50 protein-coding genes and 4 pseudogenes (1 of these 54 running past the window's edge) are annotated in these 57,509 nt (G+C 66.8%); 19 read left to right on the top strand and 35 right to left on the bottom strand.

What is annotated here, in order from left to right; genetic code table 11:
* Positions 1-546 precede the first annotated feature (546 nt).
* The 4 genes and pseudogenes from pqqE to pqqA all read right to left on the bottom strand — a co-directional run bounded on the left by pqqE (position 547) and on the right by pqqA (position 3,676).
* On the bottom strand, positions 547-1,641 hold the full coding sequence (pqqE, locus tag D3272_RS09440; RefSeq protein WP_129218925.1) for a pyrroloquinoline quinone biosynthesis protein PqqE: 1,095 nt from the start codon (positions 1,639-1,641) through the stop codon (positions 547-549).
* Positions 1,638-2,656: pseudogene (gene pqqC / locus D3272_RS09445) on the bottom strand (pyrroloquinoline-quinone synthase PqqC). The gene pqqE and the pseudogene pqqC overlap by 4 nt, the downstream one beginning before the upstream one ends.
* A gap of 8 nt (positions 2,657-2,664) precedes the next feature.
* Positions 2,665-3,561, bottom strand: a complete 897-nt coding sequence (gene pqqB, locus D3272_RS09450; RefSeq protein ID WP_129218926.1) for a pyrroloquinoline quinone biosynthesis protein PqqB — start codon at positions 3,559-3,561, stop codon at positions 2,665-2,667.
* Positions 3,562-3,592: 31 nt separating this feature from the next.
* Positions 3,593-3,676, bottom strand: a complete 84-nt coding sequence (pqqA, locus tag D3272_RS09455) for a pyrroloquinoline quinone precursor peptide PqqA (protein ID WP_129219112.1) — start codon at positions 3,674-3,676, stop codon at positions 3,593-3,595.
* Positions 3,677-3,951: 275 nt separating this feature from the next.
* Between pqqA and D3272_RS09460 the strand changes: the two genes are divergently transcribed.
* Together D3272_RS09460 and D3272_RS09465 are read left to right on the top strand one after the other, a co-directional pair.
* Positions 3,952-5,265 carry a PQQ-dependent sugar dehydrogenase gene (locus tag D3272_RS09460; protein ID WP_129218927.1) on the top strand — a complete coding sequence of 438 codons (1,314 nt, stop codon included), beginning with the start codon at positions 3,952-3,954 and terminating at the stop codon, positions 5,263-5,265.
* 53 nt (positions 5,266-5,318) lie between these two features.
* The gene (locus D3272_RS09465; RefSeq protein WP_129218928.1) at positions 5,319-5,660 is read left to right on the top strand and encodes a c-type cytochrome; all 342 of its coding nucleotides are present in this window, start codon (positions 5,319-5,321) and stop codon (positions 5,658-5,660) included.
* Positions 5,661-5,803: 143 nt separating this feature from the next.
* Here D3272_RS09465 and D3272_RS09470 read toward each other — a convergent pair whose 3' ends face one another.
* From D3272_RS09470 to D3272_RS09490, 5 genes are read right to left on the bottom strand one after another with little or no spacing between them, the layout of a single operon-like run.
* Positions 5,804-6,604: an ABC transporter permease gene (locus D3272_RS09470; protein ID WP_129218929.1), complete on the bottom strand. Its 801-nt coding sequence runs from the start codon at positions 6,602-6,604 to the stop codon at positions 5,804-5,806.
* A gap of 4 nt (positions 6,605-6,608) precedes the next feature.
* On the bottom strand, positions 6,609-7,361 hold the full coding sequence (locus tag D3272_RS09475; protein WP_129218930.1) for an ATP-binding cassette domain-containing protein: 753 nt from the start codon (positions 7,359-7,361) through the stop codon (positions 6,609-6,611).
* Positions 7,346-8,548: a type 1 periplasmic-binding domain-containing protein gene (locus D3272_RS09480; RefSeq protein ID WP_129218931.1), complete on the bottom strand. Its 1,203-nt coding sequence runs from the start codon at positions 8,546-8,548 to the stop codon at positions 7,346-7,348. Before D3272_RS09480 ends, D3272_RS09475 begins: the two co-directional genes overlap by 16 nt.
* Positions 8,541-9,527, bottom strand: coding sequence for a PQQ-dependent catabolism-associated beta-propeller protein (locus D3272_RS09485; RefSeq protein WP_129218932.1), 987 nt, complete (start codon positions 9,525-9,527; stop codon positions 8,541-8,543). The genes D3272_RS09480 and D3272_RS09485 overlap by 8 nt, the downstream gene beginning before the upstream one ends.
* Positions 9,517-9,864 carry a hypothetical protein gene (locus tag D3272_RS09490; RefSeq protein ID WP_129218933.1) on the bottom strand — a complete coding sequence of 116 codons (348 nt, stop codon included), beginning with the start codon at positions 9,862-9,864 and terminating at the stop codon, positions 9,517-9,519. Before D3272_RS09490 ends, D3272_RS09485 begins: the two co-directional genes overlap by 11 nt.
* Before the next feature lie 166 nt (positions 9,865-10,030).
* On the opposite strand from D3272_RS09490, the gene D3272_RS09495 reads away from it, so the two are divergent.
* Complete coding sequence (locus tag D3272_RS09495) at positions 10,031-10,957, top strand: ankyrin repeat domain-containing protein (protein WP_129218934.1); 927 nt, start codon at positions 10,031-10,033, stop codon at positions 10,955-10,957.
* 73 nt (positions 10,958-11,030) lie between these two features.
* Here the strand turns inward: D3272_RS09495 and D3272_RS09500 are convergent, their stop codons facing one another.
* From D3272_RS09500 to D3272_RS09510, 3 genes are all read right to left on the bottom strand, one after another.
* Positions 11,031-11,612 carry a c-type cytochrome gene (locus D3272_RS09500; RefSeq protein WP_129218935.1) on the bottom strand — a complete coding sequence of 194 codons (582 nt, stop codon included), beginning with the start codon at positions 11,610-11,612 and terminating at the stop codon, positions 11,031-11,033.
* An 83-nt stretch (positions 11,613-11,695) separates the two neighbouring features.
* A complete protein-coding gene (locus D3272_RS09505) occupies positions 11,696-13,510 on the bottom strand; it encodes a pyrroloquinoline quinone-dependent dehydrogenase (RefSeq protein ID WP_245496468.1) in 1,815 nt (604 codons plus the stop codon).
* A 149-nt stretch (positions 13,511-13,659) separates the two neighbouring features.
* Positions 13,660-13,914 carry a hypothetical protein gene (locus D3272_RS09510; RefSeq protein WP_129218936.1) on the bottom strand — a complete coding sequence of 85 codons (255 nt, stop codon included), beginning with the start codon at positions 13,912-13,914 and terminating at the stop codon, positions 13,660-13,662.
* A 358-nt stretch (positions 13,915-14,272) separates the two neighbouring features.
* On the opposite strand from D3272_RS09510, the pseudogene D3272_RS09515 reads away from it, so the two are divergent.
* Positions 14,273-15,004: pseudogene (locus D3272_RS09515) on the top strand (IS3 family transposase); the annotation flags it as partial.
* Positions 15,005-15,209: 205 nt separating this feature from the next.
* On the opposite strand, the gene D3272_RS09525 reads toward D3272_RS09515, so the two are convergent.
* From D3272_RS09525 to D3272_RS09585, 13 genes and pseudogenes are all read right to left on the bottom strand, one after another.
* Positions 15,210-16,058 (bottom strand): urease accessory protein UreD, encoded by an 849-nt coding sequence (locus D3272_RS09525; RefSeq protein ID WP_487343526.1) that lies wholly within the window; start codon positions 16,056-16,058, stop codon positions 15,210-15,212.
* On the bottom strand, positions 16,055-16,663 hold the full coding sequence (gene ureG / locus D3272_RS09530) for an urease accessory protein UreG (protein WP_129219114.1): 609 nt from the start codon (positions 16,661-16,663) through the stop codon (positions 16,055-16,057). The genes D3272_RS09525 and ureG overlap by 4 nt, the downstream gene beginning before the upstream one ends.
* Before the next feature lie 29 nt (positions 16,664-16,692).
* Entirely contained in the window at positions 16,693-18,399 is a 1,707-nt protein-coding gene (gene ureC, locus D3272_RS09535) for an urease subunit alpha (RefSeq protein ID WP_129218938.1), read from the bottom strand.
* 11 nt (positions 18,400-18,410) lie between these two features.
* A complete protein-coding gene (gene ureB / locus D3272_RS09540) occupies positions 18,411-19,109 on the bottom strand; it encodes an urease subunit beta (RefSeq protein WP_129218939.1) in 699 nt (232 codons plus the stop codon).
* A gap of 16 nt (positions 19,110-19,125) precedes the next feature.
* The gene (locus D3272_RS09545) at positions 19,126-19,797 is read right to left on the bottom strand and encodes an urease accessory protein UreF (RefSeq protein ID WP_129218940.1); all 672 of its coding nucleotides are present in this window, start codon (positions 19,795-19,797) and stop codon (positions 19,126-19,128) included.
* Positions 19,790-20,239 (bottom strand): urease accessory protein UreE, encoded by a 450-nt coding sequence (gene ureE, locus D3272_RS09550; protein WP_129218941.1) that lies wholly within the window; start codon positions 20,237-20,239, stop codon positions 19,790-19,792. The genes D3272_RS09545 and ureE overlap by 8 nt, the downstream gene beginning before the upstream one ends.
* A gap of 27 nt (positions 20,240-20,266) precedes the next feature.
* Positions 20,267-21,955, bottom strand: coding sequence for an asparaginase domain-containing protein (locus D3272_RS09555; protein WP_129218942.1), 1,689 nt, complete (start codon positions 21,953-21,955; stop codon positions 20,267-20,269).
* A gap of 6 nt (positions 21,956-21,961) precedes the next feature.
* Positions 21,962-22,270: pseudogene (locus D3272_RS09560) on the bottom strand (acetamidase/formamidase family protein); the annotation flags it as partial.
* 216 nt (positions 22,271-22,486) lie between these two features.
* Positions 22,487-23,590 carry an ABC transporter ATP-binding protein gene (locus D3272_RS09565; protein WP_129219115.1) on the bottom strand — a complete coding sequence of 368 codons (1,104 nt, stop codon included), beginning with the start codon at positions 23,588-23,590 and terminating at the stop codon, positions 22,487-22,489.
* Positions 23,591-23,616: 26 nt separating this feature from the next.
* On the bottom strand, positions 23,617-24,630 hold the full coding sequence (locus D3272_RS09570) for an ABC transporter ATP-binding protein (protein WP_129219116.1): 1,014 nt from the start codon (positions 24,628-24,630) through the stop codon (positions 23,617-23,619).
* 92 nt (positions 24,631-24,722) lie between these two features.
* Positions 24,723-25,628, bottom strand: a complete 906-nt coding sequence (locus tag D3272_RS09575; RefSeq protein WP_129218944.1) for an ABC transporter permease — start codon at positions 25,626-25,628, stop codon at positions 24,723-24,725.
* A 13-nt stretch (positions 25,629-25,641) separates the two neighbouring features.
* A complete protein-coding gene (locus tag D3272_RS09580) occupies positions 25,642-26,598 on the bottom strand; it encodes an ABC transporter permease (protein ID WP_129218945.1) in 957 nt (318 codons plus the stop codon).
* Positions 26,599-26,665: 67 nt separating this feature from the next.
* A complete protein-coding gene (locus D3272_RS09585) occupies positions 26,666-28,594 on the bottom strand; it encodes an ABC transporter substrate-binding protein (protein WP_165361289.1) in 1,929 nt (642 codons plus the stop codon).
* On the opposite strand from D3272_RS09585, the gene D3272_RS27260 reads away from it, so the two are divergent.
* The 4 genes from D3272_RS27260 to D3272_RS09600 are packed head-to-tail and all read left to right on the top strand — an operon-like array spanning position 28,593 to position 33,065.
* A complete protein-coding gene (locus D3272_RS27260) occupies positions 28,593-28,802 on the top strand; it encodes a hypothetical protein (RefSeq protein WP_165361290.1) in 210 nt (69 codons plus the stop codon). The genes D3272_RS09585 and D3272_RS27260 overlap by 2 nt on opposite strands.
* Positions 28,799-30,220, top strand: coding sequence for an amidase (locus tag D3272_RS09590; protein WP_129218947.1), 1,422 nt, complete (start codon positions 28,799-28,801; stop codon positions 30,218-30,220). Before D3272_RS27260 ends, D3272_RS09590 begins: the two co-directional genes overlap by 4 nt.
* 19 nt (positions 30,221-30,239) lie before the next feature.
* Positions 30,240-31,637 (top strand): amidase, encoded by a 1,398-nt coding sequence (locus D3272_RS09595; protein WP_165361291.1) that lies wholly within the window; start codon positions 30,240-30,242, stop codon positions 31,635-31,637.
* Between the two features lie 24 nt (positions 31,638-31,661).
* Positions 31,662-33,065, top strand: coding sequence for an amidase (locus D3272_RS09600; RefSeq protein ID WP_129218949.1), 1,404 nt, complete (start codon positions 31,662-31,664; stop codon positions 33,063-33,065).
* A gap of 40 nt (positions 33,066-33,105) precedes the next feature.
* On the opposite strand, the gene D3272_RS09605 is transcribed toward D3272_RS09600, so the two are convergent.
* The gene (locus D3272_RS09605; protein WP_129218950.1) at positions 33,106-33,510 is read right to left on the bottom strand and encodes a MarR family winged helix-turn-helix transcriptional regulator; all 405 of its coding nucleotides are present in this window, start codon (positions 33,508-33,510) and stop codon (positions 33,106-33,108) included.
* A 174-nt stretch (positions 33,511-33,684) separates the two neighbouring features.
* Positions 33,685-34,731 carry a substrate-binding domain-containing protein gene (locus D3272_RS09610; RefSeq protein WP_129218951.1) on the bottom strand — a complete coding sequence of 349 codons (1,047 nt, stop codon included), beginning with the start codon at positions 34,729-34,731 and terminating at the stop codon, positions 33,685-33,687.
* 263 nt (positions 34,732-34,994) lie between these two features.
* On the opposite strand from D3272_RS09610, the gene D3272_RS09615 reads away from it, so the two are divergent.
* Positions 34,995-35,702, top strand: coding sequence for a cysteine hydrolase family protein (locus tag D3272_RS09615; protein WP_129218952.1), 708 nt, complete (start codon positions 34,995-34,997; stop codon positions 35,700-35,702).
* Positions 35,703-35,751: 49 nt separating this feature from the next.
* Positions 35,752-37,311 (top strand): amidase, encoded by a 1,560-nt coding sequence (locus D3272_RS09620; RefSeq protein ID WP_129218953.1) that lies wholly within the window; start codon positions 35,752-35,754, stop codon positions 37,309-37,311.
* A gap of 399 nt (positions 37,312-37,710) precedes the next feature.
* Here the strand turns inward: D3272_RS09620 and D3272_RS27665 are convergent.
* The 5 genes and pseudogenes from D3272_RS27665 to D3272_RS09645 all read right to left on the bottom strand — a co-directional run.
* A pseudogene (locus D3272_RS27665) lies at positions 37,711-37,944 on the bottom strand (triose-phosphate isomerase); the annotation flags it as partial.
* Positions 37,945-38,126: 182 nt separating this feature from the next.
* The gene (locus D3272_RS09630; RefSeq protein ID WP_129218954.1) at positions 38,127-38,915 is read right to left on the bottom strand and encodes an SDR family oxidoreductase; all 789 of its coding nucleotides are present in this window, start codon (positions 38,913-38,915) and stop codon (positions 38,127-38,129) included.
* A gap of 11 nt (positions 38,916-38,926) precedes the next feature.
* Positions 38,927-40,408, bottom strand: coding sequence for a sugar ABC transporter ATP-binding protein (locus tag D3272_RS09635; RefSeq protein ID WP_129218955.1), 1,482 nt, complete (start codon positions 40,406-40,408; stop codon positions 38,927-38,929).
* Positions 40,409-40,436: 28 nt separating this feature from the next.
* Positions 40,437-41,360, bottom strand: coding sequence for a sugar ABC transporter substrate-binding protein (locus D3272_RS09640; RefSeq protein WP_129218956.1), 924 nt, complete (start codon positions 41,358-41,360; stop codon positions 40,437-40,439).
* A gap of 118 nt (positions 41,361-41,478) precedes the next feature.
* Positions 41,479-42,450, bottom strand: a complete 972-nt coding sequence (locus tag D3272_RS09645; RefSeq protein ID WP_129218957.1) for an ABC transporter permease — start codon at positions 42,448-42,450, stop codon at positions 41,479-41,481.
* A gap of 202 nt (positions 42,451-42,652) precedes the next feature.
* Here D3272_RS09645 and D3272_RS09650 point away from each other — a divergent pair, with 202 nt between their 5' ends.
* From D3272_RS09650 to D3272_RS09670, 5 genes are all read left to right on the top strand, one after another.
* On the top strand, positions 42,653-43,465 hold the full coding sequence (locus D3272_RS09650) for a transketolase (RefSeq protein ID WP_129218958.1): 813 nt from the start codon (positions 42,653-42,655) through the stop codon (positions 43,463-43,465).
* 8 nt (positions 43,466-43,473) lie between these two features.
* On the top strand, positions 43,474-44,433 hold the full coding sequence (locus D3272_RS09655; RefSeq protein ID WP_428977981.1) for a transketolase family protein: 960 nt from the start codon (positions 43,474-43,476) through the stop codon (positions 44,431-44,433).
* Positions 44,434-44,562: 129 nt separating this feature from the next.
* Complete coding sequence (locus D3272_RS09660) at positions 44,563-46,032, top strand: FGGY family carbohydrate kinase (RefSeq protein ID WP_129218960.1); 1,470 nt, start codon at positions 44,563-44,565, stop codon at positions 46,030-46,032.
* Between the two features lie 21 nt (positions 46,033-46,053).
* Positions 46,054-47,004, top strand: a complete 951-nt coding sequence (locus tag D3272_RS09665) for a sugar-binding transcriptional regulator (protein ID WP_129218961.1) — start codon at positions 46,054-46,056, stop codon at positions 47,002-47,004.
* A gap of 29 nt (positions 47,005-47,033) precedes the next feature.
* Positions 47,034-47,819 carry an SDR family oxidoreductase gene (locus D3272_RS09670; protein ID WP_129218962.1) on the top strand — a complete coding sequence of 262 codons (786 nt, stop codon included), beginning with the start codon at positions 47,034-47,036 and terminating at the stop codon, positions 47,817-47,819.
* Positions 47,820-48,016: 197 nt separating this feature from the next.
* On the opposite strand, the gene D3272_RS09675 is transcribed toward D3272_RS09670, so the two are convergent.
* The 3 genes from D3272_RS09675 to D3272_RS09685 all read right to left on the bottom strand — a co-directional run bounded on the left by D3272_RS09675 (position 48,017) and on the right by D3272_RS09685 (position 53,549).
* Positions 48,017-50,437, bottom strand: a complete 2,421-nt coding sequence (locus D3272_RS09675; protein WP_129218963.1) for a bifunctional diguanylate cyclase/phosphodiesterase — start codon at positions 50,435-50,437, stop codon at positions 48,017-48,019.
* A gap of 343 nt (positions 50,438-50,780) precedes the next feature.
* Positions 50,781-51,971: a trypsin-like serine peptidase gene (locus D3272_RS09680; RefSeq protein WP_165361292.1), complete on the bottom strand. Its 1,191-nt coding sequence runs from the start codon at positions 51,969-51,971 to the stop codon at positions 50,781-50,783.
* A gap of 753 nt (positions 51,972-52,724) precedes the next feature.
* Positions 52,725-53,549, bottom strand: coding sequence for an AraC family transcriptional regulator (locus D3272_RS09685; protein ID WP_129218965.1), 825 nt, complete (start codon positions 53,547-53,549; stop codon positions 52,725-52,727).
* A 1,650-nt stretch (positions 53,550-55,199) separates the two neighbouring features.
* Here D3272_RS09685 and D3272_RS09690 point away from each other — a divergent pair.
* The 4 genes in view from D3272_RS09690 to D3272_RS09705 are tightly spaced (at most 4 nt apart) and all read left to right on the top strand, a layout consistent with a single transcriptional unit that may run on beyond the window.
* Entirely contained in the window at positions 55,200-55,607 is a 408-nt protein-coding gene (locus D3272_RS09690; RefSeq protein ID WP_129218966.1) for a DUF2000 domain-containing protein, read from the top strand.
* 4 nt (positions 55,608-55,611) lie between these two features.
* Positions 55,612-56,361: a formylglycine-generating enzyme family protein gene (locus tag D3272_RS09695; RefSeq protein ID WP_129218967.1), complete on the top strand. Its 750-nt coding sequence runs from the start codon at positions 55,612-55,614 to the stop codon at positions 56,359-56,361.
* Positions 56,351-57,001, top strand: coding sequence for a molybdopterin-dependent oxidoreductase (locus tag D3272_RS09700; RefSeq protein WP_129218968.1), 651 nt, complete (start codon positions 56,351-56,353; stop codon positions 56,999-57,001). Before D3272_RS09695 ends, D3272_RS09700 begins: the two co-directional genes overlap by 11 nt.
* Positions 56,998-57,509: the 5' portion of a LysE family translocator gene (locus D3272_RS09705; protein ID WP_129218969.1), read on the top strand. The gene runs 112 nt beyond the window's last position; only the first 512 of its 624 coding nucleotides appear in the window; its start codon is at positions 56,998-57,000; its stop codon lies beyond the right edge, outside the window. The genes D3272_RS09700 and D3272_RS09705 overlap by 4 nt, the downstream gene beginning before the upstream one ends.

Below are 57,509 nucleotides of genomic sequence, written 5' to 3' on the forward strand. Positions count from 1 at the left end.
GGCATTCTTGTGGATGTTCATCCGGTCCCTCCCTTGGGGCTGAAGCGTCGCAACCTCAGCTTCCTCGGTTCGGATCGGATGGACAACCTATGGAAAGCTCACAACTAGAGCGCTTTCGCCTTCGGTGAATTCGCTCCAGCTCTCGAATCGAGAGCAGTGTCATCGGCCTGGCGTCGCCAAGGCGACTCGGAGAAAGCCGACACTGCTCGAGCGAGCCGAGTCAGCCAGAGGCATCGTTGCCATCCTATGGACGTCTGCTTCGGAGCGCGCCCACAGGGCTCATCAGGTCTTTGGCGTTCTGGGCGGCTCGGACGGGCTATCGCGGATCGCGCTCCGGTGTTCAGGGGTCGATCGCGGGCTCCTCGGAAGCTGCGCGCCGCCGGAGACTCCCTAAAGCAGGTTGTCGCAACCGTGAGCGACGCCGCCGATCGACTGTTTCATTGTCTCTAGGTTCTCGCCTTACGAGCCCAGCCCCGTCATCATCTTCATGACGGATGTCCGCCGACCAGTATCGATCGATGAAATCGACTTCAGTTCATTGAAATATCAATCCTTTAAACGAAGGCTCCGATAAGCGTAGTCTGGCACCACCGATCCGGTCTCGGCCAGCACCACAGCATCGACTTGGCCGTGGAACGGTGAGAGGTGGCAGACGGGGTCGGCGTTGCGGGCATCCCCGGTCAGGGCCAGCGCCTGGCACCGGCATCCCCCGAAGTCGACGCCCTTGCGTGAACAGGACCGGCAGGGCTCGACCATCCAGTCCGTCCCGCGAAAGGCCACGAAGGCCGGCGACGACGCCCAGACCTCGCCGAGCCCGTGCTCCCGCACGGACCAGACGTCCAGGCCCGGGATGGTCTCGGCGGCGTGGCAGGGCAGCACGCGCCCGGTCGGCGTGACGTTGATGAGCCGCCGCCCCCAGCCGCCCATGCAGGCCTTGGGGTACGTGGCATGGTAGTCGGGGATGACGTGGTCCACCACGATCGTCCCGGCATGGGCGGCCTTGAGCGCCTCGATCTCGGCAATGGCGCGGATCGCCTCGGCGCGGCTCGGCATCAGGGCGGCGCGGTTGCGTCGGGCCCAACCGTAGTATTGCGCGTGGGCGATCTCGACGCGCCGCGCCCCCCAGGCGATCGCCTGTTCCAGCAGGGCGCCGGCACGACCGATGTTGGCGCGGTGGATGACGGCGTTGACGGTCAGAGGCAATCCGGCACGCACGACCTCCGCCGCCACCTCGCGCTTCCTGGCCGCGGCCCCGCGGTAGCCGGCGATCCGGTCCGCGCTCTCCTCGTCGCTGTCCTGGATCGACAGCTGAACGTGGTCGAGCCCGGCGGCGGAGAGCGCGGCGATGCGCTCGGCGGTCAGCCCGATGCCGGAGGTGATGAGATTGGTGTAAAGGCCTGCTGCCGCGCAATGGGCGACGAGGTCGACGAGGTCGCGCCGCGCGGCCGGCTCCCCGCCCGACAGGTGCACCTGCATGACGCCGAGCGCCGCGGCCTCGGTGAAGGTGCGCCGCCACTCCTCCGTCGACATCTCGGCCTCGCGGCCTTCGAGTTCGAGCGGGTTGGAACAATAGGGACAGCCGAGCGGGCAGCGATGCGTCAGTTCGGCGAGGAGCCCGACGGGCGGCGCAGGGGCGTTCATCGCCAGTCCAGCAGGCGCTTGGCCGCGAGACCGGACAGCATGGTGCCGACATCGGCGGCGATGCGCTCGCGCGGCGCGGCGAAGACCCGCACGAGGTCGTCCACCACGGCGTCGAACGTGGCTTCGCCGGTGCAGCGCTGAAGGATCTCGACCGCCACGGTATCGAGCTTGAGCAGGCGTTCGGGCGCCAGCAGGACCCACTCGCCGCGCAGCGCGTCGTGCTTGAGCCGCACGCCACGAGGCAGGGTGGGGCGGGACGAGGGATCGGGCGCGTCGCTCACACCCCATCCTCCTGGACGAGGTCACCCGGGCGCCACGCGCCCGGCGGGACCGCCCCCGCCACATAGGCGCCCCAGAGCGCATCGAGCTGAACCCACAGCACGTCGCACTTGAAGCGCAGCGCCGCCAGCACGGCCGCCTGCTCGGCCTCGGTGAGCGCGTGGCGACGGACGAAGTCCAGCGCGAAGTCGCTGTCGCGCTTGGCCTGGTGCGGCCGCGCCGTGAAGTAGCCGAGCGTGTCGCGGCTGACGAAACGATAGTGCGCCAGCATGCCGGACACCCGTTCGCCGATGATCTGGGGCGAGAACAGCTCCGTCAGGGACGACGCAATGGCCTCAAGCAGCGGCCGCTTGGCGCAGAAGTTCACATAAGCCTCGACGGCGAAGCGCGTGGCGGGGAGGATACCGCGCGTCGAGGTGACGTAGTCGTCGGAAAAGCCAAGGCTCGCCGTCAGCTTCAGCCAGCGCGCGATGCCGCCGTCGCCGGCCTCGCGCCCATCGTGGTCGATGATGCGCTCGCGCCATTCGCGCCGAAGCGCGGGGTCGTCCATGCGAGTGAGGACCGTGGCGTCCTTGATGGGGATCATCGATTGGTAATAGTAGCGATTGAGCGCCCAGGCTCGCACCTCGTCGCGGGTGCAGTCTCCGTCGTGCAGGCGGCGGTGGAATGGGTGGAGATTGTGGTAGCGCTCGGCGCCGATCCGCCGCAGGGCGGCTTCGAGGCCGTCGGGGTCCATCAGCCCGGTCACAGCGCGACCTCCATCCCGTCGTGAGCGATCCGCCAGCCGGCAGCCTCGACGGCCTTCCGCTCGGGCGAGCCCTCGACCAGCACCGGATTGGTATTGTTGATGTGCACGAAGACCCGTTGCGCCACCGCGGTTCCGGCCAGCGCCGTCACGGATCCGTGCGGGCCGCTCATGGCGACATGGCCCATGCGGGCCGAAGTCTTGGGCGACAGACCGAGCCTGACCATTTCGTCGTCCGTGTAGGTCGTGCCATCGAAGAGGAGGAGGTCTGCGCCTGCCACGCGCTCCAGCAAGGCGTCGGTGACGGAGGCGCAGCCGGGCACGTAGATGGCCCGGCGTCCCGCCGCTTCGATGACGAGCCCGACTGTCATGTCGGTCTCTCGCCCGATCTCGACGTCGCCGGACTCCAAGAAAAGCGGCACCTTGCCCGGCACCGCGAAGGACGTGAACCGCAGCCCCGCCATCGTGCTCGGCACCTCGAGCGTCATGACGTGTCGGCTCACCAGAGCGGGATCGAGCACACCGAAGACCGGATTGGTGTCGAGGAGGGCTTGCAGGGAGGGCGACGCATGAAGCGCGAAAGGCTGGCGCTCCCGCAGAGTGAGAAGGCCCGCGACGTGGTCCACGTCGCCGTTCGTCAGCACGACAGCGGCGATCGGCGTGTCCCGCGACCCCTCGCGGGGGTGCAGGTCCGGGGTGGCGATGATCTGCTGGCGCAGGTCGGGCGAAGCATTGATCAACACCCAGTCCCGACCGTCGGCGGTGACGGCGAGGCTCGATTGCGTGCGTCGGGAGACACGCGGGTCTCCCGTCCAGGCAAGCTGGCAGGTGGGGCACCGGCAATTCCACTGCGGAAAGCCGCCGCCCGCGGCCGAGCCAAGGATGACGATCTTCACGGCCCGGCAGTCACGCTCGACGTCTAGCCGATCAGAACTCGATCTCGGCCGACTCGTAGCTCGTCACTTCCATGCCGAGGCAGATCTCCTCGATCACCGGTGTGGACCAGGCCATGATTCCCTCCGTATGTCACTGCTTCGGTACGCAGCCTTGAGATCGTATCACGCGCCGTCTTTCCGCGTAAACCCGGAGGGCGGGCGCGACCGTGCTCGACGTCCCGGGTTCCGGAGGCGCCGGCCCCGGCCCCGAATGCAGAAAACCCCGCAGCCTCGCGGTAGGATTCGAGCAGGCTCCGGCTTGTCATCGTGCCGGATCCGGATCTAGCATCCGTCCGAGGCCAGCGCAGACTGGTCCGCGAAGCAAGCTCTTTCGAGCATGGGAGGTCACCGATGAGAATAGCGTTGCTGGCGGCGGTTGCCGCAGGCGCCCTGATGGTCGGATCCACGGCGCGGGCCCAGAACACCAATACGACCGACACGCCCCCAGCAACCAACGCGCCTGCCGTGACGGCGGGCGCCCCGATCGATAAACTGCAGGACTTCAAGTCGACCGGCGCCCATACCTTGGTGTCCATCTCCCAGGGTGGGGAGCGAGCCGACGCGATCAGGAAGACACTTCAAGGCATCAAGCTTCCACCCGGCTTCAAGATCTCCCTCTACGCGCTCGTTCCCGACGCGCGGATGATCGCGGTCGGCCCTCAAGGCGTCGTCGCCTACGTGTCGACCCGCAAGGACAAGATCTATACGCTGACCGACCGCGGCCATACCGGAGCCGCCGAGGACGTTCGGGAGTTCGCGCCGACGATCAAGTTCAACAACCCGAACGGGATCTGCTTCTCGAAGGACGGGTTCCTGTTCACGGTCGAGCAGAACCGAGTGCTGACCTTTCCGGCCGCCGAGTTCTTCTATGAGAACCCCGATGTCGCCGTGGCGCAGGTCGTCAAGCAGGGCGATCTGATCCCGGCGAGCGAGGAGAGTTTCAACCACTCGGCACGCGTCTGCCGCGTCGGTGCGGACAACAAGCTGTATATCGCCGTCGGGCAGCCCTACAATGTCTACGCGCCCGAGAAGTACGACATGTATTATAAGGCAGGTCTCGGCAGCATCATGCGGATGGAGCGCGACGGCACGAACCGCGAGATCTTCGCCCATGGCGTCCGCAATTCGGTCGGCATGGATTTCGATCCCAAGGACAAGACGCTGTGGTTCACCGACAACCAGGTCGACGGGATGGGCGACGACATCCCGCCGGGTGAGATCAACCACGCCACCAAGGCGGGGCAGAACTTCGGGTTTCCCTGGTACGGCGGCGGACATACGCGGACGGCCGAGTACAAGGACCAGACCCCGCCCGCCGACGTGACCTTCCCGGTCGTCGAGGAAGCTGCCCATGCCGCAGACCTCGGCATGAGCTTCTACAGCGGCAGGATGTTCCCCGCCGAATACAAGGGCGCCATCTTCTCCGCCCAGCACGGATCCTGGAACCGCACCGTGCCGGTGGGCGCCCGCGTGATGGTCACCAAGTTCGATGCCGACGGCAAGGCGATCGGGGGCTCGAAGCCCTTCGCGGAAGGCTGGCTCGACGAGGACGGCGAGTATACGGGGCGCCCGGTCGACGTCGAACAGATGCGCGACGGATCCCTCCTCGTCTCCGATGATCTGGCCGGCGCCGTCTATCGCATCACCTACGACGGCAAGAAGTGACAGCAACGCCCCGCTCGCCACGACCGCGAGCGGGGCGCCATGGAGGTCGTCGCATGAAGTCTGTTGTCTGTCGCCTCATGGTGGTCGTGGGCGCGCTCGTCCCGGGCCTGGCGCATGCCGAAGGGTCGGCCGCGGCCGGCGCACAGAAGATCAAAACGGCAGGTTGCATCTCGTGTCATGGACGCGACGGCCTGTCGAAGCTGCCGGAAGCGCCCAACCTCGCCGGTCAGGTCGACATCTACATCGTCTCGTCGCTCAAGGCCTACCATAGCGGCGAGCGGAAGAACGAGATCATGAACACCGTCGCTCAGACCCTGAGCGAGGGCGACATGGCGGATCTCGCGGCCTATTATTCCGGCATCAAGATCTCCGTCACGCCGCCGCCGAAGCCGTGAACGGGATGGCGGTCACCACGGGGATGGAAGGGGCCGGTCCCGAGCCGCGTTCAGGCGTGAGCCGCGCCGCGGTCGGGCCGCTTTGGCGGTGGACGGCGTTGCGCTCGCGTCCGGCGGCATGATCGGAGGCCCCTGGCCGAGCCTCACCCTTCGTCGCGCGGTTTCCGCCCCAACATGCCCTTTTGCGGGTCGTAGCCTCGCACCGACAGGAGAAACGCGGCGAGCCCGACTGCCGCCGTCGTGGCCCACGAGACCGCGTCGAAGCGCCCATAGGCGGCGAAGCGGATCATCTCGACGACGTAGGTGAAGGGGTTGAGGCGGATCACGGCGAGGATCCACGTCGCGCCGCTGTCCTGCACCTTCCAAGTCGGATAAAGCGCCGTCGAGAAGAAAAACGCCGGGAAGATCACGAAATTCATCGTGCCGGCAAAGTTTTCCATCCGCCGGACATAGACGGTGAGCAGCAGCCCGACGGCGCCCAGCGTGAAGCCCGCGAGCACCAGGGCCGGCAGCAGCGTCAGCGCGGCGAAGCGGGGCATGTCGACGCCGAACAGCGCCGCCACGATCAGGAACACGTAGGCCTGCACCACGGACAGCACGGCTGCCGCGACGAGTTTCGCCAGCAGCACGAACCAGCGCGGCGTCGGCGCGGTCAGCAACAGGCGCAGCATGCCGGCCTCGCGGTCGAACACCAGGGCCAGGGACGACTGCATGCCCTGGAACAGCAGCACCATGCCGAGGAGCCCCGGCAGCATGTAGACGTCATAGGTGATGTAGGTCGCGTAGGGCGGCGTGATGGAGATGCCGAGCACGTTCTGGAACCCGGCCGAGAAGACGACGAGCCACAGCGTCGGGCGGACCAGGGCCGAAACGAGCCGGCTGGTCTGGTGGCGGAAACGGAGGAGTTCGCGCCACACGATGGCGAGGAGGACGGTGACGGACATCGGATCAGGCCATCGCGTCGCGTCGCGCGATGCCGAGGAAGGCCGCTTCCAGCGTATCGACGTTCTGGGCCTCGCTCAGGCCGGACGGCGTTCCGTCGGCCGCGACGCGTCCGCGGTGCAGCACCACGACCCTGTCGGCCGATGCCACCTCGGCGACGTGGTGGGTGGCCCAGAGTACGGACGTGCCGCGCTCGGCCGCCAGCGCGAAGACGTCGGTCACGAGGTCGGCGCGGCTGCGCGTGTCGAGCCCCTGGCTCGGCTCGTCGAGCAGCAGCAGGCGCGGGCTCGTCACGAGGGCGCGTGCGAGCTCGACCTTGCGGCGCGTCCCGCCGGACAGGTCTCGGACGCGCTTTCCGGCGAGGTCGCCGATCCGCAGGCGGCCGAGCCCCTCCGCGATGGCGTCGGCGGCGCGGCGGCGTCGCAGGCCGTGCAGCCCGGCGTGAAAGCCGAGGTTCTGGCCCACCGTCAGGTCGAGGTCGAGCACGGGCTGCTGAAACACGATCCCCATGTGCTCCAGCGCTCGCACCGGCGCCGAAGCGATGTCGTCACCGAAGACCGACACGCGCCCGGCATCGGCGACGAACAGCCCCGTGAGGATCTGGAACAGCGTCGTCTTGCCGGCGCCGTTGAGGCCGAGCAGCGCCGTCACGGAGCCCACCGGCACGGTGAAGGAGACGTCGTCCAGCGCCTGGATCCGGCCATAGCGCTTCGACAGGTTCGCCACCACCACGGCGGGCGCCGCTACTGCGGGCGGCATGGCGATTCTTCGAGATCGACGCCCAGCGTATCGAGGGGCGTGCGGCGGTGGAGGAACGGCTCGAAGGGCGCGTAGGCGACCACGGCATCGGCAGAGCGGAGCATGACGGCCTGACGGAACTGGTGGTCCCAGGGCCGGAACGAGCTCTCGATGCCCTTGGACACGTCGACCGGCGTCTGATCCTCGGCGAGGCTCTTCTCGATCGCGGTCGCGTCGCGGGCGCCCTTGCGGATCGCCGCCTCCACGACGCTGCGCACCGCCGCCCATACGGCCCAGTCGCCATCGTTCATGTCGCGCTTGGCGAGACGGGCGAAGCGATGGTTGACCTGCGGCGCGCCGAACCGCTCGGCGAGCGCATCCCAGGCGGAGGTCCGCAGGCCCTCGGTGCCGATCACGGGACGCGGCCGGGACAGCTGCCAGGGCACGAAGCGGCCGAAGTCGCCGCCTGTATCGGCCAGGAACACGACATCGTAGTCGTCCGACGACGTCATCAGCGACACGTCGATGTCGTCGCGGCGGCGCGGGTCGTTGCCGATGGCGAACTGCTTGGCGGCGACCAGCTTGGCACCGAACTTCCTGGCCGAGGCGGCGAAGTCGTCGGCGAGGTGCTTGTCGGCGGCGGCCGGGCCGTAGAGCACGAAGGCGCGACGCCAGTTCTTCTGCACGATGAACTCAGCCAGGGCATCGGTTTCCATCGCGAAGGAGGGCAGAAGGTGGAACAGCGGCAGCTCGCAGAAGCCGGTGCGCAGGTCGTCGTCGTGCTGGCGCACATCGAAGACGGCCAGGGTCTTCGGCGCTGCCTTGGCGAAGGCCACGAGATCGTCCCTCGGCACGTCGGCGATGACGGCGACGGCGCCCGATCGCGCGATCTCGTCGGCGGCCCCGTCGATCGGGGCACCTTCGGGCCAGGCACGCCGGTCGAGCGTGACGGTGAGATCGACCGCACGGGCGGTGGCGCGCGTGTCGCGGATGGCGAGGTCTGCTCCGGGCGAAGGGTCGGGCAGCGTCGGCACGGTCACGCCGTTTTCGGCCCGCACCGGCTGGTAGGCGGCATCGTTCTGTCGCGACAGGTAGACGATGTGGAGGTCGGCGGCGCCGGCCGCCTTGGGATTGTCCTCAGCGGCAGCTGGCATCGCCGGCCAGCACAGCAGGGCGGCGCAGGACGCGGCGATCGACAGCCTATTCATCGATGAGCACCGCATAGGGGATGACGCCGACCGGGACGGCCTTGATCACCTTGCGGGCCGCCGTGTCCACGATCGCGACGTCGTCGGACAAGCCGTTGGCGACGTAGAGCCGCGTCTCGTCGCGGCTGAGCCTGAGCCCCCAGGGACGCTTGCCGGTGAGGATGAAATCGGTGGTCTTGAGCGTGCCGACATCCACGACAGCGACGCGGTTGGCCCGGCCCAGCGTGACGTAGGCGGTTCTGCCGTCACGGCTGATCGCCATATCCACCGGCGTGATCTCGTCATGACGAAGGCCCGGCACGTCGAAGGTGACCCGGCCGACGATCGCGAGCGTCGCCACGTCGATGATCTCGACGAGGCCGGCGATCTCGTCCGACACCCACACGTGCTTGCCGTCCGGCGTGATGGTGAAGCGGCGGGGACGCGTGGCCGTGATGATCCCCTTGACGACCTTCTTGGTCGCGACGTCGATCACCTGGACGAGGTTCGCGGCTTCGGATGCGACGAAGACCAGCCTGCCGTCGGGCGTCGCCAGCACGCCCTCGGGCTCGTCGCCCATCGGGTAGTGCTGCACGACGGCGCCGGTCTCGATGTCGATCACGGTGGCTTCGGCGTCGTCCTCGTTGGACACGTAGAGGTTCCGACCGTCGGGGCTGAGCGCGAAGGCTTCCGGGTCGGGCACGTCGCGGAAGCGCTTCGCGAGCTTGTGGGTGGCGACGTCATACTCGGCAATGGTGTCGTCGCTGCCGCAGGCGACGAGCAGTCGGGAATGGTCGGGGGTGAACTGCATGCCACGCGGCCTGCCGCAGCTCTCGAAGGATGCGGTGACGTCCCCGTCGGGCGTCAGCACGAAGATCTGGCTCGACCGCTCGTTGGACACGAAGATCTGCCCCGTGCCGGCCGCCCGGGCGGGCGATGTCACCAGCGCGGCGATGAGGAGCGTCGCCGCCGCGGCGCGCGTCGGTCGGCTACTTGGCACAGTCCACCAGGTCCTTGTCGCGCACCGAAAAGGTCTCGTCGGCCTTCACGTCGACGTTCCGGGCATAGCAGGTGCGGCCGTGCACGTCCTTCAAGCGGAGATCGTAGCGGCCGGGCGCCACACCCTTGATGACGAGGTTCTCGTCGAAGTCGACCGTGCCGTCCTTGTCGTTGACGCACTGGTTCGCGCCGAACTCCCGCGTGCCGACCGGCGCCAGGGCCACGTCGCTCAGCGTCTCACCTGTCAGGTTCCAGAACTGCATGCCCTTCTTGCCGGCCGAGAGGGCGGTGGCGGGAAGCACCAGGCAAAGGCAGCCTGCGACGATCCATGGCCTCATCCGACGCGGTCCCCCCTCTCGTGTGATTGAGCCGGACCTCATCATGCCGACGCAGTCGGCACAAGGACGTTTCGGTTCGAACGCCCTGGTTTCGACGGGCCGGGAACGGTAGGAACCGGGGCGAAGAGCCGGACCGGCCTCGCCGAGATACCGAGGGAGACACGCCTTGCGCCACCAGCCCCTGCTCGCCGGAGCCGCCCTCTGGCTCGCCTGCCTGGCGCCCGCGGCACCGGCCTTGGCGGCGGACGCCTCCACCTGCGATTCGCTGACGGCCCGCTACGAAGCGAAACGCGCGGAGCTCGAGCCGCCCCAGGTGAGCGCGGCGCTGTTCGCGGCGGCCGACGACGGCTGCGACGCGCTCGCGACCCGCCTGCTCGACGCCGGCGCGTCGGTGGCGGCGCGCGACCGCACCGGGGGGACGGCCCTGACCCACGCGGCGCGCGGTGGGCACGACGGCATGATCGTGCTGCTGGCCCGTCACGGCGCGGAGGTCGACGAGCGCAACGTCCAGGGCTCCACGCCGCTCTACGTCGCGGTGGAGCAGAACCGGTTCAAAGCCGCGGGAGCGCTGGTGGCGCTCGGCGCCACCGTGAACACGCCCGGGCGGGCCGGCGTCACCCCCCTCTCCGCGGCCGCCTACAACGGCAACGCCCGGCTGGTGGACCTGCTCCTCAGCCACGGCGCCGCTCCGAGGACCGCCGACGCCAGCGGCAAGACCCCGATCCTCTACGCGGCGGCGCGCGGTTTCACGCCTGTGGTGATGCGGCTGCTCGCGGCGGGGACGGACGTCAACGCGCCCTATGGCAACGGCCTGACGGTGCTGATGTGGGCGGCCGGCTACGCCAACGACGTGCCGCCCGACGACGGCGTGGCCCTCGTGACGTTGCTCCTTGACAGGGGCGCGGCCATCGATGCGCACGACGACCGGGGCCGCACGCCGCTGATGATCGCGGCGGGGCTGGGCCATGACGAGGTGGTCGACCTCTTGATGCGCCGCGGCGCCGACCGGACGCTGCGCGACAGGGGCGGGCAGACGGCTGCCGACCTCGCACCGACCGAGGCTCTCAGGGCCAAGCTGGCGTCGAAGGGATAGAGCACGTCCCCGCCACGCCCTGCCGCGGCAGCTGAACCGCCGCTGCCGACGGGGCGACGGCGCCCGGCGGGCCTCAAAGACCCGCCAGATAGGCTTCCATGGCCTTGAGGTCGGGCTCGGGCGTCGCCTGGGCGAGGCTGGTCATGCCGGGGTTGTTGGCACGCTCGCCGCTGCGGAACTCGGCCAGCGTCTTGGCCAGGTAGTCGTGGCTCTGGCCGGACAGGCGGGGCACCGTGCCGGTGCCCTGGAACCGGTCGAGGTGGCAGGCGGAGCAGCCGACGGCGCTGTTCGCCGTCTTGGCCTGCAGCACGTCGGCGTCGCTGGCCGAGGCCTGGTTCAGGTTCGGCCAGGGCTTGGCGGCGAAATAGGCGGCCAGCTCCTTCATGTCGTCCTTCTCCAAGGACTCCGCGATGCCGTTCATGATCTCGTTCTTGCGAGCGCCCTTCTTGAAGTCGCGGAGCTGCAGGTAGAGGTAGCCTTCCTGCTGGCCCCAGATGATGGGAATGTTCTTGTCGGTCGGCACGCCCTTCTCGCCGTGGCAAGACGAGCAGACCGCCGCCTTCTCGTCGATCGTGTCGGCGCGGGCCGCCGCCGAGACGCCCGCCCATACCAGGACGGCTGCGGAAACGCAGGCCGTGAAACGTCGGACCGCCATGTCGTACCCTGCCTCGCCTTGATCCCATGACGGAAAGAGCGGGCGCAAGCCCGCTCTTCCTGGCAACGATGTCGCCGTTTCGGTCAGTCGACCGTGAAGGCGATGATGGAATTGCCACGCTTATAGTCGAGCTGGGTGTTACCCCCAGCCCCGACCACGATATACTGCTTTCCCTCGACCGAGTAGGACGACGGAGGCGCGTTCACGCCGGCGCCGGCTTGGAACGACCAGAGCGGCGAGCCGCTTTCGGAATCGTAGGCCTTGAACAGCCCGTTGCCCTCGCCGGCGAAGATGAGGCCGCCGGCGGTCGCCAGGATACCACCGATCATCGGCTGCGCCGTCTTCACCTGCCACCGAATCTTCCCGGTGTTGTAGTCGACCGCGGTGATGTTGCCCCACTGTTCCTCGGACGGGATCACCTTGAAGGCGCCGCCGAGCCACAGCTTGCCGTCGGGATAGGGCGAATTCTGCACCTGATAGGTCATGGGCTGGTGCAGGTTGATCGCGTAGGCGAGCCCGCGGTTGGGGTCCGTGGCGAGCGGCGACCATTCCACGCCCCCGTTGGCGCCCGGCAGCATGCGAGCCCCCTCCTTGGTGGGCAGGGTCCACATGTTCTCCTGCGGGACCATCGGCTCGGAATAGCGGACGAGGCTGCAGTCCTTGGCATCGTGGACGTAGACGTAGCCGGTCTTGCCGGCGTGCAGCACGCCCTTGATCGGCTTGCCGTCCTTGTCGGCCACCTTGGTGATGACCGGGGGCGAGACGGCGTCGAAGTCCCAGACGTCGTGCGGGATGTACTGCAGGTGGCAGACGTATTTGCCGGTGTCGAGGTCGAGCGACACGAGCGAGTCGGTGTAGAGATTGTCGCCCGGGCGCTGCGAGCCGTCGAGGTCCGGCGACGGATTGCCGACCACGAAGTAGATGCGTCGGGTCTCGAGGTCGACGGCCGGGTTCTGCCAGATGCCGCCGCCGAGCGTCTTGTAGAACTGGGCTGCCTTGGGCGCCGGGGCCGCCGAGGTGGACGGTGTGGCACCGGGCTTGTCGACCACCGGCACCACCTTGGCGGCGCTGTCGGCCGCGCCGCTCTTCTGCTTCTGGTCGGCGGCCGTGGGCTGCAACATGGCGGCGAGCGTGGCCTTCTCGGCCGCGATGTCGCGGTGGAGGTCCTTCCCGGTCGCGTCCTTCTCGGCCCACACGCCGACCGAGTTCTCGGGGACGGTGTTGAACGTCCAGATCAGCTTACCGGTCTTGGCATCGAAGGCCTTCATGAAGCCGCGGATGCCGTATTCGCCACCGTTGGTGCCGATCAGAACCTTGTTGTCGACCACGGTAGGCGCCATGGTCTCGCTGTAGCCCTCCTCGGGATCGGCGATCTCGGTCTTCCACATCACTTTGCCGGAGCGGGCATCGAGGGCCACGAGCTGCGAGTCGAGGGTGCCGAGGTAGACCATGTTGTCAGACACCGCGACGCCGCGGTTATTCGGGCCGCAGCAGAAAGTGGTGATCGGCCCCATCTTGGGCACGTAATGCCACAATTCCTCGCCCGTGCGGGCGTTGAGCGCGTAGACTTGGCTGAACGAGGTGGTCACGAACATCGTGCCGTTGACCACGATCGGCGATGTTTCGAGCGACTCCTTCACTTCCGTCTGGAAGATCCAAGCTGGGCGCAGCTTCGATACGTTGGTGGTGTTGATCTGTCGATTGGGGTAGTATCTCTGCTGATTGTAGTCGCCGTTGGTTTGGAGGAAATTCTGACTGTCGGAGGCGGCCCTGTTCAGCATGTCCTGCGACACGGTCGATAGGTCGCCGTACCTGCTGGCCGATTTGATTTCCTGCGCCTGCACGGCGGGCAATCCCAAAGCTGCCGAACACAGCAGCGCGGTCACAAGGTTCTTCACGACGCCCCTCCAGCCACGGGCCTCGTTCCCTTTGCCCGGGACGTTCACCCGAGTAAAGCCTGGACCGACAGGGCACGACGGTCAATTGTTTTCCTCCTCATCGGGGCGGCTCGGCATCAGGCGTAGGTGCCGACCGCTCCCGCGTCGTCCTATTTGGCGCAGGTCTCGACCGTCCCGTTCGTCATCTCTGCGCTGGCCGACTGGCAACGGGTACCCGGGGTCGTGTTGCCCGACTTGCGCTGCTCATCGCCGGTGATGGTCACGCCAGCCGGCTGCTGCGTCCGGGTCGTGCCGACCGGTTGCGGCAACGTGCCCGTGTGCACTTCCGCCGGAGCCGCGTTCTGGGCGAAAGCGCCGCCCGATATGGCCGATAAGGTCAAAACGACCGCGATGACACTGCGCATGGTTTGTCCTCCCCCCATCCAACGCCGAGCGCGACTCCGAGGTCCCCGCCAAGGTCCGTGAGTTGCGCCGGTTTCAGGCCGTGTTTTCACTGCCCGCCGCAGCAACGACGGCGAAAAGGCGTCGCGGGTGACAGGCCGGGATCACCGCGGGCGACGGAGTCCGTCGTCTACAAGGGCCGGCAAAAGCGAGGCTTGGTACGATGCCATCGGCGCCCTGCTCCGGGCAGGCTTGTCTTGCCCAGGAATCCAGGAGGCCGTGTGCTGCAGAAACGGGAGACGCCGCAGGTCGGGAGACCGCTCAAGATCTGCTTCGGAGGTGTCAACGACCAGCCTTGATCGTCCTGGTTGAATCGACAGCGGCCGTTACGGCTATCGCAAGATCAGCGCTCTGCTGCGGGATGCCGGCTGGGTGGTCAACGACAAGCGCGTCGAGCGGATTTGGCGTCAGCAGGGGCTGAAGGTGCCGGCCCGGCAGCCGAAACGTGGGCGGCTGTGGCTCGGCGACCGCTCCTGCATTCGCCTCCGGCCCGAGCGCCGGGATCATGTCTGGGCCTACGACTTCGTCGAGGAGCGGACCCACGATGGCCGCAAGTTCCGCACTCTCAATGTTGTGGATGAGTTCACCCACGAGTGCCTGGCCATCCGGGTCGCCCGCAAGCTGAAATCGACCGACGTGATCGATGCCCTCTCCGACCTGTTTATCCTGCGGGGCATGCCGGAGCACATCCGCTCCGACAACGGTCCAGAGTTCATCGCCAAGGCCGTGCAGACATGGATTTCGGCCGTGGGCGCCAGAACCGCCTACATCGCGCCCGGTTCACCTTGGGAGAATGGCTTTGTCGAAAGCTTCAACGCCCGCTTCCGGGACGAGCTGCTCAACGGAGAGATCTTCTACTCGCTCCGCGAGGCCGAGATCATCATCGAGAGTTGGCGTCGTCATTACAACGCGATCAGGCCCCATGCATCGCTCGGGTACCGGCCGCCAGCCCCGGAAGTGGTGGTGCCAACCTACGCCGCTTGGCCGGCTGCGCTAATACGACCTGCTTCGCCGGCCAAGCTGCCCGTGGCGCAACGGCCTACGGCGCACTAACATTCATACCGGACCACCAAGTGGGGGCCGATCAGTATCGTCGTCAGCGCTCTGGCTCGCCCCGAATGGCAGGTCGAAATCGAGGCGACAGCCGTGATCCCCGACGCTTGACCTTGACCCGCCCAGGCTGGGGCGGAGGCGACCACGCCTCGCGCCTTGGAAGGCGGCGGCCATCGCGCCAAAACCCGATCCATGTTCGAACCGGTCAGATCAGGTCATCTGAACCTTGCCTCTGCGTCGGCGACGAGCCGTGAGTTTGCCGGCGAATATGGGCCCGGACCACGTCCAGGCCCGCCATCACGTGGCGAAGTTCGGGGCTCGCCAGACGGACGCCGAGCCCGGCCTCGTGGGGCAGCAGGCTGGCGGCGGCGTAGAGTGCTGGGTCGTCGGCCAGTGCCTTCGACAGATCCTCGGCGAGGCGCGCGTGGCTCTCCCTTCTGCCTGGCAGCATGAACACCGCCGTGCCGAACGCCTTGAATTTCGCCATTGGGCCGCGGACGAACCCGCCAATGTCGAGGCGGTCGATGGCCAGGATCTCGCCCTCGCACCGCAACGTCAGCGTCGCGCAGAGATGCCGGAAGGCGCGACCCTGCGCCTCGGGATCATGGACCGTGAAGGCGTCCCCGACCAGTGCGGCGGCGCCCCGCGCGCAGTCGACGTCGACGGTCTGGTCGAGCGCGGCATCGGGGAACAGGATACGGGCCTTGGGCCAATATTCGAAATACCCGCCCGGTGCGACGCGGATGTCGACCGCGTCGCGCGTCGTGACGCCGGGTGGCGCACGATGGATGGGGGAGGCCCCCTGCGTCGTGCAATGGGCGGCCGCTCCTGGACCGATCGCGAACCGTTGCGCGAGCCGATCCTCCCCGTGGACGGCTCCGCTGCTCGTCTGCAGGATCATCGTCAGGAGATGGGCGGGGACGCGGTCGAGGGAGAAGGTGCGGGTCACCACGAACGGCCAGCGGAAGAGGCGTCGCTCCAGCACGGTCCGGTCCCCGCGCCGGGCGAAGGCGAGGTCGAGCTGAGGGCGAGGTGCCCAGGCGGTCGCGTTCACGCGCGGAACAACACATCGCGTTCGAGCGCCGACACCACGGCGTCGATTCCCTCCCCCTTGCGGCAGTTCGTCAGCAACACCGGACGGCCGTCGCGCACGTCGAGCGCCTGGGCCAGCATCGGGGCGAGTTCGACCCCGACATGGGGGGCGAGGTCGGTCTTGTTGATGACGAGCAGATCGCAGCGGACCACGCCAGGGCCGCGCTTGCGCGGGATGTCGTCACCACCCCCGACGTCGATGACGAACATCCAGAAATCGGTGAGGTCGCGAGAGAAGGTCGAGGCGAGATTGTCGCCACCGCTCTCGATGAGGATGAGCTCGACGCCGGGGAAACGGCGTTCGAGGTCGTCGGCAGCCTCGATGTTGAGCGATGGGTCTTCCCGGATGACGGTATGCGGGCAGGCGCCCGCCTCGACCGCCGAGACCCTCGCGGGGTCGATGAGGCCCGAGCGGCGGATCCGCTCGGCGTCCTCGGCGGTCACGAGGTCGTTGGTGATGACGGCGAGGTCGATGCCTCGTGCCAGCAGGGACGGGATCAGGCGCTCCACCAGCGCCGTCTTGCCCGATCCCACGGGTCCGCCGATCCCCACCCGGGCGGCCGCCATGCGGGTCCCCTTGGCGTCGTGTGTGGCGATCATCGCAGCATGTACCTCCGGGCAAGCGGCACGCTGGCGGCCGGTTCGCACATGAGCAACTGGCCGTCGGCCCGCACCTCGAACGTCTGGGGATCGACCTCGACGTGGGGTCTCGCGGCATTGCGGACCATGTCGGACTTGCGCAGGCCGCGGACGTTTTTGATGGGCACCATGGCCTTGCCGAGGCCGAGCTTGCGGCCCACGTCGGCCTCGACGGCGAGCTTCGAGACGAAGTTGACCCCGAGCTGCTGGGGCGCGGCGCCGAGCGCGCCCCACATCCGTTTCTGGATCATGGGTTCGGCGAGGCCGAGGCTGCCGTTGCCGTCCCCCATCGCGGCCCAGACGATGAAGCCGCTCTTGATCACCATGTAGGGCTTGATGCCGAACGAGGCGCGCGGCCAGAGGACGATATCGGCCAGCTTGCCGACCTCGATCGAGCCCACATGGGCGTCGATGCCGACCGCGATGGCGGGGTTCAGCGTGAGTTTGGCGACGTAGCGCTTGATGCGTTCGTTGTCGGCCCGCGCCGTCGTTTCATCGGGCAACCGTCCGACGCGCTCCTTCATCACGCTGGCGAGCTGCCAGCAGTTGGCGACGTTCTCGGCGAGGCGACCCATGCCCTGCGTGTCGGTGCCGAAGATCGAGATCGCGCCCATGTCGTGCAGGAGATCCTCTGCGGCGGCCGATTGGGCGCGAACGCGGGACTCCCCGAAGGCGACGTCCTCGGGGATGTTGTAGTTGAGCTGGTGACAGATCATCGCCATCGGCACCCCTTCCTCCAGCCCGTAGCGGGTGTAAGGGTTGGTGGGATTGGTCGAGGACGGGATGACGTTGTCGTAGGACACCACCTTGAGCAGGTCCGGCGCGTGGCCACCCCCGGCGCCCTCGACGTGATACATGTGGATCGTCCGCCCCTCGACGGCCGCCATCGTGTCTTCGCAGAAGCCGAACTCGTTGATCGAGTCGGTATGGAGATGCACGGCGAAATCGTGTCGCTCCGCCGCCACGAGGCTGCCGTCGATCACGGCCGGGGCGGCTCCGAAATCCTCGTGGATCTTGACCGACATGCCGCCGGCCGCGACAGATTCCTCGACGGCCTCGGGGCTCGAGGAGCCACGCCCGAACAAGGCGTAGTTGAGCGGTGAGAATTCTGCGGCCTGGAGGAAGCGGCCGAAGGTGGTGGTGCTGCCGCTGCCGACATCGAAGAGTGGCCCCGGCCCGTTGCCGATCATCGTCGTCGTGCCCCCCGCGAGCGCATGGTCGGATTGCTCGGGCGAGCCGAGATGGGCGTGGGACTCGACCGCACCGGCCGTCACGATGAAGGCCGCGCCCGAGACCGGCGACGTCGTGTGCCCCACCACCATATCGGGATGGACGCCGGGCATGATGTCGGGGTTGCCGGCCTTGCCGATCCCGACGATCCGGCCATCCCGGATCCCGATATCGGCCTTGATGATGCCCGCGACCGCATCGATGATCGTGGCATTCTTGATGACGATGTCGAGGATCTTGTCCGAGGATGTCAGGTGCCCGTTGATGCCCTCGCCGTCGCGCAGGTTCTTGCCCGCCCCGATCAGGAGTTCATGGCCGTAGACGGTGAAATCCTGCTCGATCTCGGCGAAGAGTTCCGTGTCGCCGAGGCGCACGAGGTCGCCCGTCGTCGGACCGTAGAGTTCCGCATAGGCCTGCCGGCTCAAGCGCGCCATAAGCGGTCTCCTCAAGTCCCGAGGTAGCCGCGAGCCCTGGCGAGGCCGAGCGCGGCCTGTTGGGCACCGGGAGCATCGAGCGGCCCGTTCACCAGCCCGGCCTGCCCGCGCACCACGCGGTGCCCTTCGAGGGGCACGAGCGGCACCGCCTTGACGACCCCAGGTTCGAAGCGGATGCCGGTCCCGGCCGGCCGGTCGATCTTCATGCCCCAGGCTGCGGAACGGTCGAAGTCGAGCGCCCGGTTGACCTCGAAGAAATGCGTGTGGCTGCGCACCTGGACGTCGCGGTCCCCGGTGTTGACGACGTCGATGGTCAGCACCGGCAGGCCGGCCAGCACCGCAATGTCGTGCTCGGGCGACACGATCTCGCCCGGCACGAGGCGGCTCTCTTCCGGACTCTCACCAGGCCCGATCGGCTCGAACAGAGCGATGACCTTGGTGCCCTCGGCGAAGAGGCACTCGATATAGAGCATGGGAATCATGGCGGCGACGCCGGGCTCGACGTCGTCGGTGGTGAGCAGGCGCCCCGCCATGTCGCGGATCTCGTCGTAGGGCAGGTCGCGCCGCGCCGCCAGCATGACCTCGTCGGTCAGGAACGCCACCGCTTCGGGGTGGCTGAGCCGGATGCCGAGGCGCCGGTTGCGGCGCGCAATCTCGGCTGCCGTGAAGACGACCAGCCGATCGAGTTCCGTCGGAGACAAGTTCATCATGGGCTTGGTCTCGCTGTCAGGTGGTGAACATGCGGACGGGACGGGACCGCGAGATCGCGATGTCGACCAGGGGCGTGAAGCTCGACGGGGAGGCTCCCGCCGGCACGGGCTCGGCCAGCAGGTCCGCCAGCACGGCCCGGCAAAGCCCGAGCGAGCGTTGCGCCTCGACATGGCCGATGACGCCGAGCCGCACGGCCGCGCTCACGAGGCCGTTGACCAGCGTCCACCCGGAGACGAGTTCCGCACTCGCGAGGTCGAGCCCGGCATCGCGGTAGACGACGGCCTGCACCGCCACGAGGTGGCCCAGGAGGGGCGCCTGTGAGACGGACGCGCGATACAGCGTCGACAGCGGACCGCCGAGGCGGACCGAGACACCGAGCAGCGCCCGCCCGGCCCGGCGTGACCCCTCACGCATCGCCGCGGAGGGCGTGGCGGTCTCGGCGTAACGGTCGACCGCCGTGACGCCGGAGACGTCCGCGGCCCGAAAGGCGCGCCCCAGCAGGGGGCGGTCCATACTGTTCCACCGCAGGGTCAGATGCTCCCAGGCGATGTCGTCGAGGTCCTGGCGGCTCGCCAGCAGGCCGTCGGCGGCCAATCCCTCGACGCCCCACGAAAAGGCGAAGCCGCCGGCCGGATAGGCGCTGTCGCCGTATTGCAGCAACGCCAACGCCGCCTCGGCATCAAACATCGGTGATCTCCTCGAGGAGATTGGCGGCCAGCAGGTGAGCGATGCGGGCGCGATATTCGTCGGTCGGGCCGTCGAGCAGGACGACGAGGACGTCGCCCTCGAAGCGAACGCGCCAGTGGAGGTTGCCGGCGTGCCAACCGAGGCCCAGGGCCGCCGAGGCATCGCGGGGGCGCAGGCGCCAGACCGCCTGCTCGCCGAAGCGCGCGATGACGGCGCGGCCATGGGCGAGGAACAGCAGGGCACCGTCGGTCAGGACTTCGTCGCGCTCGAGGCTCACGGCACAGTCGGTTCCCTTGTCGGTCGCCAGCCGGAAGCGTTTGCGCCCGGCCTCGTGCGGGGGCACGAACAGGAACTCGATCCCGCCGTGATGCTCGACGTGGTGGAGGCGAGACTGGACCTCCGGGTCGTCCCGATGCCCGACGATGCCGTGGAGCCTCAGCATGGGCGAGCCTCGTCGGCAGCCCGCGCGTCAGTGAGTGTCGAAGACATGCTGATACTCGGCGATGGCGGATCTCAGGGCCGCGGTTTCGGAGGCCGTCGGGGCGTCCGGATCGGCCGGGGTCGAGAGGCTGCCGAACCGCATGAGGCAGGCCATGAGCAGCAGGCGGGCCTTCGTGGAGGTGAGGTTGAGGCCCGCGATCGTCCAAGGATCGGGATCGGCGAAGCCTTCCGGGTAGCCCCGCCCCACGCGCACGACCGGCAGGCCGCCGTGGACCGCGCGCTTCAGCATCGCGCCGCGCAGGTGCGACGTCGCGGAGCCGTAGGGGACCAGTCCCTCGATCACGAAGCCGCACAGACGGCCGCTGTCGAGCCGGTGGCGGATCAGGAGGTCGAGGTCGGGCTCGTCGGCGGGATCATCACCAAAGCCGTCGGCGACATAGCAGCCGTCCTTGACGATGGACACGAGCGGGATGGCGCCGGGCAGGAGGCGGCCCCTCTCGTCCTTCACGGCGACAGGCAGCCGCGCGATGCGCCCCTCGACGAGCCGCGTGGCCTCGACGCGCGAGGGCAGCCGGGTGATGTTGACGGCCGAATTCGCCGTGTGGCGATAGGCCGGGACATACATGAGATAGGGCGCGCCCGTGTGAGTCACCTGGCCCAGGATGCCGCCATGTCCGCCCGTCGCCACGTAGCCGCCCGGCCGTGCGTCGACCTTGGCGACCTCGCGGGCGGCGAAGAACTGCTGCTCCTGGATCACGACGGTGCCGGCGCGGTTGCCGCCCTGGCCGTCCCGCCAGATGCCGGATTCGATGAACGCGACGGAATCCACGATGTTGGCTGGACCGTCGTTGCTGATCTGGCCCTGCGGGCGCTGGGCGGCGTTGCACGCGATCGGCAGGTTCGTGTCGATCAGGAGGTTGAACCAGTAGGCGGTCTCCTCGATCTGGGGACTGCCTTGGGTCCAGATCGCGCCGTCGTACCGGCCCGACGCCAGGATGGCTTGGACATCGTTGGTGATCTTGGCGAGCAGCGGCCGCGGCGGTGCCTTGGCGAGATGGTGGGGCTTGTAGGCGAAGAAATCCTGGCCGTGACGCTCGGGCAGGATATCGCCCTCGCCGTTGTCGGCCCTGAGGCCCGCCGGAAGCCCCTTGGTGAACCCTCCAGGCGGCGCTACGCGATAGAAATCGACCAGCGCCCGCCCGCCGATGAGGTTGACCTTGCCATCAGCCCCGATCGAAAGCCGGTCGATCTCCTCGAAGCTGCGCGACCCGTCGGGATAGAAGCCCTGCCGGGTGGTTTCGCTGCCCGGGCTGGTCGTCTCCTCCTCCCAGGGCGCACCGTCCCGCTGCAGAGCCATGTAGGGGAGAGGGTAGAGGCCGTCCTCGGGCGATAGCTCGACCGCGTAGACGGGCTTGTCGGCCTCGCTCGCGCGCTCGCCACGGAATTGCCCGTCCGACCCGATGAAACCGTCCGGCGGCCCGTAGAGTTCGGCCGCATCGGCTTCGAGTGGATGGGCCGAGAACTGCTCGACATAGACCGTCACGGGCGCCGCCAGCCGTTGAGCCCGCAGGGAGTCGAAGGCGAGCGCGCTGCCGTCCTCGGCCGTCAGCGGCGCCAACCCCCGGCGCCGGCGCGCCTTGTTGGACGTGACGAGCGGCGGGGTGTTCTGGATCGTCGCGGTGGGTCCCGCGAGGTGGGCGATGCGGACCTTCGACATATCGCGTCACATCCTCAGATTTTTCTTGTCCATCATCATGTGGACGCCCTTGGAGCCGTTCACCGTCTGGGTGATGTGGAGGTCGCCCGCGAGGCTGCAGAGCATGTAGGCGTCCGCATGCGACAGGCCGTTCGTCTCGCCGATGAGCGCGATCGTCTCCCGGACTGCCTTGACGGCGCATCGGTCGAGGTCCGGATCCACGCCCATGGTGACGTGGTGGGTGGGAGTCTCGGCACGGGGATACGTGAAGGCGAGATCGTCGCGCACGATGAATTCGAAGCTGCCGCGCAGCGCCGTCTCGATGGCGGTGATGCAGGGCACGTGGAAGGCGGTGGGGTCGGGCACGACGTCGGGGCTTCCCGTCACGGTATCGATCGTGACCGTGTCGCCACTGGCGGCGCGCAGGTTGGGCGGCAGTGTTGCGTCGAAGTATTCCCGGTGACAGGTCTCGATCCCGTGTTGGAGGTGATGGTGGGCCACGTCGCTTGTCTCCGGATGGTATCAGGGTCTGGTACGGGCGGGCTCCCGCGATCAGGCGGAGGCGCAGTGCGCCGGCGAGGACCGGGCGGCAAGGTCGATGCCCTCGCGCACCGCCGGGTCGCCGGCCACGCCCGGGTCGAAGGTCAGAAGGCCGGCCTTGAGCCGGGTCCGCACGCAGCGCGCCATGTGACGGCGCAGGTCCGTCACCGGAGCCGGAACGGCGCGGGTGCAGTCCGGCCCAGCGTGAGCACAGCGGGGCGCGAAGCTGCATCCGTCCGGCAGGGCCCGGAGATCGGGCGGGCTACCCGCTATGGCTTCGAGGGGGTGGTCGCGGCCTTGGTCCTTGGCGGTCGAGGCCAGCATCGCCCTGGTGTAGGGGTGCTTCGGGGCGACCAGCACGTCGCGTGCGTCGCCGTATTCGATGATGCGGCCCGCGTACATGACCGCCACCTCGTCGGCGATCTGCGCCGCCACACCGAGGTCGTGCGTGACGAAGATCATCGCCATGCCCATCTCGCGCTGGATCCTGCGGAGCAGCACCAGGATCTGGATCTGCACCGAAGCGTCGAGGGCCGTCGTGGGCTCGTCGGCGAGGAGCAGGCTCGGGCGGCACGAGAGCGCCATGGCGATGACGATGCGCTGGCGCAATCCGCCCGACAGTTCGTGCGGATAGGCTTTGAGCCGCCGCTCGGGCGAAGGCACGCGCACGAGTTCCAGCAGTTCCAGCGCGCGCGCCCAGGCCGCCTCGCGGCTGACCTTCTCGTGGCGCCGGACGGTTTCGGCGATCTGCTCGCCCACGGTATAGAGTGGGTCGAGCGCCGTCATGGGCTCTTGGAACACCATGGACACGAGGGAGCCGCGCAGCTTCGTCATGGTCCGATCGCCGATGCTGGCGATGTCGTGTTCGCCGACTCGCATCCCGCCCTCGATGACGGTGCGGCCCTTCGGGTGCAGGCGCAGGAGTGAGCGCATCATCACGGATTTGCCGGAGCCCGATTCACCGATCACGCACAGGACCTTGCCCCGCTCGAGATCGAACGAGATCCCGTTCACCGCCCGAACGGTCGCGTCCCGGCTGACGAAGGTCACCCGCAGGTCCTCGACGCGCACGAAGGGCTCGGGCCGGGGCACGGCCGCGACAGCGGGGGGCGACATGTCGTTCACGGGATGTCCCTCGTTCGTCAATGGACGCCGACCCGGTCGGGAGCCCGGCTGTGCCCGGACCCTGGCTGGACCATGTGGCAGGCCGCGAGATGTCGCTCCGGCGCCAGCGCCAGCACGTCTCCCAGCACCGGAGCTGCGGTCTTGCAGATCTCTTCGACGAAGGGGCAGCGCGTGTGGAACCGGCACCCCGGAGGCGGGCTCACGGGGCTCGGTGGGTCCCCGGCGAGCGGAGCCGCCTCGACGCGGGCCTCTGGGTCCATGCTGAGCCGACAGGCGAGCAGCGCCTGGGTATAGGGGTGTTTCGGGTCGTCGTAGATCGCGTCCACCGGGCCGATCTCCACCACTTGGCCGAGGTACATGACGAGGACACGGTCCGAGATGTATCGGACCACGTGCAGGTCGTGTGAGATAAAGATGTAAGTTAGATTCAACTGCCTCTTCAGCACGCCGAGCAGATTCAGCACCTGCGCTTCGACGGATTTGTCGAGGGCCGACACGGCCTCGTCGAGGATCAAGAGGCGCGGGTCCAGTGCGAGCGCGCGAGCGATGTTGACGCGTTGCTTCTGACCGCCCGACAGCTCGTGCGGATACCGCTGCCCGAAGAGGCTGGGGTTGAGCCCGACTTTCTCCATGAGAGAGCGGGCCTGCGCTTTGGCGCTGCTGCCCGAGGCACCCTGGACCCGGGGCCCGTAGGCGATCGATTGCTCGATCGGCAGGCGCGGGTTCAGCGACGAGGCGCTGTCCTGGAACACCATCTGGAGCGACCGGCGCAACTCGTCGAGCATGACGCCGCGCGCTTCGCCTACGGGATCTCCGTCGAGCACGAGTTGTCCCGCATCCTTGGGGATCAAATGCATCAGCAACCGGGCGAGCGTGGACTTCCCGCAGCCCGACTCGCCCACGATGCCGAGCGTCTCGCCCTTCACCACGACGAAGGACACGTCGTCGACGGCCCTCACCTCGGCGACCGTGCGGTTCAGCAGGCCGGCCCGGATCGGGAATGACTTCTTCAGGCCCTGCACGATCAGCATGGGCTGGGCAGGACCGCCACGGTCCCGTGGATCGGGGGACGGGTGGGAGCCTCCCGCGACGGCGATGGGATGGATCACGACGGCGAACTCCCTCAGGACCTGACGTCCATGGCCTGGCGCAAGCCGTCGCTCACGAGGTTGAACGCGATGGAGGTGACCAGGATGGCGATGCCCGGAATCGCGCTCACCCAGGGCTGGACGTAGATCGATTGGCGTAGCGTCGAGAGCATCAGCCCCCAATCCGCCGTCGGCGGCGACACGCCGAGCCCCAAAAAGGACAGCCCCGACGCTAGGATGATGGAGACCGAGACCAGGGTGGAGGCATAGACCACCACCGGTGACATCACGTTGATGATGACATGGGTGAACAGGATCGACAGCGTCGAGGCGCCGGTGGCACGGGCGGCGTCGACGAAATCCATGGTTCGGACCTGGGCGGTGGCGGTCTCGGCGACGCGGCATAGCGGCGGGATCAGCACGATCGTCAGGGTCAGGAGCTGGTTGACGATGCCGCCCCCGAGGCTGCCGGAGATCGCCACGGCGAGCAGCACCGAGGGAAAGGCGAAGAACACGTCCATGGTGCGCATGATGACGGTGTTGACCTTGCCACCGTAATAGCCCGCCAGGACCCCGAAGAGGCCCCCGATGGCCGTCGCCAGGACCACGGGCAGGATGCCCATGGAGAGCGACACGCGGCCGCCGAAGAGCAACCGGCTCAGCATGTCGCGTCCCTGCTCGTCGGTGCCGAGCAGATAGTTGCGGTAGCCGATCGGCTTCAGCCGATGCGCCATGCTGGACTTATAGGGGTCCAAGGGGGCGAGTTCGGGCGCGAAGACCGCCGAGGCCACGATGATCAGGATGAGGACGAGGCAGAACAGCGTGACGTAGTCGTAGCGCAGCCGCCTCCAGACGCTCCCCCAGTAGCCGCGGACGCGTTGCGGCGCGGCAGGCAGGTGCGTAGCGGCCGGCGAACGGGATGGAACGATGGCGTCGGTCATCGGCGGCTCTCGATCAGCTGCGCTTGATGCGGGGATCGATCGTCGACTGGACGAGATCGACCGCGAGGTTGATCAGCACGAAGGCCGTGGCGAGGACCAGGATAGTGCCCTGCAGAAGCGGGATGTCGCGGGTCAGCACGGCCTTGTTCAGCAGGTAACCGGTGCCGGGCCAGGTGAAGACGGTCTCGACCAGCACCGAGCCGCCGATGAGGTAGCCGAGCTGAAGCCCCAGCATGGCCACGGCCTGGGGCAGGATGTTGCGGAGGGCGTGGACGATGACGGCGCGCTCGCTGAGGCCCTTGGCCCGCAGCGTCTGCACAAAGTCCTGGTTCAGGATCTCGGCCACGGCGGCGCGGGTCGTGCGGGTCATGATGCCGAGGGGCGGCAGAGCCAGCGCGACGATGGGCATGATGGCGAACTTGAAGTCGTCCCAGTGCAAGTAATCGAAACTCTCCGAACCGCTTGCCCCCATGCCGGTCGCGGGCAACCAGGACAGGTTGACGGCGAAGAGGATGACGAGGATCACGCCCAGCCAGAAGGGCGGCACGCTGATGCCGAAGACCGCCACGGCCGTGATGACCCGGTCGGCGAGCCTGCCGGAGCGGTAGGCCGCCAGGACGCCGAAGATCGTCGACACCACGAAGGCCAGCACCACCGAGATGAGGGCGATCACCAGGGTGTTGAGGAAGGCGTGAAGGACTTGTCCAGCCACCGGGGCGTTGTTGGCGATCGACAGGCCGAGATTGCCGACCAGGACCTTGCCGAGCCAGATGACGTACTGGACCACGAGCGGCTGATCGAGCCCGTAGGCGGCCCTCAGCCGTGCCGCGTCGGCCGCACTGGCGGTCGGCGACAGCAGGTTCTGGATCGGGTCGCCCGGGGCGATCTGCACCAGGGCGAAGCAGATGATCGTGACACCCAGAAGGATCGGGATTGTCAGGACGATGCGCCGGGCCGCGTAAAGCCACATCGGGCCTCTCCAGTCTCGGTTTTGGGGCTCGAGGCCTCCCGCCGGGGAAGGCCTGCCGGGTCCCGGTTCAGGGATGAACCACGATGGGTGTCAGGTCCTGGAACCAGCTCTGCGCCTGGACGAACCCCGACAGTTTCGGGGATAGGGCACGCGGGTTGAGGTCGTGCACGATGTAGAGTTCCGAAGCGTCGGCGACGGCCTGTTCGTTCATCTTCGTCAGAAGAGCGTTGCGCTTGCCTTCGTCGAATTCACCCAGGGCTTCGGCGCCCAGCTTGTCGATCTTGGGATCGGTGAAGGCACCCCAATTGCAGCAGGCCGGCGGTGCGTAGTCGGTCATCCACTTCTTCAGGATGCCCTGGACGGGGTCGATCGGCGCCATGGAGAAGTTGATGGCGTTGTAGTCGGACTTCTTCGATCCGGCCAGGAACACTCCGATCAGGGCGTTCCAGTCCATCGGCTCGAGATTGACCTTGAAGCCCACGGCTTCGAGCTGCTCTTTCACCAACTCGTTCATCGGTAACGGCTGCATCTGTCCCGACCCCGACGTCGATATGCCGACCTTGATGGTGCAGGGCATGCATTTGGCCTCGGTCAGCAGCGCCTTGGCCTTCTCGGGATCGTAATCGTAGGCGACCGGCTTGCCGTACCAGGGCTGGGTCTTGATCAGCGTCTCGTCGGCCGCCACGGCCACGCCCTGGAGCATGTCCACCATGTCCTGCCGGTTCATGGCGTAATTGGCGGCTTGGCGCACGCGGATGTCGTTGAACGGCGGCACGTCTGCCCGCAGCAGATAATCCCAGTTATGGGGGTAGGGCACCATGACGATGTTCATCCCCGCCGCTTTCAGGCGCGGGATGGTGTCGGGCGAAGGGGCCTCGACGAAGTCGACCTGACCGGACAGCAGCGCGGCGGCGCGGGTCGACGCCTCGGGCATCGGCAGCAGCACTAGGCGGTCCTGCTTCGGGATGCGCTGCGGGTTCCAGTATCGATCGTTCTTGACGAGCTCCAACCGCTCGTGGGGAACGACCTTGTCGAACTTGTAAGGACCCGTGCCGGACGGATGCTGTGCGTACAAGTTGTAGTCGTTGCCGGCTTTCTGCACGGCACAATTTGAGATCATGTAGTACATCGCCATTTCGTAGGGAAACAGCGAACTCGGCATCTTGGTATTGATTGCGATGGTGTAGTCGTCGATCTTGTCGACACTGGCCACGTTGACCACGTATGTGCCCATCTGGCCGACGTGGCGTGGATTGTACCCGGACGATTTGGGGTCCATCACGCGGGCGAAATTCCAGATGGCCGAATCCGCATTCCAGGCGCACCCGTCATGGAACGTCACGCCCTGGCGGAGCTTGTAGATCCAGCGCTTGTTGTTCTGGGGGTCGACGGTCCAACTCGTGGCGAGGCCGGGCGTGATGCCCGCGGCCTTGTCGGAACTCGACAGGTCCCACAGGGCCAGCGCGTCGTAGATCGTGTATCCGGCGAAGCGATAGCCCTCGTAGCCTTGGTCGGGCGCCCCGGTGTAATCGGGGATGTCGGCCGCCGTCATGGCGACCCGCAGGACCGATTCCGCCGATGCTCGGCCCGAACCCACGTGCAGGGCAAGGGCCGTCAGGGCGGCCAGCGTCACGGATTTCGTAAAACGCGCTGAGATCATGTGCTCACTCTCGCGATCCGACATGCCCATCGGCCATTGTCTGGGAGGTGCTCCGCAAACCGCGTGCCAATGAAGCCCGGACTGGAGCGCCGGTGTCGGCCGGCACGCCCCGCCGCCGCGCAAGTCCTTCTTTGAAAAAGGAAACATCCGGACCAAAAATTCCGTCGGCTGTGCGGAGGCACGGGCAGATCCAGACAGGCGGTTCGGCAAGGGGCCGGCGACTGCTGCGCGCGGAAATGCGGCAGATTGACTTTTTATTGCGCGTTCAAAATTCTTGTTTTCAAATAAACCGGGTCCTAGGCTGCCTGTGTCTTCCCACGCGACAGGTTCCAGCATGCCGAGTGCGCCCTCCACAGACCTTTCCGACGACGATATCGCCCAGCGGTTCCGGGCCGCCGGCATCGTGGTGCCGGCCGATCGCGCGGCCGGAACGGCCGCCGCCGCCCGGCGCCTGCTGGGTGTCCTGCATTGGCTTCGCGCCCCGCGCTCGGTCGCCGCCGAGCCCGCCGCGATCCTGGTGCTCGGCGAGCGGGTGCCGCGATGAGCCTGGCCGGCCCGCTCCATGAGCTTTCGATCGCCGACGCCGGCCGGGCCCTGCGCGCCGGCGAGGTGACCTCGCTCGCCCTGACCGAGGTGGCCCTCGACCGGATCGCGGCCTTGAACCCGGCGCTTCATGCCTTCGTGCTGACGCTTCCGGAGCGCGCCCGGGAGGACGCGGCCCGGGCCGACGCTGCCTTTGCGCGAGGGATCGACGCAGGTCCGTTGCAGGGCATTCCCTACGCGCTGAAGGACATCTATGGGACGGCCGGCATCCGCACGACCTGCCATTCTAGCCTGCTGCACGACCATGTCCCGACCGCCGACTGCGCGGTAGAGGAGAAGCTCGCGGCCGGAGGCGGGGTGCTCCTCGGCAAGCTCGGCACCTTCGAATTCGCCATCGGCGGACCGAGCTTCGACCTGCCCTTCCCGCCCGCCCGAAATCCCTGGAACTTGAACCACTTCACGGGCGGCTCGTCTTCGGGCTCCGCGGCCGCGGTCGCCGCCGGCATGGTCCGCATGGCGATGGGGTCCGACACGGGCGGCTCGATCCGGGGGCCGGCGGCCCTGTGCGGCACCGTCGGGCTCAAGCCCACCTATGGGCGGGTCTCCCGCCGCGGAGTCTTCCCGCTCGCCTATTCGCTGGACCATTGCGGCCCCTTGAGCTGGAGCGTCGAGGATGCTGCGCTGACCTTGCAGGTCGTGGCGGGTCATGACCCGCTGGACCCGGCTTCGGCCGACATCGCCGTCCCGGATTGCGCGGCGGCACTCGGGCAAGGCCTCGAGGGGCTCCGCATCGGCTACACGCGCCGCTTCTACATCGACAATCCGTTCCTGACGCCGGACGCCACCCGAGCCCTCGACGCCGCCGCCGAACGGCTGGCCGATCTCGGCGCCGTCGTCGACGAGGTCGACATCCCTGACTTCGCGCTCTTCGACGCCTGCGCCCAGGTGATCATGTTCGCCGAGGCCTATGCGATCCACGAGACGGACCTCAAGACCCGTCCCATGGCTTATGGCCGCTATGCCTATCAACGCATCGCGTCGGGCGCGGTCCTGTCCGCGGCCGATCTCGTCCAGGCCCAGCGCCTGCGTCGCGAATTGACCGATGCCGTCCACGGCGGGGCCTTGCGCAGCCACGACGCTCTGCTGACGCCCACCAGCCTGTCGACTGCGGCACCTTTCTCGGATTTCGGCCCCGACGCCGCGCGGTGGGGCGGCATGCTGACCAACCCCTTCAACGTCACCGGCAGTCCGGCACTGGCGCTTCCGATCGGCTTCGGCACCGATGGTCTGCCGCTCGGCGCCCAGATCGTCGGACGGCCCTTCGACGAAGCGACGGTGCTGCGGATCGGTTCGGCCTTCGAGGCGGCGGCCGGCGTCTCCGGCCATCGCCCGCCGCTTGCGCTGCCGGCCGCCAGCTGAGCGCGGGAGGACGGAGCCCATGCTGGACACACCGCATTATGCCTCGCTGATCGACACTGGTGCCGGGATCGCGTCCGGCGCGCTGTCGCCGGTCGCCGTCACCGAGGCCATGCTGGCCCGGATCGCCGCCATCGATTCTCGCCTCAACAGCTACCTCGCCGTCACGGCCGAAGCCGCTCTCTCGGATGCCGAGGCGGCGCTGCGCGAGATCCGCGCAGGCCTGCACCGCGGCCCGCTCCACGGCGTGCCCATCGCCATCAAGGACCTGTTCCACACGCGCGGCACGCCCTCGACCTTCGGCTCCCTGGCCTATCGGACCGTGGTGGGCCAACGGGACGCGACCCTGGTGCGACGGCTCCGACAGGCCGGCGCCGTGATCCTGGGCCGGCTCCATCTGCACGAGGGCGCCTTCGGGGGACATCATCCCGCCTTCGGCCCGTGCCTCAATCCTTGGAATGCGGATTACTGGCCGGGCGGCTCCTCGTCGGGTTCGGGCGCCGCGACGGCAGCCGGGCTCTGCTTCGGCAGCCTCGGTACCGACACGGGCGGCTCGATCCGGTTCCCCTCCGCCGCCAACGGCGTCACGGGACTGAAGCCGACCTGGGGCCGCACCAGCCGCCACGGCGTGTTCCCGCTGGCGGATTCTCTCGACACGATCGGGCCGATGGCGCGCAGCGCGGCCGATGCCGCGGCGCTCTTCGACGTCCTGGCGGGCTTCGACCCCCTGGACCCGACGAGCCTCGCGGTACCAGTCCCGGACCATCTCGGCGGCCTACGCGGCGCCTTCGGGGCGCGCGGGCTCAGGATCGGGCTCGACGAGGCCTACCTCGAGACGGGCGTCGATGGCGAGACGATCGCGGCCATCCGCGCCGCCCTCGCGGTGCTGGAGGATCTCGACGCCACCATCGTCCCGGTGACGGTGCCCGACCGGGCCGACGCGACCGCGGCCCAGATCGCCATCATGGAGGCGGAATGCGCGCGGTTTCACAGACCCGCCTATGCGGCCGACGCGACGCTCTTCGGCCCGGAACTCGCCGGCGCGGTCTCGCGCGGGCTGTCGGCGGATCCCATTGCGCTCGCGTCGGCCTACATCACCCGAGACCGCTTCAAGGGCGAGGTCGCACGGATGTTCTCCGGCGTCGACGCCCTGGTGTCACCCGTCACCCCCACGGTCGGGACCCGCTACGACGCGATGGCGGAGCAACTGACCGACCTGCCGCGCTTCCTGGCCTTCACGGCGCCCTTCAACGTCAGCGGCAGCCCGAGCGTGACGATGCCCTGCGGCGCCTCCGCGATCGGGCTGCCGATCGGCGTTCAGCTCATCGGCCCGCACCTGTCCGAGCCCCTGCTGCTCAGGGCCGCGCATGCCGTCCAGCAGGTCACCGACTGGCACATGCGCCGGCCTCCCGGTTTCTGATCATGACACGGAGTTTCCCCCACGATGTCTCTCGACGAGCTCCACTACCAGCCGCTCATCACGGTCGCGCACCACATCGCGGACCGGAGAATCTCGCCCGTCGAGGTCACGCGGACGATCCTCGACCGCATCGCACGCCTCGACCCGAAGCTCGGGAGCTTCACGACCGTCACGGAAGACCTGGCGATGCGGCAGGCGAGGGCCGCCGAGGCCGAGATCGTGGCGGGCCGCTACCGGGGCCCGATGCACGGCATCCCGGTGGCGGTGAAGGACCTCTGCTTCACCAAAGGCATCCGTACGACGGGCGGCATGACGATCCATGCCGATTTCGTGCCCGACCATGACGCGACCGTCGTGAGTCGCCTGGCCCAGGCCGGCGCGGTTCTGCTCGGCAAGCTGCACATGACCGAGGGGGCCACCATCGAGCACCACCCGGACTTGCCCGAGCCCGTGAACCCCTGGAAGAGCGACCTATGGACCGGTGTGTCCTCGTCGGGATCGGGGATCGCGACGGCGGCCGGGCTGACCTATGCCGCCATCGGCTCCGATACGGGCGGCTCTATCCGGTTCCCGGCGGCCTGCAACGGGCTGACCGGCGTGAAGCCGACCTGGGGCCGGATCAGTCGACACGGCATCTTCGATCTCGCGGCAACCTTCGATCACCTCGGTCCCATGGCCCGCTCGGCCGCCGATGCCGCCGCCATGCTGCAATGCTTGGCGGGTTGGGACCCTGAGGACACGACATCCCTGTCGAGCCCGGTCCCCGACTACCTCGCCGGGTTGGCGGGCGTTTCCGGCGCGCGGGGTGCTCGAATCGGGATCGATTGGGACTATGCCGGGACCGACCTCGAACCCGCGACGCTCCGCTGCATGGAAGACGCCGTCGGCGTTCTCGAGACCATCGGCGCCGATCTTCGGACCGTCGCCTTTCCGGCGGTCGACACGCTGCTCCGCTATACGATGGTCATGACCATGGCCGAGATGGCGGTGCATCACGAGGCGACCTATCCATCCCAGGCCGACCGCTACGGCGCCTGGATCAGCAAGGGCATGGAGGCCGGGCGCTCGGCCACCAGCCTGGAGATCGGCAAGGGCATCATCGCGCGCGCCACTTTCCGCGGTGCCCTGGCCCGGCTCTTCGACGAGGTCGAGATGATCGTCGTTCCGGTCTTCCGCACCGGGACGCCGACCTGGGCGGAGGTGCGCGCGGCCGTGGCCGAGGACTTCAATATCATCGGCAAGTTCACGACGCCGTTCAACGCCTCGGGGACCCCGACCGTCACGCTGCCCTGCGGCTTCTCCGGGGACGGCCGTCCGATCGCGTTCCAGCTCGCGGGGCCAGCAGGCTCCGAGGGGCGGCTGTTGCGCGTCGCCCATGCCTACCAGCAGGAGACCGACTGGCACGTCCGCCGTCCCCCCGTGTCCTGAGGGGAGCCGGAGGGGCGCTGCGTCCGGCCCCTCCTCGCCTTCACTGGAGCAGTTCGCGCAGAAGGCTTCGCAGTTCCGTGGCTTTATCCGAGTCCAGCCTGTCGACGATGCGTTGCTCCTGTGCGGTGGAAACCCCGCGCAGGCGCTTGAACAGGGCTTTGCCGTCCGGCGCCGTCAAGACCATGACGCGGCGGCGATCGTTCGGATCGGGCGCGCGATACACGAGGCCTTCCATCGTCATCTTATCGACGATCTTTGTCAGAGTCGGGGTCTCGATCAGGGCCTGCGCGGCAATCTCGCCCATGGAGCGCGGCTCACCCGCATCGAGCACCTCCAAGATCCTATACCGTTCGATCGGCACGCCGCCGGGCCGCAACCGCTCGCTGAGATCCGCTTCGAGCTGCCGGTTCAGGCTGGCGATCAGGTAGCCGAGCTGATCCGTCATGCGGGTCTGTCCCGCGGTGTCCCCCTTGCGGCGCCTGGTCTTGGAGGTCACGTCGGTTCCACGAAGTTCAGCGCCCCGAAAGGGAGCGTCGCGCGCCGCCCTTTCGGCGAAGCCGGGCGGGTCGTGCCAGATAACACTCAGTCTCGCGATTAGCAATAATCCATTCGGCAAGAATCAAGTCGTGAACGTGGCGATCACTTCCAGCCGGACGCCATCGGCTTGGCCGAGGTAGATCGACGGCGAGCGGCCCACGGGCTTGTCGTCCAGCAGGGTGCGAACGGCCGGGCGGGAGAGGCGTCCCCCGAGATGGCGCGCCAGATCCGGGCCACTACGGCTGCCGATCGCCCCCGCCAGCCCGGCCAGGACGTGCAGGCCCTCGTAGAACGACACGCTCGCGGCCGAAACCGGCGGTGCCCATTCCCCGAAGGCATCGTGGTAGCGCTCGAGGAAGCTGTCATTCGACCGCGTCGGATGGCCGGCGAAGTAGTGGGCGGCGGTGAAGAGGTTGATCGACGCGTCGGCCCCGATCGCGCACATCACGGTCTCGTCGATGATGAGGCCGAACCTCAGCATCCTCTCGTCGAGGCCCGCCACCGCGAAGGCGCGGTTGAAGTCGATCGCGCATTGGCCGACCAGGGCCTGGACGACCACCTGCGCGCCACTCCTGGCGATGACCTGGAGGATGTCGAAGTCCTGTCCGGCACGATTGGGCAGAAAGGCGTGCCCCACGATGTGACCACCCTGACGTGCCAGTAGGGTCTGTGTGGTGCGGAAGGCGAGCCGGGGCCAGATGTAATCGTTGCCGACGAAGAAGATGCGGTCCGCGCCCTTGACGTCCTTCAGCCATTGAAGGGACGGCGCCATCAATTCGTGGTCCGTACTGCCGATCGCGATCGTCGAGGGACCGCAGGCGATGCCCTCGTATTGGGGTGTGTAGATGTACGGCACTTTGCCGGCCAAGCGCTGGCTGACCGAGTCGCGCAGGTTGCTTGGATGTCCGCCGATGATCACCCCGCAGCCTTCGACGTCGACCAGCGTGTCGACCGCCGCCAGCGCGTCCTCGGGATCGAAGCCGCAATCGGCGACGACGAGTTCCACGCGCTCGCCCAGGATGCCCCCTGCGGCGTTGATCTCGCCCGCACCGAGGATCGCCGCGGCATCCATGGCGGGGGCCCAGATGCCCGCTATGCCGCTGCGCGGATGCAGCAAACCGATCTTCATGACCACGCCTCTCCCGGCCAAAGGGTGTGGGCCGACCGCTGCCGCCGCGACGCCGAGCCAGGGCCGGCGCCGACGTCAGCAGTCGCTCACGACCTCATGCAAGGTTCGAGCCGGCAGGTCACGCCGTCGCGGAGGAGACGTCGCCGTGGCCGGTCCCGGGCAAATCATCATTGCCAGGCAGATATTTTCATCGTTGAATATATGGACTCGGCGGGTCGCCCGTGCAGATCCGGGTCGATCCACACACGAGGCGAGGAGCCGTGATGCACAAGGTGTCCATCCCCGAACATGTCGTGGCTCGCAGCCGCCTGCAACGCGGCGGCCGGGAGCACCTGTTCGAGCGGCTCGACATGGCGAAGGTCGCTCATGTGGTGGTCGACCTGCAGGTGGGTTTCGTGGCCGAGGGCGCGCCGGTCGAGGTGCCGATGACGCGGGAAATCTTCGGCGCCGTCAACGCCGTGTCGCGCGCCGTGCGGGCGGCAGGCGGCACCAACGTCTTCCTGCGCTACACCTGCGACGCCCGGGAAGACATGCCCTGGACCGTGTGGTTCGACAACTACATGACGCCGGAGCGTCGGGCCACGATGCAACTCGCTTTCGCCCGAGGGGCGCCCTATTGGCAGCTCGCCCCCGAACTCGACGTCGCCCCCGGAGATCTGCTCGTGGACAAGACGCGGTTTTCCGCCCTGATCCCCGGGACCTGCGACATGGATGCCCAGTTGAAGGCACGGGGCATCGACACGCTCATCATCTCCGGCACCCTCACCAACTGCTGTTGCGAGAGTACGGCGCGGGACGCCCTCCAGATGGGCTACAACGTCATCTTCCTGACCGACAGCAATGCGGCACTCAGCGACGAAGAGCACAACGCCACGCTGATCAGCATGTCGGCGATCTTCGCCGACGTGATGGACACGGGGCGCCTGCTCGGCCTCATCGCGGGCTCGGGGACGATGCGGACGGCGGCCTGAGCCGCGCCCATACCCATCCCACCGCATCGCTCCTGCCCCAGGCCTCGCCATGAACGCTCCCTCGCCGACCGCGACAGACGCCTCCATCGATATCGTCGAGCTCACCATCGCCGACATCCAGCGCGGTTTCGCGCAAGGCCGCTTCACCGCCGAGGCGCTGGCCCGGCTGCATCTCGCCCGGATCGAGACCTTCGAGCCCAACTACAACGCCTTCACCTCCATGAACCCGAAAGCCCTCGAGGAGGCGCGGGCCATCGATGCGCGCCGGGCCGCCGGCGAGGCGCTCGGGCCGCTGGCCGGCGTGCCGGTCGTGGTGAAGGAGGCCATGGACTTCGCCGGCCTGCCCTCGACGGCGGGCTGGGCACCGCTGGCCGCCGCCGTGGGCGGCATCGACCTCATCCCGGAACGTGACGCTCCCGTGGTGGCGCGCCTGCGTGCCGCCGGGGCCGTGATCCTCGGCAAGACCAATATCCCAGCCTTCAGCCATGACGGCGCGCGCGCCAACACGAGCTGGGACGGCCCGACCTTCAATGCCGTCGACCGCGCCATCGCGCCCGGGGCGAGTTCGAGCGGCACCGCCACGGCCATCGCGGCGAGCTTCGCCGTCGTTGGCCTCGCCGAGGAGACCGGCGGATCCATCCAGAACCCCGCCGCCGCCCAAAGCCTCGTCAGCGTCAAGCCGACCTTCGCGCTCGTGCCCAACACCGGCGTCGCCCCACTGGCCGGCTCGACGCGCGATGTCGTCGGGCCGCATGGCCGCACCGTGACCGATGCCGCCCTGCTGCTCGATGTTCTGGCGGGCTATACCGCCGAGGATCCCAAGACCGTGGCGGCGATCGGCATGGTGCCGGCGGGCGGATATGCGGTCCGGCTGGACGCGTCGGCGCTGAAGGGGGCGCGGCTCGGGCTCTACGGCGCGGGATGGCGCCGGCAGGAGCTTTCCGAAGAATGCCAAGCTCTCTACGGCCGAACCATCGCCGAGGTGAAGAGCCTCGGCGCGACCGTGGTGGAAGACCCCTTCGCCGGCACGGGCTTTGCCGATCTTGCGCAGTTCAACGGCGAGTTCGACGACCGCGGCATCGAGTGCATCGCCTACGATATGGAGATGTACCTGCGACGCCTCGGCCCGTCGGCTGCGGCGTCGTCCTTCGCGGCGCTCAAAGCGCTGGTGCCCGAGGACCCATTCGGGCCGGCGGGCATCCTGGGCGGCCATGTCGCCACCATGCCGGTGCTTCGCGCCTCGCTCGCCGATCCCACTGCGGTTCCGGACCTCGGCGGCTTCCTAGCGGCGCGAGTCCAGTATCTCGAGATGTTCAATGCCGTCATGACGACACATAGGCTGGATGCCTTGGCCTTCCCGCAGTCCTCGTCCGCGCTACCGGGGGTCTTCGACGAGGCCAGCTATCCGGCCACTACGGTCTCCGAGATCAACATCGCGGGCCTCCCGGCCGTCACGGTGCCGGCCGGCCGTTTCGGCAACGGCGCCCCCTACAGTCTCGTTCTCGTTGGGCGCCTGTGGAGCGAGGCGGCGCTGCTCAGCCTCGCCTTCGCGTATGAGCAGGCGACGCATCACAGGATCATCCCGCGCCTCGTCGCCGGGCCGTCGTGACGACGACAGGCAGTGCAAGGCGACACGGACAATGCGGAGCGTCACGGAGCGGATTGCCGCGATAGGCTCAGTTGGCCAGTTCGGCGATGACCTGAAAAGGCGGGGGCCGTCTCGCGCTGAACGTCGGATGTGGGGTGGGGAGCGGTCCGACGGGTTGTGAGCGGAGGCGCATGGAGCGCGGACAGCCACGCATCCAGGGAGGCGACAGCCAAGCCAAGCACGAGCCCTCGCCCTTGGGGCGAAGCGGGGCGCCTTCGGTTGGAGCCGGACGGCGTTTCGACCGTCGGGAGACGAACCCCGCCTTCGCCGAAACGCCGGGTGAGTTCGTCGCGGATGAAGCGATGTATCGTGGCGATCCGGGCGCCCCATCGGGGACGGAACCCGCGACTTGCGCCCCGATCACCGCGAGGTGCGGCCCGCGCCGCGGCCGGCCTCGGTCTCACCGACGCAGATCACCGCGACCAGGGTTGCAGCCCGGGCGGCCTCGGCGCTCATGCAGACGTCGGCCTCGCCGTGGCCGGCCCGGCATTCGGACTGACCGAAAACGACGTGGCTGGCGCCTGCGTCGGCGAGCATCCCCGCCGATAGGTCTGCCATGTGAGCGCCGGGTCCTGCGGCGTGGCGGTTCTGCCCCCCTCCTGAGAGGACTGTTCCGTGCCGCCTCGGCCACGCGCGCGATCAAGGTCGCCGGCGGGCGGACGAGCATTTCGCGGCACCCTGGTAGGCCGCCCGACCTGACGCTCCGCACCTTCGCCAGAGCGGCCGAGGTGCCGTTCATCATCCAGTTCCCGGCGATGAACCTACGTCACAGGCACTCACCAGCAGCAAAAGCCGCCGTCGACCAAAAGGTCGACGCCGGTGACGAAGGACGCCGCCTCGGACAGCAGGAAGACCGCCGGCCCGACCATCTCGTCGACGCTCGCCATGCGCTGCATGGGCGTCTGCTCCTCGAAGAGCTTGGTCTGGTGCACCATTTCCGGGCGCGTGTTCATCGGAGTCGCGGTGTAGCCCGGGCTGATCGAGTTCACGCGGATGCCGCGGCCGACCCATTCCATGGCCAACGACTTCGACATGTGGATGACGCCCGCCTTGGAGGCGTTGTAGTGGCATTGGGAGAGGCCGCGGTTGACGATCACGCCCGACATCGACGCGATGTTGACGATCGAGCCCCGCCCGTGTGCCAGCATGGCGCGCGCCTCGGCTCGGCAGGACAGGAACACGCCCTTCAGGTTGACGTCCATGAGCGTCTGGTACTGATCCTCCTCCATGTCCTCGGCCGGGTTCGCATTGGCGATACCGGCGGCGTTGAGCGCGAGGGTGAGGGGGCCGAGCTCGGCCTCGGTGCGGGCAACGGCCTCGTCGAGCGCCTTGCCCTCGGTGACGTCGGCTGCCACCGAGATGCTGCGTCGACCCGCGGACGCGATGAACTCGGCCGTCCGCGCCAGCCCGTCGTCGTCGCGCCGATCGATCAGGGCGATATCCGCCCCGCACTGGGCGAGGCCCATCGCGATCCGTTGACCGATGCCGCTCCCGGCCCCTGTGACCAGTGCGACATTGCCGGTGAGGTCGAAGAGCCTCGGCGCGTTGAGCCTGATATCCTGCATGGATCCCTCCTTCAGATGGTCGCCAGTTCCATCACCGAGACATCGTTCGCCTCGTCCCGGTCGAGGATGCCGGCCTGCCTGCCCTGCGCCAGCACGACAATCCGGTTCGAGATGCCGAGCACTTCCTCGAGATCGGAACTGACCACGATGACGGCGACGCCCTGTGCCGCCAGGCCGACGATGATGTCGTAGATGCCGGAGCGGGCTCCGACGTCGATGCCCCGCGTCGGCTCGTCGAGGATCACGACTCGTGGGCCGCGGGCGAGCCACTTGGCGATCACGACCTTTTGCTGATTGCCGCCGGACAGGCTCGACGCAGGTTGCCCGGCGCGCCCCTTCACGCCAAATCTCTTGATCGCGCCATCGGCGAACGACCTCACGGTCGCCCTGGTGATCCACCCGCCGCGCCCCACCTTGTCGAGGTTCGCGTAGATGATGTTCTCGTCGATCGGGTGGTCCACCACGACGCCCTGGAGCTTGCGATCCTCGGGCACCATGACGATGCCTTCCGCGATCGCATCTGCGGGGCTCTTCAGGTTCAGCTCGTGGCCGTCGAGCCAGATGGTTCCATCGCTGACTGGATCGGCCCCCGCGATCGCCCGAACGAGTTCAGTTCGGCCAGCACCGACGAGGCCGGCGATGCCGAGGATTTCGCCTTCGGCCACGGAGAACGAGACCTTCTCGAAGGCGCCGTTCGCGCCCGTCAGGTCCCGTACCTCTAAGACGACACGCGACCCCGGCCGTGGAACCGAGGGGAACATGCGGTCCAGGCTGCGCCCCACCATGCTCTCGACGACCGTGCGGACGGGCGTCGCGCTGTCGGCGAACTCCGCGACCCGCTCACCGTCGCGCAGGACGACGATCCGATCGGTGATCCTCCGGATCTCCTCCATGCGGTGGGAGATGTAGACAATCCCAACACCCTCGGCGCGCAGCTTGCGCACCTGCTCGAACAGGGCTTCGGTTTCGGCGCCGCCGAGCGCGGCGGTCGGTTCGTCGAGGATGAGCAACTTGGCGTCGAGCGCCAGTGCCTTGGCGATCTCGACCAGCTGCTGCTGGGCCGTGGACAGGCCCTGCACCTTGCGCGTGGCGGGCAGACGGAGGTTGAGGCGCGCGAGCTGTTCCTGGGCACGCCTGACCATCGTGGCGCGGTCCACGCGTCCGTTCCTCCTCGGCCAGCGGCCGATGAAGACGTTCTCGGCGATGGTGAGCTCCGGCAGGAGCTTCATCTCCTGATGGATGAGTACCAGTCCCCTGTCGATCGCGTCGCGGGGGGAGGCCGGGGCATAGGGCTGCCCCAGCCAGGTCATGGTCCCTCCGGACGCCGGGCGCGATCCCGCGATAATGCCGGACAGCGTGGACTTACCCGCCCCGTTCTCCCCGAGCAACGCCACGACCTCGCCGGCGTGGACGTCGAAATCCACGTCGCGGAGGACCTGCAAGGGCCCGTAGCTCTTCGAGATGCCGCGAAGGGAAAGGATCGGTTCCGACATGGCGCAGGCGTCCCCGCTTTGGATGCGATCAGGGATGGGTGGCGATGAAGCCGGCGACGTTGTCCTTGGTCGTGAGGGTCGCGTCGAGCAACTGTTCTGCCGGCAGCTTCTCACCCGCGACCAGCTTGATGGCGTCCTGGACGGCTGTCCGGCCCATCAACTGGGTCTGCTGGGTGGCCGTGACGTCGAACACGCCGTTCTTCAGAGCCTCGAGGGCGGCAGTATCGCCGTCGAAGCCCGCGACCCAGATCTTCTGTGACGGATTGGCGACTTTGATGGCCTGCGCAGCCCCGAGCGCGAGAGCGTCGGCTTCGGCGAACACGATGCTCACGTCCGGATGGGCCTGCAGCATGTTCTGCATGATCTGGAAGCCCTCGTCCTGGCCCCAGATGTTCGAATACTGCTCGGCGACGATCTTTACGCCAGGGTTGGCCTTCACGACTTCCATGCAGCCCTTGGTGCGATCGACCTCCGGGGTGGTGCCCTTCTGGCCGTGGATGATGACCATGCTGCCCTTGCCGCCCGCCTGCTTGATGATGTACTCGCACACAGCCTTGGCCGACGAGACAGAGTTCGAGGCGATGAAGGTGTTGCCCGGCGCACCGGCCGCGTTGCGGTCGATATTGACGACCGGGACTCCTGCCGCCTGGGCGAGCTTGGTCGGCACCGTCGCGGCGGCGGCGCCGGCCGGGATGTAAATCAGGGCGTCGATCTTCTGCGTCAGCAGGTCCTGGACCTGATTGACCTGGGTGGGGCCATCCCCCTTGGCGTCGACGGTGATGACCTTGACGCCCTGCTTGGCCGCCTCTGCCTCGGCAGCCTGTTTGATCTGGTTAAAGAAATTGGCCTGCAGGTTGGCCACGGCCAGTCCGATCGTCTTGACCTCGGCAGCCTGGGCCGAACCGAGCAGGACCGCGGTGAGCGCCACCGAGGCGAAAAGCCGTCCGATCATTGGGTTTCCTCCGTTGCTGTGTTTGTTCGCCCACGACTTTCGCGTCGTGTCGGGCGATCGGCCGGGAGCCGGCGCGATGGGTGTCGGCCGATGCCGGCCAGCGAGCTGTCACCAAGTCCTACTTGCGACGGAAGGTTTCCGCGGCGACGGCGAGTGCGATGACCACGCCGATGATGACCTGTTGCAAAAAAGGCGAGACGTTGAGCAGGTTGAGGCCGTTCCGAAGGACACCGATGATCAGGATGCCGATCAGCGTGCCGCCGATGCTTCCCGCCCCGCCAGACAGCGACGTTCCACCGATCACGACGGCCGCGATCGTATCGAGTTCGTAGCCGAGGCCGCTCGACGGCTGCACCGAGTCGAGCCGCGCGGCGAGGACGATGCCGGCCAAGCCTGCCAGCACGGCGGCCAAGACGTAGACGCTCACCGTCACGTATCGGACATCGATGCCGGCCAGCCGTGCCACCTCCGGGCTCCCGCCGACAGCATAGACCATGCGGCCACCGGCCCGGTAGCGCAGGAAGAGCCAGGACAGGGCGATGACGCCCAGCATCAAGGCTACGGTGGCGGTGAGGACGCCGAACTGTCTTTCGATCGCGAGCGACATGAACCAATCGGGAAAGCCCACGATCTGCTGTCCGTCCGTGATCATGTTGGCCAGCCCGCGCGCGATGGACATCATGGCCAGCGTGGCGATGAAGGGCGGCACCTTGAATGCGGTGATGAACAGGCCTGAAACGAGGCCGCAGAGCCCCGACGCAACCAGCGCGGCCAGGACGGAAAGGGGTAGCGGTAGGCCGACGACATTGGCGAGCCAGCCCATGACCATCATGGCGAGGGCGAGAACGGAGCCGACCGAAAGGTCGATGCCGCCCGTCAGGATCACGAAGCTCATGCCGGCCGCCATGATGCCGAGGACCGTGATCTGATCGAGGATGTTCAGGGCATTCCGGACCGACAGGAATGTGGTCGTCGAGAACGACAGGAACACGCAGAGCAGGATGAGGCCGACAAGGGGACCGGTTCCCCCACCGATCAAAGCGAGCAGGTCGCCACCTGTTCGTTTCCGCTCTGTCACGGCTGCAGGCATTCGGATCCTCCCGGAATGGGGCGAGCTGGCTCGGCAGTTCTGAATATTTATTCAGATTGGTGTTTCAATCCGTAAACAGTCCGAGAGCGCCTGTCAACAAGCTGCTGGGACACGACTGGTCGGGCGAGTGAGCGCTAGGCTTGACAGAACCAGGGATTTCAAATTTAAAGCCAACACTGAATAAAAATGCAGGAGGGGAAAGGTGCAGCCCAACGACCTGGAGCGGATCGCCCAGCAGATCCGGCGCCGTGACCTGCAGGCCGTCTTCGAAGCCGGAGCCGGTCACATCGGCGGTGAAATGTCCGCCATCGACATCCTGACCGCTCTGTATTTCCGGGTGCTGCGTCTTTGGCCCGACCAGCCGAAGAACCCCGATCGCGACCGTTTCGTCCTGTCGAAGGGCCACACCGCCTGCGCGCTCTACGTCACGCTGGCGAAGCGCGGCTTCCTGCCCGAGGACGAGATCGCAACCTTCCTGAAGCCGCACTCGCGCCTCAACGGCCATCCGAATTGCAACAAGGTACCTGGGGTCGAGACCAACACCGGGCCGCTCGGCCACGGCCTCCCGGTCGCTGTCGGCATGGCCAAGGCCGCCAAGCTGCAAGGTGCAAGTTGGCGAACCTACGTCATGACCGGCGACGGCGAGATGCAGGAAGGCTCCAACTGGGAGGCGATCATGGCCGCCGCTCAGTTCGGGCTCGGCAACCTCACCTTGATCGTCGACCACAACAGGTTCCAACAGGGCGCCGCCCTGTCCGACACGAACGATCTGGCACCCATCAGGCCCAAGCTCGAGGCTTTCGGCTGGGACGTCTCCGAAATCAACGGGAACGCCATGTCCGAGGTCGTGCCGGCGCTCGAGCGGCGCGGCGCCCGTCCTCACTGCATCGTGGCCCACACCAACAAAGGCCACGGCATCTCGTTCATGCAGGACCGCGTCGACTGGCATCACAAGGTGCCGAACGCCGAGCAATACAAGATCGCGATGGCCGAACTCGCGGAGGACCTGCGGTGAGCGAGACCATGAACTCTCCCAAGCTGAACGACTGCCGCGATGCCTTCACGGCGACGCTCGAGCGTCTGGCCGAGAGCGACGACAGGATCGTCGCGGTCTGCAACGATTCCGTCGGCTCCTCCAAGCTCGGCGGTTTCAAGGCCAAGTGGCCGGAGCGCCTGATCAACGTCGGCATCGCCGAGCAGAACATGGTCGGGGTCGGCGCCGGCTTGGCGAACGGCGGCCTCTTGCCTTTCGTGTGCGGGGCGGCTCCGTTTCTGACCGGGCGGGCGCTCGAACAGATCAAGGCGGACATCGCCTATTCCAACGCCAACGTGAAGCTGGTCGGCATCTCGTCCGGCATGGCTTACGGCGAGCTCGGACCCACCCATCACTCGATCGAGGACTTTGCCTGGATGCGGGTCCTGCCGAACCTGCCCGTTATTGCGCCGTGCGACGCGATCGAGACGGCTGCAGCGGTGGAATGGGCGGCGCGCTACCCTGGCCCCGTCTTCCTGCGCCTGTCCCGCGTGGGCGTGCCTGACCTGCTGTCGCAAGGGCATCGATTCGAACTCGGGCGCGCCAACCTTCTGCGCGGGGGGCACGACGTCACCCTCATCGCGAACGGAACGCTCACGCATCGCATGATGAAGGCGGCCGAGATTCTCGCGGGCCAGGGTATCGAGGCGCGCGTCCTCAACATGGCGACGGTGCGGCCGATCGACGTCGAGGCCATTGTGTCCGCCGCGCGGGAGACCGGCGCGATCCTCACGGCCGAGGAACACTCGACCTTCGGCGGCCTCGGCTCCGCCATCGCCGAGGTGGTCGTAGCCGAGGCGCCCGTGCCGATGAAGATCCTCGGCGTCCCGGGCGTCTTCGCACCGACCGGCTCGGCCGAGTTCCTGCTCGACGAGTTTGGGATGGCGCCTGCGGAGGTGGCCGACGCCGCTCGCACGCTCATCAACCGCAAGGCGGCCCGCGCCGCATAGTGGCCCGTCGCGAGCGGGCTCCGCGCCCGTTCGACCGCCGGCAGCGCGTTGCCTCATGGGCGCTCGCCCGCGACCTGCGGAGGGCGGCCTGCCGCCGGACTCTCCGCGCTCATGCCCGGGAACCATGCCATGACCTCCGCCCTTCTCGCGATCGACCAGGGAACGACCAACTCGAAGGCCGTGCTGGTCTCGGCCGATGGCGAGATCCTGGCGCGCGGCGCCGCGCCGGTCGGCGTCGCTCATCCGCAGCCCGGATGGGTCGAGCAGAGCCCACAGCGCATCTGGGCTTCCGTCCTCGAGGCCATCGCGGCCTGCAGGCAGGCCGGACCGAACGTCGACATCGTCGGCATCGCGATCTCGAACCAGCGGGAGTCCGTCACGGCCTGGGATGCCATGACGGGAGAACCGCTGGGACCCGTCGTCAGTTGGCAATGCCGGCGCAGTGCGCCTGCCTGCGCCGCGTTGAACGCCGCGGGCCACGCCGAGCGCGTGTCGTCGCTGACCGGCCTTCCCATCGACCCCATGTTTCCGGGGCCGAAGATGAAGTGGCTTCTCGACCGCGTTCCCGTCGGGAGCGCGGTGAGGCTCGGCACGATCGACTCCTGGCTCATCCACTGCCTGACCGGGGGCGCGGTGCACGCCTGCGACGCCTCGAACGCCGCCCGCAGCCAGCTCTTCGACCTTGGGCGGCAGCGCTGGAGCGATGAACTGAGCGGATTGTTCGGGGTCCCGCTCTCGTGTCTTCCCGAAGTCCGCGACAGTTCCGGCGCCTTCGGCCAGACCCGGGCGGTTCCGGGGCTCGCCGACGGCATCCCGGTGCTGGCCGCCATCGGCGACAGCCACGCCGCGCTTTTCGGGCACGGGGCCTTCAAGCCGGGAGATGGGAAGGTGACGTTCGGTACCGGCTCGTCCGTGATGACGACCCTGCCGGACTTCATCCGACCCGAGAAGGGGATCACCACCACGGTGGCTTGGCGGATCGCCGGAAAGGCCACCTATGCCTTCGAGGGCAACATCCTCGTGTCCGCGGCCGCGCTGCCCTGGATGGCGACGTTGCTCGGATTGCCCGACGTGCAGGCCCTGACGGATCTGGCCGCGACCGGGGCGCCCGGTGTAGTGGGCTTCGTCCCGGCCTTCGTCGGGCTCGGCGCTCCGTACTGGAACTCCGACGCCCGTGCGCTCTTTTCAGGCATCACCTTCAACGCCACCCGCGCGGACCTCGCGCGCGCCGTGACGGATTCGATGGCGTTCCAGGTGCACGACGTGGTGGCGGTCATGCGGGCCCAGGCTCCCATCGCGCTCGGAGCGCTGCACGTGGACGGCGGCCCGAGCCGCAACGATTTCCTCATGCAGACCGTCGCGAACGTGCTTGGCCACCCCATCATCCAGCGCGACGCGCCCGAAGCCTCCGCGCTCGGGGCTGCCTATCTCGCCGGGCTCGCCCTGGGTCTGTGGCCGGACCTCGACGCGATCGCGGCGCTCCCGCGCAACGGGAAGACCATCACGCCCGGCGGTGGCTCCGCTCCTCGTCCACCGGCGACGTGGCAGGACGCCATCGCACGCTCGACCTATTCCGTCGGCAGCGCTATAGGTGAATAAAAATTCACTGTCGGGATCGTGATGGGCCGGATCAACGAGTTGCGACTGATCGCCAGGGTTGCGCAGATGTACCACGGAGAGCGACTGAGGCAGGCGGAGGTCGCCGCGCACCTCAACCTGTCGCAGGCGACGGTCTCCCGGATGCTGAAACGGGCCGAGCAGGAGAACATCGTCCGCACGACCGTGATTCCGCCGCCGGGCACATTCACCGAACTCGAAGCGGCCGTGCGCGACCGGTTCGCGGTCGCCGAGGTGATCGTCGTCGACTGTTCCGAGGACCGCGATGGCGCGATCAAGGCGCGCATCGGCGAAGGGGCGGCGCATTTCCTCGAGGTCACGCTCAAACCGGGCGAGGTGATCGGGGTCTCGAGCTGGAGCGAGACGCTGCTGCGTATGGTCGACAACATCCACCCGTTGAAGGCCACGAAGGCAAAATACGTGGTGCAGACCCTGGGCGGCATGGGCGACCCGTCGGTCCAGGCGCATGCCACCCAGCTGACGACCCGCCTCGCCCAGCTCACCGGTGCGGAGCCGCGGCTCCTGCCGGTCCAGGGCGTTCTGAGCTCCCGCGAGGCCAAGCTCGTCATGCTCGCCGATCCCTTCGTGCGGGAGACCACGGACCTGTTCGGGTCGATCAGCCTCGCCGTGATCGGCATCGGTGCGGTCGAACCTTCCGCCCTCCTGGCTGGCTCCGGCAATATCTTCTCGCGGCAGGAACTCGCGGCACTGACGGAGGCAGGGGCGGTCGGCGACATGTCGCTGCGCTTCTTCGACGTCCATGGGCAACCCGTGAGGACGCCGCTCGATGAGCGCGTCATCGGCCTGCCCTTCGCCGACCTGCTCCGCATCCCGCGCGTCATGGCGCTCGCAGGCGGCGCGTCCAAGGTGATGGCCATCAAGGGCGCGCTCCGCACCGGGACCATCGACATCCTGGTCACCGACAGGTTCACCGCGGCGCGCCTCGTCGCGTGACCGGCGGACGATCACAAGGGAGGAATGACATGCGTCGCTTCGAAGGTCAGACGGTGTTCGTCACGGGCGGCAACAAGGGAATCGGGCGCGGCATCGCGAGCCGCTTCGCGTCCGAGGGCGCCCGGGTCGCCGTGGCGGCGATCGAGACGGACACGCCCGACGTCGCCGCGGCCCTCGGCGCCGAAGCCGGCACACAGACCTTGGGAATCTGCCTCGACGTCACCGACGCAAAAGCCGTGGCGGCGGCCTACGCAGAAGTCGAAGCGCGCCTGGGCGCGATCTCTGTTTCGGTGCAGAACGCCGGCGTCATCACCATCGCCAAGATCGAAGACCTCACCGAAAGCGAGTGGGACCTCAACCTCGACGTCAATACCAAGGGCGTCTTCCTATGCTGCCAGGAGGCCGTTCGCCGCTTCCGGGCAAGCGGCCGAAGAGGACGGCTGATCAACACCGCGTCGGGTCAGGCACGCCAGGGTTTCATCTACACGCCCCATTATGCCGCGTCCAAATTCGGCGTCGTCGGCCTGACGCAGAGCCTCGCCAAGGAACTCGCACCCGAGGGCATCACGGCGAACGCGATCTGCCCCGGCATCATCCATACGGACATGTGGGACTACAACGACCGCGTCTGGGGCAAGATGCTGGGCGATTATGGTCCAGGCGAGCTCATGAAGAGCTGGGTGGAGGGCATTCCGATGAAGCGCGCCGGCACCCCGGCCGAGGTCGCCGGACTGGTCACCTTCCTCGCCTCGGACGACGCCGCCTACATCACAGGACAGACGATCAATGTCGACGGCGGCCTCATCATGTCTTGAAAGGCTACGACCAGCGCGCATGCACGATACATCAAGGCTCCGATAGCTTGTTTCGGTGCCTTCCTGACCGAGATCGCAAGGGCCGTCTGGGAAGTTCGATGTCTGATGAGTGGTTGAAACTCGCGGAGACCATTTCATTCATCAGGCCGGTTCGCTACGGCCGTGTCCCAGACAAGCCAAGGCGGCAGGCCGTCCGGTCAGGCCGACAGCCGCGGTCTTTCCCGCCCGAACAGGGCCTTGGTCCGCAGCCGGTCGAAGCCCGTGAAGGCGTCGATCGGTGCGGGGCGCGCCACGAGGTAGCCCTGGATCTGGTCGCAGCCGAGCGATAGGAGGACGTCGAGCTGGGACGTGGTCTCGACCCCTTCAGCCGTGACGTGGAGGCCGAGGTTGTGGCCGAGGTTGATGATCGTCCGGACGATGGTCAGTGCGTCCTCACTCTGCCCCACCTTGCTCACGAAGGACTTGTCGATCTTGAACTTGTCGAACTTGAAGAGCTGCAGGTAGCTCAGGCTCGAGTAGCCGGTACCGAAGTCGTCGAGAGCGATGCGCAAGCCCATCTCGCGCAGTCGGTTGAGGGTCGAAACCGCCTTGTCGGCGTCGTCGATCAGCACGCCCTCGGTCACCTCGACGACGAGGCGGGCCGGGTCGAGCCTGTTGGCACGGAGCGCGTCGCCGATCACCGCGCACACGTCCGTCTGGCGGAACTGGCGCGGCGACACGTTGACCGATACCCGCCACGGGTGGGTCCAGTCGGCCGCCTCGCGACAGGCCGTCTCGATCACCCACTGCCCGATCCCGTCGATCAGGCCGGTCTCCTCGGCCATGGGAATGAACTCGATCGGCGGCACCATGCCCCGCGTCGGGTGGACCCAGCGGATGAGCGCTTCGAAGGTCTCGACCTCGCCCGTGGCGCCGTTCACGATGGGCTGGTAGTGAAGCACGAACTCACCGCGCTCGGCCGCACCGGACAGCTCCTGCCCGAGCAGGAGCCGCGCCTGGAGCTGGGCGTTCATCGCGGCCTCGTAGAACAACAGGGCCCCACGACCCTCCTGCTTGACGCGATACATCGCGGCGTCGGCGGCGCGCATCAATGCGTCGGCGTCGATCCCATCCTGGGGATAGAGCGAGATGCCGACCGAGGCGCCGATCTCGATCCGCTGGCCCTCGACCTGGAAGGGCCGACGCAAGGCTTCGATGATGCGCGTGGAGATGGCGGACGCCTTCTCGGGCTGGGGCTGGCTCGTCAGCACCATCACGAACTCGTCGCCGCCGATCCGTGCCAGCGTGTCGGTCGAGCGGATCTCGGCGAGGATGCGCTTGGATGCCTGCACCAGCAGGGCATCGCCGACGGCATGGCCGTGAAGGTCGTTGATGGGCTTGAACCGGTCGAGGTCGATGTAGACCACCGCGATGGACGTGCCCTGCTGCGACGCCACGTCGAGCGCGATGTCGAGCCGTTCCTGCAGATTGAAGCGGTTGGGCAGGTTGGTCAAAGCGTCGTGGCGCGCGAGGTGCCGGATGCGGGCCTCGTCGCGCTTGCGCTCGGTGAGGTCGCGAAGGGCGACCACCGTCGCGGGCTTGCCGAGGTAGTCGATGGGCTGGCACGAGAGCTCCACCGCCACGTGTGTCCCGTCCATAGCCTGGAAGTCGATCTCCTCCGGCCGGCGATCCACCGGTGGGCAGCGTTCGCGGCGGAGGAGCGCTGGCGCGCTGTCCTTCGCGAAAAGGCTCAGCAAGGGACGGCCGATGATGTCGACGGCCGCGGCCTTGAACAGGCGCTCGCCGGCGCTGTTGACCTCGAGCACGACGCCGTCGCGGTGGATGAAGAGCACCTCCTGGGCGAGGTTGCTCATCAGCCGCATCCGGCCGAGGTCCTGGAGGGCGCGCTGCGACAGGTGCTGCTCGACCATCACGGCCGCCAGGCTGGCGACGAGGATCGCCACGCTCACCCCACCCACGGCGATGGCGAGCCCGGTCGTGCCGAGCACGGCTCCCGCGGTCGTCTCCGCTACGCCGGGGGCGACCGTGATGGCCGTCATGCCGGTGAAATGCAGTCCGCAGACAGCGAGGGTCAGCCAGCCGCCGACCTCGAACCGGCGATGCGCCGTCCTGAGGTCGGTGGCCCGGGCCAGGGCCACGGTGGAGGACGCGACACTGACGATGACCGAGGCCACCACGTAACCGTGGTCGAACAGCAGGAATCCCGAGAACGACATGGCGGCCACGCCGACGTAATGCATGCCGGTGATGGCCAACCCGAGCAGCACGCCGGCGACGGCGACCCGGCTCGGATGCGCTGCGGGTGCCTTCCAGGCGAACAGGGCCAACATGGCGCCGCTGATGGCGACGACGATCGACAGGGCCGTCGGGCCGAGGTCGTAGGCCATCTCATGACCAGGCATGAACGCCAGCATGGCGACGAAGTGCAGGGACCAGACGCTGGACCCGAACACGGCCGCGGCCAACGCGAGCCAGACGCGATCGCCGTGTCGCACGCCTTCGCCTGCCCTCGCCATGAGCATCGTCGTCGTGAGGCACCCGAGGACGCAGATGACCGCCGCCACGGCCACGAGGCGGAGGTCGTGCTTGTAAGCCACGCAGCCCAGGACCTTCAGCATGCTATCCTCACCCCTTGCCCTCCGGACGACGCCGCACCTGGAGGGGACCTGCGACGAACCTGTCCGGAAGCAGCCTTCCACCAGGGGTGAACGATATCGGTCCGTCTCCCTCTTTTTCATGAAGGATGACAGTTAAACCCGCGGCAGAGCGGCACGCCGCTGCGGGGGTGCACGACAAGACGATCGTTCATCCATGTCGATCGCAGCCGAGCATGCGATGCTGTCCAGACAAGGCTTCAGGGTGAAGGAGATCGTTCGTCACGACCCTCCTCCGCTCCCGTCCTGAGCCCGGGCCGGGCCGACTGGACGGCGATGGTTCCGCGATGCGCGGACGGCGGAACGATCAGTAGCCGTGCGTCAGCAGCGCGTGCCCCAGCAGGGCGCCAGCATGGGCGCTCTGCTGGCTTCCGTGATAGTTGACGAGGCCTGGGTCCTGGGCGGAGACGCCCGCCACGACGGCGCTCGCCGCGCCGCTGTCGTGGCCCCACACCATGCCTTCCAGCAGCGCCGCCGCGAGGTTCCGGCTCGCTCCGTTGTTTCCGACCTGCGACAGGGCGGCGGACGCGATATCGTCGAACCCAGCACCCATGCCGAGTGCCGCAGCGTTCTGTTGCAGGAGGGCGACGACGCGGGAGGTCGCGTGGTCGATGTAGCCGTGCGAGGAGATCAGTCCGATCTGCTTCGCGTCGCCCGACACGAAGGCGATCGCATCCGTCGTCGCGGCGACGCCGGTGCCGGTGGTGGCCGGGGAGGGCGCCGTGGCCGCCATGGCGCCGGCGGCCGTCGAGGCCGGCGTCGCGGCGATGGCGGTGCCGGTGGTGGCCGGGGAGGACGCCGTGGCCGCCATGGCGGCGGGGGCCGTCGAGGCCGGCGTCGCGGCGGGCTGCGCCTGGTCCTGCGCCATCCACGACGTGATCTGCGCGACGTCGGCCGCCGTCAGCTGCACGAAGTAGCCCGTCGAGCCGGAGCCCTGCGATTGGGTCAGGCCGACGACGGTCGCGGCGCCGCCGGCCTGCGTCCACACCGCGCCCCCGCTCGCCCCATGGGCGTCGCCCGGCGCGCCGAGCGCGGTGCCTTGCAGCACACCGCCGTAACCCGACACCGTAGTCACCGCCTCGTTCAGGCTGTCCTGCCGGCCGGAGGTCGCCGCCGGGTAGCCCGTCACCGTGGCGGCGCCGCCGGTGAAGTCGGTCCCGAGCATCATCACCGGCACGCCCGTGATGGGGGTCGCAAGGTGGATGATGGCGAAGTCGTCCTTGGCGTTGGACAGTTGCGTCCAGTCCTCGTCCGGCATGGCGTGGATCGCCTGCGCGCTCGAGGTGCCGAAGACCGTGCCCCCTTGGGATCCCGCGCTGACCTGCATCGAGGCGAAGAGCTTTCCCGAGCTGTCGTAGACGAGGTGGGCAGACGTCAGCACCTCGTCGGGCGCGATCAGCACGCCCGATCCCTGTTCGGTGGTGATCGTGTTGCCCGACACGACTCGCGACGTGATGGAGACGACGGCATCGGCCGGATTGGTCGAGGTAGCGGTCACGGCGTTCTGGTTCCCATGAGACGGCCTGCGGCGCTCGTCCTTGCACAGCGTTGTGGACGCGCTCGCCCGACGGCGCCGAAGCGCCGGTCGAGATCCGCGTGAACCGCAGGCATGTCGAGGACATCGATCGATGCGCCGGCATCGGCGATCGATCATGCAACAGGTGAAAGGCCACGACGTCTGCCGCAGCCGGTTCGGTGGAGGAGGATGCGCGGGTGTGCGCCGGTGTTTCCTCTCGGGAAAGCGACGGCGTATACCCGCTTCGATGCAGCGGTGAATACGGCACCCGATCTTAAGGGAATCTATTCCCGATATTCGACTCGGGGTCTGTTCAGCGAATGGCAGAGTTCACGCTGACGCATGTAACCTGATGCTACGTCCAGCGTTCAGAGGACGCTGGAGCGCAGTCGCCTCCTACGAATTCGCTCCAGCTCTCGAACCGAAAGCAGTTTCATCGGCTTGGCGTCGTCAATGCGACTCGGAGAACGCCGATACTGCTCCTGCCCCCTCCGCGCAGCCGGTTCGGCACTGAATTCTGCGGCCGTTGCGCCCCGCTATCTGACGTACTAATTTTGCTGCGCCACTAGTTCCGGCTGCGAATGTTCATGTGCGCAATGTCGCTCGTTCATTTGGCAGTTCAAAAGGCAGATCTCAACGCAGGAGTACGTTTAGCTTTACATGTTTTTTGTTGCACAGATATTCATCGCCCGATGAGTGTGATGGCAATAACATCTTTGATAAGAACAATTCCCATCAATGGACATGAATACTTCCGGGAGTAACGCCAAAGACCTTTTTGAAGTGTCGGATAAAGTGAGACTGGTCATAGAACCCCAGATCGAGGCCAACCTGAAGCGGATGGTGTCCTCGCGAGATCAGATCCTTGGCTACATTGATCTTGCGCGACATGTAATAGGCGTAGGGCGAGATACCTTTGGCGTGTGAGAAGCTTTGGATAAGGTAGTTTGGGTGAAGGCTCAAGCTGGCCGCAACCTCCGTCACGGATAAGGTTCCACACTGATCATCGGCGATCTGGGCCGCGATATGATCGCAGAGGTATCGAACTGCGTTCGGCTCATTACCCGGACGGATGCTGGCCACGCCACCGAACTGGCTGAAGGTTGCCAAGACCAGCCGATGGATCAACTCCTCGACCTGCAATCGCCAGCCCGGCCGGTTCTCGCAATTGCGCAGCGCAAGGACGAGGTTGGAGGCCGCCTGTGTGATGACCTGTGATCGATCCGACGGCGAGACGTCGCGAAAGCCACGAACGCTTCTGACGCCGAGCATCTCGGTGATGCCAGCCTCGCCGACATAGAGCATGGTGTAGCGTAATCGGCCACCTACGGCTCGTCCCGTGTGGACCTCTTCGGGGTTTATGAGCGTCAGCGCACCGACGGGCAGGACGTGGTCGGACCCGCGGCACCGATAACCGCCTACACCCTCCAAGATCGTTCCAACCGAAAACGTGGCATGCGCATGGCGGCCGAACACATGATTGTCGAAGCTCGCCTCATAGACATCGATGTCGTGCAGCCAACTTAATCGATGAAACCGATTCGAATTCTCTAATCTCATAATATCCCCTACAATGGATTGTAATTGGAATTAACTTTCGATTGAGCTGCGCAGACGTGTGTATACATAGGTAATGTGACCGCTGATTTCGTTTGAGGAGCCCGCTCCAGTCCGGTGATCATGATCATGTGCGGTATGGCGAGGTGGCTATGATATTAGATCCGCTATACCGCATAGGGGTCCTCAACTCGCTGTGGGACCCGAGGTGATTCAACGGAATCATATGAGACGTTTGCCAGTGGTTTGGTTGCTGACAGTCGTATTCTCGGCCGCAGGGTTCCACTGGTCAAGTCTGGATAAGTCAGTTGAATGATCGTTCCGGCTGGCCAGGGGAGGGTCTCCGCGCGCCACGGCGCACCTCCGCCATGAAACGCCAAGCCCTCCGCTTGACAGCGAGTGTGGGCAGCGGGGCCGATCGGAGCCGAAACGTGTCATGCAGTTCCGCTTGAGGCTTCCCGGCGTAGGCTGTCGTCAATCAGTTTGATGCGGCAGTAGCGTGAAGAACGCGGGATTACGTCCGTCAAGGTGTACCCCTACACGCAGCGATGCGTGATCGACGCATGCGGGTTCCCGGGCTGCGTGATCCCGGCCACTCCCCTGGTGAGCTGGCTTGCAGATGCGCGGATCACGCCGCGGCGTCGAGAGTCGCCGTGAGGGGTCGCCAGCTTCACGGCAGTAGCTCGCCGAGGCGCTGGGCTGAGATTGCCCCGGCTTGATGGCTCTTGCTGACTTTGCGTGGATCCGCCGACCTGAGTGCCTTGTCGCAGACACGCGGCCCCAGGGCGCCCATGAGGCCGAGTTCGAGGCTGTCCACGTAATAGTGAGCAAGAGCCACCAACCCGTTCAGTCGCACATGGTCCGGCCGCCACAAGGTTGTATTTCGCGATAGCACCGCCCGGATGCGCTGAGGTGCGACAGCGTGCGACAACGCTACCGGTCTGGGCCCAAGCTTTCCGTCAAGAGGCGAGGAATAGGACCTGAGTTTCGTCCAATCCAGGATTTATGCCTTTAATTAGAACGTATGCTAATTTATCGGAGTAGTGGGAAAACAATGCCGATTGCACCGATTCTCCTCCGTGAGCATACAGTTTCATCGTTCATGAATGTGCGACCAGGGGATCAGCGCACCTTTCTAACGTTAGGACCCGAAGGGACTAGCTCTAAGCACGCTGCTGAACACGTTGCTAAGCTTTGGGGTGGACGCATCGCTTTATTTGACACATACGAGAAAGCTGCGCTCGGCGTCAGAGACGACCCTATAAACAACGCGCTGATCGTTGCTAACGCTTAAGCGCAGATAAACGTCTTCTACATATCAAATGAATTTTGTCCGACTGCAGCCTTTTTCCATGATACGCCCGAATACATAATCGTTTGCCGTCCAGGAGCTTCGATTGGCAAGTCTATGGTTACAATAGCGACCCATCCGGCACCACGCCATCTTATTGCGCCTTGTCTCCAACACTCAAAGGTCACAATTTTAGAGACGGACTCCACCCGTCAAGCCGCAGAGATGGCGTTGCGCGGCGAAGTCGATGGTTGCCTGACGACGCGGACCGCGGCTGACATATTGGGACTTGAGACAATTGCGTCGGTGATTGCCACGATTCCAATGCTGTGGACAATCTTTATCAGCAAGGAGCGCCTTAAATGGGCACCAAAGCCGTTGTAATACTGGCCGAACATCTTCCAGTCGGACTCAAAGCTAACATCGCGGCCGTAATGGGCATGAGTTTAGGTACACACCGACCGGACCTCGTCGGGCCTTCCGTCGCGACCTCCGACGGCATGGTAGCACCAGGCATCACCACCATCCCGATCCCAGTTCTGACTGCGCCTGGTAAATACCTGTCAGCGATTTGGGCCGAGGGCATCGACGCAGGTCTAGATCTTATGGTCCCGTTCACGGACGCGGCGCTTAGGACCAAAACCTATGAAGAATATACGGCCAAACTGACCGTTGTGCTGGCATCGGATATGCCAGTGCATGGGATTCTGCTTCTTGGCGACAAGAAGTCAGTCAATAGCCTCGTCGGACAGCTACCGTTGCTAAGCTAGTGACATGCGCGACGACGATGTGATTGAGCTCCAGAGCGATGGGTTCTTGCGCGGGTCCCCCTTGTGTCCTAACGAACAACCCGTGCGCCTCGTGCGCCTAGCACCTTTCCGCATCGATCGCTACCCTGTCACCAATCGACAGTTCCAACGTGTTCTGGAAGCTGGATTATACCAAAACGCCTCATTGTGGTCTGAAGCCGGATGGGCGTTCATCCAGCGCAACAGGATCGGCAGGCCTAACTACTGGAATGACGACCACTGGAACCAGCCATCCCAACCGGTGACCGGCATCTCATGGTGGGAGGCACTCGCCTACTCGCACTTTATGGGCAAGACCCTGCCTACCGAGGCACAATGGGAGTACGCGGCCGGGTTCGGAAAACGACGCTTCCCCTGGGGCGATGCGGAGCCCACGCCCGAGCATGCGAACTACGCTCCTGGCTGCGAGCCTGCAGAACTCAACCGACGCTCCATGCCGGTCGACCATTACAGCCTGAACATAGCTTCGTCGGGCTGCCGGGATATGGCAGGAAACCTCGGAGAATGGTGCATCGACAACACCAGCCCTGATTATTCCTGGGATACCGACGGGCGCGATCCAGTCCATCTAACTCACGAGAACGCGCCCCATATCGTTCGAGGAGGCTCAGGCCTGCACGACGAAGACAGCCTCAGATGCGCCAGCCGGGACTATTACTCCCCGACGGTGCGCGACAACATCGTAGGATTTCGGTGCGTAAGCCATGCTCCATAAGTGCCAACCCCAGCGTGTCACGCCTCATCTACACAAAAAGCCAAGCTCCCTACGCTACTTTCAGGAGGGACCGGCGCCGATCGACATAGCACACTGGCGCCTAGATGTGCGGGGAGAAGTGCGTTTACCCCTGTCCTTAACGCTTGACGACATTCGCGAGTTCGGTGGTCGCTATCACCACCGACGTACCGTCTGCGTTTGCCTTTGGACGATCAGACGGCATTGGTTTGGCGTGCCGCTCAGTTTGGTTCTGGATATCGCGGGCGTCGATCTTACCGATGATGATCTCTACCTTCAACAGCTGAGCAACGGGACGGAGAAGGGTCGCTACGACTCCACAATCCACTTGCAATCAGCCATTAAGCGCGACGCCGTATTAGCTTTCGAAGTTGATGACGCACCGTTGACATTGGAGACCGGTTATCCCCTGCGCTTAATCGACTTCGGACTATACCAATATAAGTGCGTCAAAGCATTGCGCGAGCTAGTGGTAACTCGTCGAAACGAGCTCGGCTATTGGGAGGCATATGCCGGATACGACCTAGATGGGACTGTGCAGCCCAAGAAATATTACGCCGTCGACCTGCAGAAGAAGATTTGGTATGCGGGCACTGGCGAGATTGACGACGGTGACCTATGAGTTTTTCAGATACTCTGCTGCCTATGGCCTTGTTCGCGCTCGCCACCTCTGCAACTCCGGGACAGGTCAACGTCATCTCTGCCATGACGGGAGCCTCTTTCGGTCCAATCCGCACTATTCCCTATGTCATGGGCGCGACCACGAGCTTCGTGTCAATCCTACTCCTATTGGGCCTGGGGCTGGGTGTGGTCCTGGAATGGATAGGCCGCTTTTCGCCTGCATTCATTGTTGTGGGGTCGGCCTATATGCTCTGGCTGGCCTTCCGGATCGCGACCGACTGCGGGAAGGGGCATTCAGAAACGAAATACCAGCGCTGTCCAGATTTCAAGGCGGGATTGATAACGCAAGTGGTGAACCCAAAAGCGTGGATCGTGTCCTTGTCCGCTATTTCCGTCTACGTGGCACCCCATGTCGAATACAATAGCCGCTTGGCTGTGTTCGCCGCCATCTTCGCCGTCGTTTGCACAGCTTCACTTTTTGGATGGGCCGTAATCGGGTTCCGCGTCGC

Source organism: Lichenibacterium ramalinae (assembly GCF_004137085.1).
In the GTDB taxonomy this organism is placed as follows: Bacteria; Pseudomonadota; Alphaproteobacteria; order Rhizobiales; family Beijerinckiaceae; genus Lichenihabitans; species Lichenihabitans ramalinae.

Coding starts and splice junctions, on each gene's coding strand:
- D3272_RS09670 (WP_129218962.1), top strand. CDS start 47,034: ATGCGTCGCTTCGAAGGTCAGACGGTGTTCGTCACGGGCGGCAACAAG.
- D3272_RS09645 (WP_129218957.1), bottom strand. CDS start 42,450: ATGCCTGCAGCCGTGACAGAGCGGAAACGAACAGGTGGCGACCTGCTC.
- D3272_RS09695 (WP_129218967.1), top strand. CDS start 55,612: ATGCGCGACGACGATGTGATTGAGCTCCAGAGCGATGGGTTCTTGCGC.
- ureB (WP_129218939.1), bottom strand. CDS start 19,109: ATGATGAACTTGTCTCCGACGGAACTCGATCGGCTGGTCGTCTTCACG.
- D3272_RS09555 (WP_129218942.1), bottom strand. CDS start 21,955: ATGTCGAAGGTCCGCATCGCCCACCTCGCGGGACCCACCGCGACGATC.
- pqqE (WP_129218925.1), bottom strand. CDS start 1,641: ATGAACGCCCCTGCGCCGCCCGTCGGGCTCCTCGCCGAACTGACGCAT.
- D3272_RS09510 (WP_129218936.1), bottom strand. CDS start 13,914: ATGCGCAGTGTCATCGCGGTCGTTTTGACCTTATCGGCCATATCGGGC.
- D3272_RS09665 (WP_129218961.1), top strand. CDS start 46,054: ATGGGCCGGATCAACGAGTTGCGACTGATCGCCAGGGTTGCGCAGATG.
- D3272_RS09490 (WP_129218933.1), bottom strand. CDS start 9,864: ATGAGGCCATGGATCGTCGCAGGCTGCCTTTGCCTGGTGCTTCCCGCC.
- D3272_RS09605 (WP_129218950.1), bottom strand. CDS start 33,510: ATGACGGATCAGCTCGGCTACCTGATCGCCAGCCTGAACCGGCAGCTC.
- D3272_RS09610 (WP_129218951.1), bottom strand. CDS start 34,731: ATGAAGATCGGTTTGCTGCATCCGCGCAGCGGCATAGCGGGCATCTGG.
- D3272_RS09500 (WP_129218935.1), bottom strand. CDS start 11,612: ATGGCGGTCCGACGTTTCACGGCCTGCGTTTCCGCAGCCGTCCTGGTA.
- D3272_RS09595 (WP_165361291.1), top strand. CDS start 30,240: ATGCTGGACACACCGCATTATGCCTCGCTGATCGACACTGGTGCCGGG.
- D3272_RS09465 (WP_129218928.1), top strand. CDS start 5,319: ATGAAGTCTGTTGTCTGTCGCCTCATGGTGGTCGTGGGCGCGCTCGTC.
- D3272_RS09675 (WP_129218963.1), bottom strand. CDS start 50,437: ATGCTGAAGGTCCTGGGCTGCGTGGCTTACAAGCACGACCTCCGCCTC.
- D3272_RS09460 (WP_129218927.1), top strand. CDS start 3,952: ATGAGAATAGCGTTGCTGGCGGCGGTTGCCGCAGGCGCCCTGATGGTC.
- ureE (WP_129218941.1), bottom strand. CDS start 20,239: ATGCTGAGGCTCCACGGCATCGTCGGGCATCGGGACGACCCGGAGGTC.
- D3272_RS09640 (WP_129218956.1), bottom strand. CDS start 41,360: ATGATCGGACGGCTTTTCGCCTCGGTGGCGCTCACCGCGGTCCTGCTC.
- D3272_RS09655 (WP_428977981.1), top strand. CDS start 43,474: ATGAACTCTCCCAAGCTGAACGACTGCCGCGATGCCTTCACGGCGACG.
- D3272_RS09700 (WP_129218968.1), top strand. CDS start 56,351: ATGCTCCATAAGTGCCAACCCCAGCGTGTCACGCCTCATCTACACAAA.
- D3272_RS09575 (WP_129218944.1), bottom strand. CDS start 25,628: ATGACCGACGCCATCGTTCCATCCCGTTCGCCGGCCGCTACGCACCTG.
- D3272_RS09615 (WP_129218952.1), top strand. CDS start 34,995: ATGCACAAGGTGTCCATCCCCGAACATGTCGTGGCTCGCAGCCGCCTG.
- D3272_RS09470 (WP_129218929.1), bottom strand. CDS start 6,604: ATGTCCGTCACCGTCCTCCTCGCCATCGTGTGGCGCGAACTCCTCCGT.
- D3272_RS09585 (WP_165361289.1), bottom strand. CDS start 28,594: ATGCTGGAACCTGTCGCGTGGGAAGACACAGGCAGCCTAGGACCCGGT.
- D3272_RS09565 (WP_129219115.1), bottom strand. CDS start 23,590: ATGTCGCCCCCCGCTGTCGCGGCCGTGCCCCGGCCCGAGCCCTTCGTG.
- D3272_RS09480 (WP_129218931.1), bottom strand. CDS start 8,548: ATGAATAGGCTGTCGATCGCCGCGTCCTGCGCCGCCCTGCTGTGCTGG.
- ureG (WP_129219114.1), bottom strand. CDS start 16,663: ATGGCGGCCGCCCGGGTGGGGATCGGCGGACCCGTGGGATCGGGCAAG.
- D3272_RS09660 (WP_129218960.1), top strand. CDS start 44,563: ATGACCTCCGCCCTTCTCGCGATCGACCAGGGAACGACCAACTCGAAG.
- D3272_RS09475 (WP_129218930.1), bottom strand. CDS start 7,361: ATGCCGCCCGCAGTAGCGGCGCCCGCCGTGGTGGTGGCGAACCTGTCG.
- D3272_RS09690 (WP_129218966.1), top strand. CDS start 55,200: ATGGGCACCAAAGCCGTTGTAATACTGGCCGAACATCTTCCAGTCGGA.
- D3272_RS09685 (WP_129218965.1), bottom strand. CDS start 53,549: ATGAGATTAGAGAATTCGAATCGGTTTCATCGATTAAGTTGGCTGCAC.
- D3272_RS09570 (WP_129219116.1), bottom strand. CDS start 24,630: ATGCTGATCGTGCAGGGCCTGAAGAAGTCATTCCCGATCCGGGCCGGC.
- D3272_RS09590 (WP_129218947.1), top strand. CDS start 28,799: ATGAGCCTGGCCGGCCCGCTCCATGAGCTTTCGATCGCCGACGCCGGC.
- D3272_RS27260 (WP_165361290.1), top strand. CDS start 28,593: ATGCCGAGTGCGCCCTCCACAGACCTTTCCGACGACGATATCGCCCAG.
- ureC (WP_129218938.1), bottom strand. CDS start 18,399: ATGGCGCGCTTGAGCCGGCAGGCCTATGCGGAACTCTACGGTCCGACG.
- D3272_RS09600 (WP_129218949.1), top strand. CDS start 31,662: ATGTCTCTCGACGAGCTCCACTACCAGCCGCTCATCACGGTCGCGCAC.
- D3272_RS09630 (WP_129218954.1), bottom strand. CDS start 38,915: ATGCAGGATATCAGGCTCAACGCGCCGAGGCTCTTCGACCTCACCGGC.
- D3272_RS09545 (WP_129218940.1), bottom strand. CDS start 19,797: ATGTTTGATGCCGAGGCGGCGTTGGCGTTGCTGCAATACGGCGACAGC.
- D3272_RS09635 (WP_129218955.1), bottom strand. CDS start 40,408: ATGTCGGAACCGATCCTTTCCCTTCGCGGCATCTCGAAGAGCTACGGG.
- D3272_RS09620 (WP_129218953.1), top strand. CDS start 35,752: ATGAACGCTCCCTCGCCGACCGCGACAGACGCCTCCATCGATATCGTC.
- D3272_RS09580 (WP_129218945.1), bottom strand. CDS start 26,598: ATGTGGCTTTACGCGGCCCGGCGCATCGTCCTGACAATCCCGATCCTT.
- pqqA (WP_129219112.1), bottom strand. CDS start 3,676: ATGGCCTGGTCCACACCGGTGATCGAGGAGATCTGCCTCGGCATGGAA.